The sequence below is a fragment of the Streptomyces sp. NPDC031497 genome, from assembly GCF_055580905.1.
The window spans coordinates 1-56,545 of record NZ_JBVIKO010000034.1 but is presented as its reverse complement, the minus strand read 5'-3'; the positions used below and the strand labels follow the sequence as shown (position 1 = coordinate 56,545).

The 56,545-nt window shown below is 70.9% G+C and carries 54 protein-coding genes (1 of these 54 cut by a window edge); 35 read left to right on the top strand and 19 right to left on the bottom strand.

The genetic code is table 11. From position 1 onward, the window contains the following. From ACZ5K7_RS42770 to ACZ5K7_RS42760, 3 genes are all read left to right on the top strand, one after another. A protein-coding gene (locus ACZ5K7_RS42770) for a TROVE domain-containing protein (RefSeq protein ID WP_468922854.1) crosses the window boundary here: on the top strand, positions 1 to 571 show its 3' portion. The gene continues 1,019 nt to the left of window position 1, outside the view; the window shows 571 of its 1,590 coding nt (coding positions 1,020-1,590); its start codon lies beyond the left edge, outside the window; it ends in the stop codon at positions 569 to 571. 106 nt (positions 572 to 677) lie between these two features. Beyond that, positions 678 to 1,331 (top strand): GntR family transcriptional regulator, encoded by a 654-nt coding sequence (locus ACZ5K7_RS42765; RefSeq protein ID WP_468922851.1) that lies wholly within the window; start codon positions 678 to 680, stop codon positions 1,329 to 1,331. A gap of 22 nt (positions 1,332 to 1,353) precedes the next feature. Then, positions 1,354 to 2,361, top strand: coding sequence for a 1-aminocyclopropane-1-carboxylate deaminase (locus ACZ5K7_RS42760; protein WP_351694822.1), 1,008 nt, complete (start codon positions 1,354 to 1,356; stop codon positions 2,359 to 2,361). 267 nt (positions 2,362 to 2,628) lie between these two features. On the opposite strand, the gene ACZ5K7_RS42755 is transcribed toward ACZ5K7_RS42760, so the two are convergent. Further along, complete coding sequence (locus tag ACZ5K7_RS42755) at positions 2,629 to 4,068, bottom strand: MFS transporter (RefSeq protein WP_468922848.1); 1,440 nt, start codon at positions 4,066 to 4,068, stop codon at positions 2,629 to 2,631. 152 nt (positions 4,069 to 4,220) lie between these two features. On the opposite strand from ACZ5K7_RS42755, the gene ACZ5K7_RS42750 reads away from it, so the two are divergent. Beyond that, entirely contained in the window at positions 4,221 to 4,787 is a 567-nt protein-coding gene (locus ACZ5K7_RS42750; RefSeq protein ID WP_351694818.1) for a TetR/AcrR family transcriptional regulator, read from the top strand. Between the two features lie 48 nt (positions 4,788 to 4,835). Here ACZ5K7_RS42750 and ACZ5K7_RS42745 read toward each other — a convergent pair whose 3' ends face one another. The 7 genes from ACZ5K7_RS42745 to ACZ5K7_RS42715 all read right to left on the bottom strand — a co-directional run bounded on the left by ACZ5K7_RS42745 (position 4,836) and on the right by ACZ5K7_RS42715 (position 12,232). Beyond that, positions 4,836 to 6,029, bottom strand: a complete 1,194-nt coding sequence (locus ACZ5K7_RS42745; protein ID WP_450971774.1) for a TerD family protein — start codon at positions 6,027 to 6,029, stop codon at positions 4,836 to 4,838. A gap of 105 nt (positions 6,030 to 6,134) precedes the next feature. Next, positions 6,135 to 7,124 carry a zinc-dependent alcohol dehydrogenase family protein gene (locus ACZ5K7_RS42740; protein ID WP_351733012.1) on the bottom strand — a complete coding sequence of 330 codons (990 nt, stop codon included), beginning with the start codon at positions 7,122 to 7,124 and terminating at the stop codon, positions 6,135 to 6,137. Continuing rightward, entirely contained in the window at positions 7,121 to 7,966 is an 846-nt protein-coding gene (locus ACZ5K7_RS42735) for a carbohydrate ABC transporter permease (protein ID WP_351694812.1), read from the bottom strand. Before ACZ5K7_RS42735 ends, ACZ5K7_RS42740 begins: the two co-directional genes overlap by 4 nt. Continuing rightward, on the bottom strand, positions 7,963 to 8,898 hold the full coding sequence (locus ACZ5K7_RS42730) for a carbohydrate ABC transporter permease (RefSeq protein ID WP_351694810.1): 936 nt from the start codon (positions 8,896 to 8,898) through the stop codon (positions 7,963 to 7,965). The genes ACZ5K7_RS42735 and ACZ5K7_RS42730 overlap by 4 nt, the downstream gene beginning before the upstream one ends. Further along, complete coding sequence (locus tag ACZ5K7_RS42725; protein WP_468922837.1) at positions 8,895 to 10,262, bottom strand: ABC transporter substrate-binding protein; 1,368 nt, start codon at positions 10,260 to 10,262, stop codon at positions 8,895 to 8,897. The genes ACZ5K7_RS42730 and ACZ5K7_RS42725 overlap by 4 nt, the downstream gene beginning before the upstream one ends. 88 nt (positions 10,263 to 10,350) lie before the next feature. Further along, positions 10,351 to 11,121, bottom strand: a complete 771-nt coding sequence (locus tag ACZ5K7_RS42720) for a DeoR/GlpR family DNA-binding transcription regulator (RefSeq protein ID WP_351694806.1) — start codon at positions 11,119 to 11,121, stop codon at positions 10,351 to 10,353. 301 nt (positions 11,122 to 11,422) lie between these two features. After that, positions 11,423 to 12,232, bottom strand: coding sequence for an NAD-dependent epimerase/dehydratase family protein (locus ACZ5K7_RS42715; RefSeq protein WP_351694804.1), 810 nt, complete (start codon positions 12,230 to 12,232; stop codon positions 11,423 to 11,425). A 224-nt stretch (positions 12,233 to 12,456) separates the two neighbouring features. On the opposite strand from ACZ5K7_RS42715, the gene ACZ5K7_RS42710 reads away from it, so the two are divergent. After that, positions 12,457 to 13,398 (top strand): 5-dehydro-4-deoxyglucarate dehydratase, encoded by a 942-nt coding sequence (locus tag ACZ5K7_RS42710; RefSeq protein WP_351694802.1) that lies wholly within the window; start codon positions 12,457 to 12,459, stop codon positions 13,396 to 13,398. 107 nt (positions 13,399 to 13,505) lie between these two features. After that, on the top strand, positions 13,506 to 14,684 hold the full coding sequence (locus ACZ5K7_RS42705) for a hypothetical protein (RefSeq protein WP_468922832.1): 1,179 nt from the start codon (positions 13,506 to 13,508) through the stop codon (positions 14,682 to 14,684). Here ACZ5K7_RS42705 and ACZ5K7_RS42700 read toward each other — a convergent pair. After that, on the bottom strand, positions 14,627 to 15,856 hold the full coding sequence (locus tag ACZ5K7_RS42700) for an MFS transporter (protein ID WP_468922829.1): 1,230 nt from the start codon (positions 15,854 to 15,856) through the stop codon (positions 14,627 to 14,629). The genes ACZ5K7_RS42705 and ACZ5K7_RS42700 overlap by 58 nt on opposite strands. Before the next feature lie 161 nt (positions 15,857 to 16,017). Between ACZ5K7_RS42700 and ACZ5K7_RS42695 the strand changes: the two genes are divergently transcribed. The 18 genes from ACZ5K7_RS42695 to ACZ5K7_RS42610 all read left to right on the top strand — a co-directional run bounded on the left by ACZ5K7_RS42695 (position 16,018) and on the right by ACZ5K7_RS42610 (position 35,249). After that, positions 16,018 to 16,599 (top strand): TIGR03086 family metal-binding protein, encoded by a 582-nt coding sequence (locus ACZ5K7_RS42695; protein ID WP_468922826.1) that lies wholly within the window; start codon positions 16,018 to 16,020, stop codon positions 16,597 to 16,599. A 74-nt stretch (positions 16,600 to 16,673) separates the two neighbouring features. After that, a complete protein-coding gene (locus ACZ5K7_RS42690; protein ID WP_351694794.1) occupies positions 16,674 to 17,426 on the top strand; it encodes an MBL fold metallo-hydrolase in 753 nt (250 codons plus the stop codon). A gap of 82 nt (positions 17,427 to 17,508) precedes the next feature. Further along, a complete protein-coding gene (locus ACZ5K7_RS42685) occupies positions 17,509 to 18,489 on the top strand; it encodes a threonine ammonia-lyase (RefSeq protein WP_468922823.1) in 981 nt (326 codons plus the stop codon). Between the two features lie 174 nt (positions 18,490 to 18,663). Beyond that, positions 18,664 to 19,320 carry a GntR family transcriptional regulator gene (locus ACZ5K7_RS42680; protein WP_351694790.1) on the top strand — a complete coding sequence of 219 codons (657 nt, stop codon included), beginning with the start codon at positions 18,664 to 18,666 and terminating at the stop codon, positions 19,318 to 19,320. Further along, complete coding sequence (locus ACZ5K7_RS42675; RefSeq protein WP_468922819.1) at positions 19,317 to 20,228, top strand: dihydrodipicolinate synthase family protein; 912 nt, start codon at positions 19,317 to 19,319, stop codon at positions 20,226 to 20,228. Before ACZ5K7_RS42680 ends, ACZ5K7_RS42675 begins: the two co-directional genes overlap by 4 nt. Continuing rightward, positions 20,225 to 21,958, top strand: a complete 1,734-nt coding sequence (araD, locus tag ACZ5K7_RS42670; protein ID WP_351694786.1) for an L-arabinonate dehydratase — start codon at positions 20,225 to 20,227, stop codon at positions 21,956 to 21,958. The genes ACZ5K7_RS42675 and araD overlap by 4 nt, the downstream gene beginning before the upstream one ends. Positions 21,959 to 22,074: 116 nt before the next feature. Further along, complete coding sequence (locus ACZ5K7_RS42665) at positions 22,075 to 23,010, top strand: carbohydrate ABC transporter permease (protein ID WP_468922815.1); 936 nt, start codon at positions 22,075 to 22,077, stop codon at positions 23,008 to 23,010. Beyond that, positions 23,007 to 23,891 (top strand): carbohydrate ABC transporter permease, encoded by an 885-nt coding sequence (locus ACZ5K7_RS42660; protein ID WP_468922812.1) that lies wholly within the window; start codon positions 23,007 to 23,009, stop codon positions 23,889 to 23,891. Before ACZ5K7_RS42665 ends, ACZ5K7_RS42660 begins: the two co-directional genes overlap by 4 nt. A 70-nt stretch (positions 23,892 to 23,961) precedes the next feature. Next, positions 23,962 to 25,110: a Gfo/Idh/MocA family protein gene (locus ACZ5K7_RS42655; RefSeq protein WP_351694780.1), complete on the top strand. Its 1,149-nt coding sequence runs from the start codon at positions 23,962 to 23,964 to the stop codon at positions 25,108 to 25,110. Then, positions 25,107 to 25,946, top strand: a complete 840-nt coding sequence (locus ACZ5K7_RS42650) for a DUF6807 domain-containing protein (protein ID WP_468922808.1) — start codon at positions 25,107 to 25,109, stop codon at positions 25,944 to 25,946. Before ACZ5K7_RS42655 ends, ACZ5K7_RS42650 begins: the two co-directional genes overlap by 4 nt. A 124-nt stretch (positions 25,947 to 26,070) precedes the next feature. After that, entirely contained in the window at positions 26,071 to 27,411 is a 1,341-nt protein-coding gene (locus ACZ5K7_RS42645) for an ABC transporter substrate-binding protein (RefSeq protein ID WP_468922805.1), read from the top strand. 94 nt (positions 27,412 to 27,505) lie between these two features. Beyond that, positions 27,506 to 28,276, top strand: a complete 771-nt coding sequence (locus ACZ5K7_RS42640; RefSeq protein ID WP_468922802.1) for a rhamnogalacturonan acetylesterase — start codon at positions 27,506 to 27,508, stop codon at positions 28,274 to 28,276. A gap of 47 nt (positions 28,277 to 28,323) precedes the next feature. Next, a complete protein-coding gene (locus ACZ5K7_RS42635; protein ID WP_468922799.1) occupies positions 28,324 to 29,607 on the top strand; it encodes a pectate lyase family protein in 1,284 nt (427 codons plus the stop codon). A gap of 127 nt (positions 29,608 to 29,734) precedes the next feature. After that, positions 29,735 to 30,865 carry a pectinesterase family protein gene (locus tag ACZ5K7_RS42630; RefSeq protein ID WP_468922796.1) on the top strand — a complete coding sequence of 377 codons (1,131 nt, stop codon included), beginning with the start codon at positions 29,735 to 29,737 and terminating at the stop codon, positions 30,863 to 30,865. A gap of 4 nt (positions 30,866 to 30,869) precedes the next feature. After that, entirely contained in the window at positions 30,870 to 31,895 is a 1,026-nt protein-coding gene (locus ACZ5K7_RS42625; RefSeq protein ID WP_351695436.1) for a pectinesterase family protein, read from the top strand. A gap of 22 nt (positions 31,896 to 31,917) precedes the next feature. Beyond that, a complete protein-coding gene (locus tag ACZ5K7_RS42620; RefSeq protein WP_468922793.1) occupies positions 31,918 to 33,030 on the top strand; it encodes a right-handed parallel beta-helix repeat-containing protein in 1,113 nt (370 codons plus the stop codon). 118 nt (positions 33,031 to 33,148) lie between these two features. Beyond that, positions 33,149 to 33,946 (top strand): HAD family acid phosphatase, encoded by a 798-nt coding sequence (locus tag ACZ5K7_RS42615; RefSeq protein ID WP_468922790.1) that lies wholly within the window; start codon positions 33,149 to 33,151, stop codon positions 33,944 to 33,946. A gap of 148 nt (positions 33,947 to 34,094) precedes the next feature. Beyond that, on the top strand, positions 34,095 to 35,249 hold the full coding sequence (locus tag ACZ5K7_RS42610; protein WP_468922787.1) for a right-handed parallel beta-helix repeat-containing protein: 1,155 nt from the start codon (positions 34,095 to 34,097) through the stop codon (positions 35,247 to 35,249). A 98-nt stretch (positions 35,250 to 35,347) separates the two neighbouring features. Here ACZ5K7_RS42610 and ACZ5K7_RS42605 read toward each other — a convergent pair whose 3' ends face one another. After that, positions 35,348 to 36,199, bottom strand: a complete 852-nt coding sequence (locus tag ACZ5K7_RS42605) for a hypothetical protein (RefSeq protein WP_468922784.1) — start codon at positions 36,197 to 36,199, stop codon at positions 35,348 to 35,350. After that, a complete protein-coding gene (locus ACZ5K7_RS42600) occupies positions 36,196 to 36,768 on the bottom strand; it encodes a SigE family RNA polymerase sigma factor (RefSeq protein WP_351694760.1) in 573 nt (190 codons plus the stop codon). The genes ACZ5K7_RS42605 and ACZ5K7_RS42600 overlap by 4 nt, the downstream gene beginning before the upstream one ends. 283 nt (positions 36,769 to 37,051) lie before the next feature. Here ACZ5K7_RS42600 and ACZ5K7_RS42595 point away from each other — a divergent pair, with 283 nt between their 5' ends. Then, a complete protein-coding gene (locus ACZ5K7_RS42595; protein ID WP_468922781.1) occupies positions 37,052 to 38,503 on the top strand; it encodes an NCS2 family permease in 1,452 nt (483 codons plus the stop codon). Positions 38,504 to 38,584: 81 nt separating this feature from the next. Here ACZ5K7_RS42595 and ACZ5K7_RS42590 read toward each other — a convergent pair whose 3' ends face one another. From ACZ5K7_RS42590 to ACZ5K7_RS42580, 3 genes are all read right to left on the bottom strand, one after another. Continuing rightward, on the bottom strand, positions 38,585 to 40,042 hold the full coding sequence (locus ACZ5K7_RS42590) for a peptidoglycan D,D-transpeptidase FtsI family protein (protein WP_351694756.1): 1,458 nt from the start codon (positions 40,040 to 40,042) through the stop codon (positions 38,585 to 38,587). Between the two features lie 115 nt (positions 40,043 to 40,157). Then, complete coding sequence (locus ACZ5K7_RS42585) at positions 40,158 to 40,802, bottom strand: hypothetical protein (RefSeq protein WP_468922777.1); 645 nt, start codon at positions 40,800 to 40,802, stop codon at positions 40,158 to 40,160. 148 nt (positions 40,803 to 40,950) lie between these two features. Then, complete coding sequence (locus ACZ5K7_RS42580; protein WP_351694752.1) at positions 40,951 to 41,724, bottom strand: IclR family transcriptional regulator; 774 nt, start codon at positions 41,722 to 41,724, stop codon at positions 40,951 to 40,953. A gap of 145 nt (positions 41,725 to 41,869) precedes the next feature. Between ACZ5K7_RS42580 and ACZ5K7_RS42575 the strand changes: the two genes are divergently transcribed. From ACZ5K7_RS42575 to ACZ5K7_RS42555, 5 genes are all read left to right on the top strand, one after another. After that, entirely contained in the window at positions 41,870 to 43,399 is a 1,530-nt protein-coding gene (locus ACZ5K7_RS42575; RefSeq protein WP_468922774.1) for an aldehyde dehydrogenase (NADP(+)), read from the top strand. A gap of 172 nt (positions 43,400 to 43,571) precedes the next feature. Further along, complete coding sequence (locus tag ACZ5K7_RS42570; protein ID WP_351694748.1) at positions 43,572 to 44,180, top strand: DUF1349 domain-containing protein; 609 nt, start codon at positions 43,572 to 43,574, stop codon at positions 44,178 to 44,180. 48 nt (positions 44,181 to 44,228) lie between these two features. Next, the gene (locus tag ACZ5K7_RS42565) at positions 44,229 to 44,732 is read left to right on the top strand and encodes a GNAT family N-acetyltransferase (protein ID WP_351694746.1); all 504 of its coding nucleotides are present in this window, start codon (positions 44,229 to 44,231) and stop codon (positions 44,730 to 44,732) included. Positions 44,733 to 44,794: 62 nt separating this feature from the next. Further along, a complete protein-coding gene (locus tag ACZ5K7_RS42560) occupies positions 44,795 to 45,511 on the top strand; it encodes a DsbA family oxidoreductase (protein ID WP_351695434.1) in 717 nt (238 codons plus the stop codon). A gap of 97 nt (positions 45,512 to 45,608) precedes the next feature. Then, positions 45,609 to 46,670, top strand: a complete 1,062-nt coding sequence (locus tag ACZ5K7_RS42555; RefSeq protein WP_468922769.1) for an aminotransferase class V-fold PLP-dependent enzyme — start codon at positions 45,609 to 45,611, stop codon at positions 46,668 to 46,670. A gap of 239 nt (positions 46,671 to 46,909) precedes the next feature. Here ACZ5K7_RS42555 and thpD read toward each other — a convergent pair whose 3' ends face one another. From thpD to ACZ5K7_RS42530, 5 genes are all read right to left on the bottom strand, one after another. Continuing rightward, positions 46,910 to 47,797: an ectoine hydroxylase gene (gene thpD / locus ACZ5K7_RS42550; protein WP_351694742.1), complete on the bottom strand. Its 888-nt coding sequence runs from the start codon at positions 47,795 to 47,797 to the stop codon at positions 46,910 to 46,912. Between the two features lie 2 nt (positions 47,798 to 47,799). Continuing rightward, the gene (locus tag ACZ5K7_RS42545) at positions 47,800 to 48,198 is read right to left on the bottom strand and encodes an ectoine synthase (RefSeq protein WP_351496114.1); all 399 of its coding nucleotides are present in this window, start codon (positions 48,196 to 48,198) and stop codon (positions 47,800 to 47,802) included. A 31-nt stretch (positions 48,199 to 48,229) separates the two neighbouring features. Continuing rightward, a complete protein-coding gene (ectB, locus tag ACZ5K7_RS42540) occupies positions 48,230 to 49,501 on the bottom strand; it encodes a diaminobutyrate--2-oxoglutarate transaminase (RefSeq protein WP_468922765.1) in 1,272 nt (423 codons plus the stop codon). Between the two features lie 10 nt (positions 49,502 to 49,511). Further along, the gene (ectA, locus tag ACZ5K7_RS42535; protein WP_351694737.1) at positions 49,512 to 50,027 is read right to left on the bottom strand and encodes a diaminobutyrate acetyltransferase; all 516 of its coding nucleotides are present in this window, start codon (positions 50,025 to 50,027) and stop codon (positions 49,512 to 49,514) included. Between the two features lie 338 nt (positions 50,028 to 50,365). Then, a complete protein-coding gene (locus tag ACZ5K7_RS42530; RefSeq protein ID WP_351695432.1) occupies positions 50,366 to 51,466 on the bottom strand; it encodes a pyridoxal-phosphate-dependent aminotransferase family protein in 1,101 nt (366 codons plus the stop codon). A gap of 227 nt (positions 51,467 to 51,693) precedes the next feature. Here ACZ5K7_RS42530 and ACZ5K7_RS42525 point away from each other — a divergent pair, with 227 nt between their 5' ends. From ACZ5K7_RS42525 to ACZ5K7_RS42505, 5 genes are all read left to right on the top strand, one after another. Next, positions 51,694 to 52,548, top strand: coding sequence for an ABC transporter substrate-binding protein (locus ACZ5K7_RS42525; RefSeq protein ID WP_351694735.1), 855 nt, complete (start codon positions 51,694 to 51,696; stop codon positions 52,546 to 52,548). Beyond that, the gene (locus ACZ5K7_RS42520) at positions 52,545 to 53,378 is read left to right on the top strand and encodes an amino acid ABC transporter permease (protein WP_351694733.1); all 834 of its coding nucleotides are present in this window, start codon (positions 52,545 to 52,547) and stop codon (positions 53,376 to 53,378) included. Before ACZ5K7_RS42525 ends, ACZ5K7_RS42520 begins: the two co-directional genes overlap by 4 nt. Continuing rightward, a complete protein-coding gene (locus ACZ5K7_RS42515) occupies positions 53,375 to 54,148 on the top strand; it encodes an amino acid ABC transporter ATP-binding protein (protein WP_468922760.1) in 774 nt (257 codons plus the stop codon). The genes ACZ5K7_RS42520 and ACZ5K7_RS42515 overlap by 4 nt, the downstream gene beginning before the upstream one ends. A 118-nt stretch (positions 54,149 to 54,266) precedes the next feature. After that, entirely contained in the window at positions 54,267 to 55,358 is a 1,092-nt protein-coding gene (locus ACZ5K7_RS42510; protein ID WP_468922756.1) for an amidohydrolase family protein, read from the top strand. A gap of 142 nt (positions 55,359 to 55,500) precedes the next feature. Next, positions 55,501 to 56,406 carry an SCO1860 family LAETG-anchored protein gene (locus ACZ5K7_RS42505; protein ID WP_468922753.1) on the top strand — a complete coding sequence of 302 codons (906 nt, stop codon included), beginning with the start codon at positions 55,501 to 55,503 and terminating at the stop codon, positions 56,404 to 56,406. Positions 56,407 to 56,545 lie beyond the last annotated feature (139 nt).

Below are 56,545 nucleotides of genomic sequence, written 5' to 3'. Positions count from 1 at the left end.
GTCCTACCCGCTGGAGCGGGCGCTCGGCCACTCGTTGGCCAACGTGCCCGCGCTGCCGGGGCGGACGCTGGTGCTCGTCGACCGTTCGGGTTCGATGTTCTACTCGCGGCTGTCCGAGCGCTCGGAACTCAACCGGGCCGACGCGGCGGCGATCTTCGGTACGGCGCTCGCGCTGCGGGCGGCGGACGCGGACCTCGTCGAGTTCGGTACGACGAGCAAGCGGCTGGGCTTCGAGCAGGGCGAGTCGGTGCTGAAGATCCTCGGCCGCTTCGGCGACCTGGGCGGCACCGACACCACCTCGGCGATCCGCTCGCATTACCGGGGACAGGACCGGGTGCTGATCGTCACCGACGAGCAGTACACCTACCACCGGCACGGCGACCCGACCCAGCAGGTCCCGGCGCACATTCCGGTCTACACCTGGAACCTGGCCGGCTACCGGGCGGGCCACGGCCCGTCCGGGACGGCGGGCCGGCACACCTTCGGCGGCCTGTCGGACGCGGCCTTCCGGATGGTGCCGCTGCTGGAGGCGGCCCGGGACGCCGACTGGCCGTGGGCGGCGGCGGCCTGAGCGCCGCTCCTCGATCGTGACCCGCACCTTCACGGGGGGTGCGGGTCACACCCCTGCCCGCCGCACCCTTGCCCGCACCCGCCTTTGATATCTAACATTTCAGTTCATGGAGAGCCTGCGCCCCCTGCCCCGCACCCTGCTCCGCGACCGCGCCTACGCGGCCATCCGCGATGCCATCGTCGCCGGGGAGATCGAACCCGGTGCGGTGGTGCGGGACGCCGAGTTCGCGGAGCGGCTCGGGCTGTCCCGGGCGCCGGTGCGGGAGGCGTTCGCCCGGCTGGTCGACGAGGGGCTCCTGGAGAGCAAACCGCAGAGCTACACCCGGGTCACCCCGGTCGTGGCCGCCGACGTACGGGACGCGGCGGCCGTGGTCGGCGCCATGCACGAACTGGCCACCCGGGCCGCCGTACCCCGGCTGCGGGACGCCGACCTCGACGTGATGCGCGCGGCCAACGACCGGTTCGCCGCCGCCGTGGGCGCCGGTGACGTGGACGCGGCCCTGCGCGCCGACGACGAGCTGCACGACGTCCTGATCCGGGCGGCCGGCAACCGCGCGGCCGCCGCCACCGTCGCCCGCTACACCCCGCTGATCCGCCGCCTGGAGCGCCGTCGCTTCGGCGAGGGCGGCTCCTGCCGTTCGGCAGGCCTGCACGAACGGCTCATCGAGGCATGCGCGGACGGCGACACGGAGGCGGCTCTCCGGATCACGGCCGCCATCTGGCACACCCTCGCAGACCTGGTCGACGACACCACCGACTGACCGCCCCGCCGGGAGGCACCCCATGTCCCTTTCCTCATACGACCGTTACCCCCTCCTCTTCGGCCCCTCGCCCGTGCATCCGCTGGAGCGGCTCACCGCCCACCTCGGCGGTGCCGCGCTGTGGGCCAAGCGGGAGGACTGCAACTCCGGGATCGCGTACGGCGGGAACAAGACGCGCAAGCTGGAGTACCTGGTGGCGGACGCGCTCGCCAAGGGCTGCGACACGCTCGTCTCCATCGGCGGGGTGCAGTCCAACCACACCCGCCAGGTCGCCGCCGTCGCCGCCCGCGCCGGGCTCAAGTGCGTCCTGGTGCAGGAGAGCTGGGTCGAGTGGCCGGACTCCGTGTACGACAAGGTCGGCAACATCCTGATCAGCAGGCTGGCCGGGGCCGACGTACGTCTCGTCCGGGCCGGGTTCGGGATCGGGTTCAAGGAGAGCTGGGAAGGGGCACTGCGCGAGGTCGAGGAGTCCGGCGGCAGGCCCTACGCCATCCCGGCCGGCGCCTCCGACCATCCGCTCGGCGGGCTCGGCTTCGCCAACTGGGCGTACGAGGTCGCCGAGCAGGAGGAGCAGCTGGGCGTCTTCTTCGACACGGTGATCGTCTGCTCGGTGACCGGGTCGACGCAGGCCGGCATGGTCGCCGGGTTCGCCGCGCTGGAAGAGGCGGGCGGCCGCGAGCGCCGGGTCATCGGCATCGACGCCTCGGCCAAGCCCGCCGAGACCCGTGAACAGGTGGCCCGGATAGCCCGGCGCACCGGCGAACTCATCGGGGTCAAGGGTGAGTTGACCGTGGAGCTGGACGACCGCTACCACGCCGGCATCTACGGCATCCCGGACGACACCACCCTGGAGGCCATGCGCCTCGCCGCCCGCACCGAGGGCATGGTCACCGACCCGGTGTACGAGGGCAAGTCGATGGCCGGGATGGTCGACCTGGTCGAGCGGGGCGAGATCGCCGCCGACGCCACGGTGCTCTACGCCCACCTGGGCGGCCAGCCGGCACTGAACGCGTACAGCGCTTTGTTCTAGACGGTTTGTCGACCGTCCGGCCGGTGCGCGCCGGTTGTCGACTACGGGTGCGTTGTGGCTGGTCGCGCAGTTCCCCGCGGCCCTGACGGGGCGCTGTCGGAATCGGGGCGATATTGATCTGAGCGGGTCCGGCGAAGTCCGCTGCGGCTCGGCAGCGCCCTGCAGGGGCGCGGGGCTGTATCGACATGCGGCTCCGCCGCGCGGGCGCGACCAGCCACGACGGCGCCGCACCCGAGGCGGCATATCGCGGCAGTTCCAGCGGAGCGCTCAGGCTCCCTGCCGCCGCGGACTCGTGATCACGAACGCCGTCACCAGCAGCGCGGCGACCGCGACCAGCGCGCCGATACCGAAGGCACGGGACGCGCCGTGGGTGAGGATCTCGGCCGGAGTGCCGGTCGCGTGCCTGGTCACCGTGCCGTACACGGTGACCAGGACGGCGAGTCCGAGGGTGCCGCCCAGCCACTGCAGCGTCTGCAGCAGGCCGGAGGCGGCGCCGGCCTCCCGGGACTCGATGCGGGCCAGGATGGTCGCGTTGAGCGGCATGAAGCTCAGGCCGATGCCCGCGCCCAGCAACAGCAGCGGGCCGAGCAGCCCGGTGACGTACCCGTCGCCGGGCCGCAGTCGCCACAGCCAGCCGGCGGCGACGACCAGCAGGGTGATGCCGGTGAGCAGCACCGGCTTGGCCCCGGAGCGGGCCAGCAGCCGCGGCACCAGACGCACCGTCGTGAACATCGCCAGGGTCATCGGCAGGAACGCCAACCCGGCGCGCAACGGGCTGTATTCCAGGGCCTGCTGGCAGACGAGGGTGAGGAAGTAGAAGGCGCCGAACATGCCCGCGGGCAGCAGCATGATGGTGAGATAGCCGCCCGCCCGGTCGCGGTCGGCGAACAGCCGCAGCGGCATGACCGGCTGGTCGGCCCGGGACTCGACCAGGGTGAAGCCGAGGAGCAGCGCGACCGCGCAGCCGAAGCCGGACAGTGCCTGGGTGTCGGACCAGCCCGCCTCGGAGACCCGGATGAACGCGTAGACGAGGGAGGTCATCCCGGCCGTCCCGGTCAGCGCGCCCGCCAGGTCGAAGCGGCCCGCGTGGCGCGGGGTCTCGGCGACGAAGCGGGGCAGGGCCAGGAACAGGGCGATGCCGATGGGAACGTTGATGAGCAGGGCCCAGCGCCAGGACGCCCACGAGGTGAGCATGCCGCCCAGGACCAGGCCCACGGAGCTGCCGATGCCGGCCATGGAGGAGTAGATGCTCAGGGCGTGGTTGCGGCGTGGACCCTGGGGGAAGTTGGTGGTGATCAGGGCCAGGGTGCTGGGGGCGACGAGTGCCGCGCCGACGCCCTGCAGCGCGCGTGCCGTGAGCAGCCAGCCGCCCTCCGTGGCGACCCCGCCGAGGAGCGAGGTCAGTGCGAACAGCAGCGCTCCGGCGCCGAGCGTGCGACGGCGGCCGAGGATGTCGCCGACCCGCCCGCCGAGCAGTAACAGGCCGCCGAAGGTGAGGGTGTAGGCGTTGAGCACCCAGGACAGGCCGGTCCGGCTGAACCCCAGGTCCTGCTGGATGTCGGGCAGCGCGACGTTGACGACGGTGGAGTCGACGCCGACCATCAGGTAGGCGGTGACGATGACGAGAAGGGCGGAACCGAGCCTGGCGGGGTGCGGAGGGGCCGATGGGGTGTCGGCCGCGGTGGACGGGCTGGACGGGGCGGACATGAGGTTCTCCCGGTCTGTACGTCCCCGGCGCGGGCATGGTGAAGTACGGGCAGGCCGACTGCCCGTGGAGCACACGGCGATAAGTGGGGACTGTCTCCGTTTGGTGTTCGATAAGATACGGAGAGAGTCCCCGGTTCGCAAGGAGTAACTGGATGACGCAGGTCAGGCCCATGCGTGCGGATGCCCGCCGCAACTACGAGCGACTGCTGAAGGTGGCCGCCGAGGCCTTCGCCGAGCACGGGGAGAACGCGTCGCTGGATGACATCGCCAAGCGGGCGGGCGTCGGCTCCGGCACGCTCTACCGGCACTTCCCGACGCGGCAGGCGCTGCTGGAGGCCGCGTTCGTGGGCCGGCTGGAGGGGCTGGCGGCGTTGGCCGACGAGTTCGCCGCGGAACTGCCGCCGAGCGCGGCGCTGACGGAGTGGCTGAACGAACTGTGCGTCGCCACCATCCAGGTACGCGGCCTGAAGGCGCTGCTGGGCTCGGCGGTCACGGACGGCAGCTCGGCCGCGGTCACCGCTTGCGGCACCACGGTCCGCGGTGCGGCGACCCGGCTGGTGGAGGCGGCGAAGGCGGAGGGCACCCTGCGCCCGGACATCGAGCCGATCGAACTCCTGCGCCTGGCACACGGACTGGCCACGGCATCGGAACTGGCCAACGGGCAGGGCAAGGAGATCCGGCGGTATCTGTCGCTGCTCACGGAGGGGTTGCGGCCGTAGTGCCCACGGCCGCGCGCTCCTCCCCGGATCCGCGTGAGCGAGCCTTCGTCAGAGTGCCTGTGCCCCCGGCTTCACCATGTTCCGTACCGTCCGGGCCTTCACGAACTCGCCCAGTGCGGTCATGTCCCACTCGCCGGAGAACTGGCGGACCAGCTTGGCCATCATCACGCCGGTCTGCGCCTCGGCGCTGGTGAGGTCGAAGCGGACCAGTTCCTCGCCGGTCGCCGCGTCCAGGAGGCGGCAGTAGGCCTTGGCGACCTCCGTGAACTTCTGGCCGGAGAAGGAGTTGACGGTGAAGACCAGACCGGTGACCTCCGGGGGGATCCGGCCGAGGTCGACCACGATCACCTCGTCGTCGCCGCCTCCCTCACCGGTGAGGTTGTCGCCGGAGTGCTTGATCGCGCCGTTGAGGATGGAGAGCTTGCCGAAGTAGCAGCTGTCGACGTGGTCGCGCTGCGGGCCGTAGGCGATGACCGAGGCGTCCAGGTCGATGTCCTTGCCGTGGAACGCCGGCTCCCAGCCCAGGCCCATGTGGACCAGGGAGAGCAGCGGACTGCCGCCCTTGACCAGGGACACGGTCTGGTTCTTCTGGAGGCTGACCCTGCCCTTGTCGAGGTTGATCTTCCCGGCGCCCGGGGCCGGCGCAGCGGGCGGCGCGGCGGGCGCGGGCGGGGCCACGACCGGGGGAGCCGTCGGCTGCGGGGCCGCCGCCTGGGCAGCGGTCGGCTGGGGGGCCGGGGCCGCCGCCGGTTCCTCGACTGTCACGCCGAAGTCGGTGGCGATGCCGGCCAGCCCGTTCGCGTACCCCTGGCCGACCGCGCGGGCCTTCCACGCGCCGTTGCGCAGGTAGATCTCGACGACCACCAGGGCCGTCTCACTGCCCAGCTGCGGCGGCGTGAACGTGCCCAGCACCGAGCCGTCGTCCGCGTTGCGGATCGTCGCCGTCGGCTCGATGCCCTGGAAGGTCTGACCTGCGGCGTCGGGGCTCGCGGTGACGACGATCTTCTCGATGCCCGGGGGTACGGCGGCCGTGTCGACGGTGATCGCGTCCGCGGACGTACCGCCGCCGGAGCGGTACGTCACACCCGGGCCGCTGGGTTGGTTGTAGAAGATGAAGTCGTCGTCGGAGCGCACCTTGCCGTCGCCGGTGAGCAGCAGGCCCGACACGTCGAGCCGCACCGGGGCGGCGACGTCCACCGCCACCCGGGAGACGGGGAGAGGGATGTTCGAGCCAGGGGTCATAGCTGTCATGCCCCGTGAACGAACGACCCCGCTTTACCGTTCCCTTACCGTCGGGCGGCCCTCCCGGAACCCCCCGATCGGCTCAGGGGACCACCGCGATCCGGCTCAGGGGACGACGACGATCTTCCGTCCCACCCCCGCCGCGAACTGCTCCAACGCCTGCGGGTAGCTGTCCAGCGGGAGGCGGTCGCTGATGAAGACCTCCGGGTCCAGGACCCCGTTCGCGAACAGCTCCGCCGCGCGTTCGTAGCTGTGCAGGACGGCCATGGAGCCGGTGATGGTGATCTCCTGGTTGTAGATGCGGTACGGGTCGATCGTCACCCGGGTCGCGTAGTCGGCGACGCCGAACTGGAGGAAGGTGCCGGCCTTCGACACCCGCTCCAGGCCGTCCTGGATCGCCGCCGCGTTGCCGGTCGCGTCGATCACCACGTCCCAGCCCCGCGGCCGGTCCAGTTCGTCGGCGTTCGCGGCGGACCCGGAGACACCGAGCGCGCGGGCGGTCTCCAGCCGGGCCGGGTTCAGGTCGACCACGTCGACGCTCGCCGCGCCGGTCCGCTTGGCGAGTTCCAGCATCATCAGTCCCATGGTCCCGGAGCCGTAGATCAGGACGTGGGCGCCCAGCCGGGACTTGAGGACGTCGTAGCCGCGTACCGCGCAGGACAGCGGCTCGACCAGGGCGGCGTCCTGGGTGCGGACGTGCTCGGGGAGCTTCACGCAGTTGGCGACCGGGGCCACCGCGTACTGTGCGGCCCCGCCCGGCACGGTCACGCCGATCGCGGCCCAGCGTTCGCAGAGGTTGTTGTGGCCGTCCCGGCAGTAACGGCACTCGTGGCAGTACAGGGACGGGTCGACCGCGACCTGGTCGCCGATCGCCACCTCGGTCACCTGGGAGCCGACGCCGACCACCTCGCCGGCGAACTCGTGACCCGGCACGATCGGCAGCTTGGGCGCGAACTCGCCCTGGAGGATGTGCAGATCGGTTCCGCACAGCCCGCAGGCGGCCACTTCCACCACGACCTCACGGGGGCCCGGTGTCGGGTCGGGGACCTCGGTGACGACGGCACGGCCCACGGACTCGATGACGGCGGCCTTCATTTCACGGCTCCCAACGACAGGCCCTGGACCAGCTTGTCCTGGGCGGCGAACCCCGCGGCGAGCACCGGCAGGGAGACGACGAGCGACGCGGCGCACACCTTCGCCAGGAACAGGCCCTGGCTGGTGATGAAACCGGTCAGGAAGACGGGGGCGGTCTCGGCGACCACGCCCGTCAGGACTCGGGCGAAGAGAAGTTCGTTCCAGCTGAAGATGAAGCAGATCAGGGAGGTGGCGGCGATGCCGGGCAGGGCGATCGGGGCGACCACGCGCGCCAGGATCGTCGGGAGGCGGGCGCCGTCGATCTGCGCCGCCTCGATCACCGCGACCGGGACCTCGGCGAGGAAGGACTGCATCATCCACACCGCGATCGGCAGGTTCATGGAGGTGTAGAGGATGACCAGGAACCAGATGTTGTCCAGCATCCCGGTGTTCTTCGCGAACAGGTAGATCGGCAGCAGGCCGGCCACCACCGGCAGCATCTTCGTGGAGAGGAAGAAGAACAGGACGTCCGTCCACTTCTTCACCCGCCGGATCGACAGCGCGTACGCCGCCGGGAAGGCCAGGACGAGGACCAGGAGGGTCGAGACGATCGAGGCGACCGCCGAGTTGACCAGCGCCGGCCAGGGGCTCGCGCCGCCGCCCGACCCGAAGAACTCGCGGTAGCCGTCCAGGGTGAGGGCGGCACCGAAGGAGGGCGGGTTGGTCGCCGCGTCCGCCTCGGAGTGGAAGGACGTCAGCGCCATCCAGGCGATGGGGAAGAAGAAGACGATGCCGACCAGCCAGGCCACCAGCCCGACGCTGCGGCCCCGGTGCTTCCTGACGTGTAGGGCGAGGCTGCTCATGCGCGGGACGCCTCCTCTCGGAACAGGGACGACACCACGCGCAGGGCGAAGGTCGCGATGATGATCGAGCCGATGACGACCAGGACGCCGGCGGCCGAGGCGAGGCCGTTCTCGTGGGCCTGGTAGAAGCTCTGGTACACGGTGTAGGGCAGGTTGGCGGTGCCCAGGCCGCCGGACGTGATCGTGAAGACCGCGTCGAAGTTCTGGACGATGTAGATGCTGCCCAGCAGGGCGCCGAGTTCGAGATAGCGGCGCAGGTGCGGGAGCGTGAGATAGCGGAAGACCTGCCAGTCGCTCGCGCCGTCCACCCGGGCGGCCTCGATCTGCTCGGGGTCACGGCTCTGCAGCCCGGCGAGCAGGATCAGCATCATGAACGGCGTCCACTGCCACACCAGGGCGGCCTCGACCGCCAGCAGCGGGGTGCTGGAGATCCAGTCGGGCTGCGGTCCGCCGACGTAGTGCAACAGGCCGTTGAGCAGGCCGTATTCGGGGTTGTAGAGGACGTGTTTCCAGAGCAGGGCGGCGGCCACCGGGACCACCAGGAACGGGGCGATCAGCAGGGTGCGGACGATGCCCCGGCCGCGGAACCTGTTGTTCAGGAGCAGTGCCAGCGCGAGGCCGAGGACCAGGCTGACCAGCACCACCGTGACCGTGAGGAGCACGGTCGTCCACACCGAGTGGCGCAGGTCGGCGTCGGTCAGGACCTGGCGGTAGTTGTCGACGCCGGCGAAGTGGCGGGCCTTCGGGTAGAGGGCGTTCCAGTCGAAGAAGGAGATGACCACCGTGGCCACGAACGGCAGCTGGGTCACGACGATCATGAAGACCAGGGCGGGCAGGAGAGGGGCCCGGGTGGCCCAGGCGCGCAGGCGGGCGGAGGGCGGCCGCGTGGCGTGTACGGGTGTCGCTGCGTAGGGGGCTGTCGTCGCGGTCATCGTCCCTCGTACTCCTTGGAGATCTTCTCGGCCAGCTGCTGGGACTTCTTCAGGGCCGAGTCGACGGACTGACGTCCGGCGATGGCCGAACTGATCTCCTGGGAGACCTTGGTGCCGAGATCGGTGAACTCGGGGATGTCGACGAACTGGATGCCGGGCGCGGGGCGAGGCTGGACGCCGGGGTCGTTCGGGCGGGCGCTCTCGATGGCCTCCTTGGTCATCTCCTGGAACGCGGCGGCCGACTTGACGTAGTCCGGGTTCGTGTAGGTCGACGCGCGCTTGCCCGCCGGGACGTTGGACCAGCCGCTGGTCTGGCCGACCAGCTCCTCGTACTGCTTGCTGGACGCCCAGGACACGAACTTCCAGGCCTTGTCGGGGTTGCGGGAGGCCTTCTGGATGCCCCAGGCCCAGGTGTAGAGCCAGCCGGCGGACTTGGTCTGCTCGACGGGCGCGGGGGCGTAGCCGAGCTTGCCCTTGACCGGGGAGTCGTCGGCCTCCAGGAGGCCGGCCGCGGAGGTGGCGTCGTACCACATGGCGACCTTGCCCTGGGTCATGTTGTTGAGGCACTCGGCGAAGCCGGACTGCGGGGCGCCGGACTCGCCGTGCTTGCGGACGAGGTCGACATAGAACTTCGTCGCCTTCTCGAAGCCGGACCCGGTCAGCTGGGCCTTCCAGTCCTTGTCGAACCAGGTGCCCCCGTAGGTGTTCACGACCGTGGTCAGCGGTGCCATCAGCTCGCCCCAACCGGGCAGGCCGCGCAGGCAGATGCCGCGCATGCCGGACTGGGCGCCGTCCACCTTGGCGGCGAGGTCGGCGACCTGCTGCCAGGTGGGGTGCGCGGGCATCGTCAGGCCCTTGGCCGTGAAGACGTCCTTGCGGTACATCAGGAAGGACGACTCGCCGTAGAAGGGCTGGCCGTAGAGCTTGCCGTCGTCGGCGGTCAGGGACTCGCGCATCGGCTGGAGGATGTCCTTCTCGTCGAAGCCGGGGTCCTTGGCGACGTAGGAGTCCATCTCGTGCAGCCAGCCGTTGCGGGCGTAGATCGGTATCTCGTAGTTGGACAGGGTGGCCACGTCGTACTGGCCGGCCTGGTTGGCGAAGTCCTGGCTGATCTTGTCGCGGACGTCGTTCTCGGGCAGGACGGTGAAGTTGACCTTGATGCCGGTCTCCTTGGTGAAGCGCGGCGCGAGCTTCTGGAGTTCCGTCATCTGGGGGTTGTTCACCATCAGCACGTTGATCGAATCGCCGCCTGAACCGGACCCGCCCGCACCGACCCAGCAGCCGGAGAGCAGCGGGGCGAGCAGCGTCCCTGCGGCGGCCATGGCGAGTGTGACTCGCGGCCTCCGTCGGCTCGGGGTTCGCATGGATCGCTCCTGGAGGAATCGTGATATATGGGGCACTGCGGGGTGTGGAGGTGCCCTTCGGGAAGGGCGTGGGTGGGGCGTCGGTGTGTCAGACCCGGATGACCTGCGGGCCCAGCAGGGCGTAGCGATGGGCCTCGGCGGCCGGAAGAAGGGTGCTCGTCACGATCGCCTCCAGGGCGCCGACCTCGGCGAAGCGGCAGAAGCTGACGGCTCCGAACTTGGTGTGCACGCCCGCGAAGACCGTCCGGCGGGCGGCGCGCACGGCCTGCGCCTTGACCTCGCTGACGGCGGGGTCGGGAGTGGTGAGGCCGTGCTCCCGCGAGATGCCGTTGGCTCCAATGTAGGCGAGATCGAGAACGAAACCGGCGAGCATCTTCGTCGTCCAGTGGTCGACGGTCGCCAGCGTGCCGGCCCGCACCCGTCCGCCGAGCAGCAGTACCGACATGTTCTCGGCCTCGGCGAGCGCGCCCGCGACCGGCAGCGACGCCGTGACCACGGTCAGCGGCCGGTCCGTCGGAAGTGCCTCGGCGATGAGCTGCGGGGTGAAGCCCTCGTCGACGAAGACGGTCTCGGCGTCGCCCAGCAGCTCGGCTGCGGCCGACGCGATCCGCCGCTTCTCCGGGACATGGCTGGTCGAACGGAAGGCGAGCGTGGTCTCGAAACCGGCGCTCTCGACGGGATACGCGCCCCCGTGGGTACGGCGGACCAGGCCGTGGTCCTCCAGGGCGCGCAGGTCCCGCCGGATGGTTTCCCTGGCCACGCCCAGGGCGGCGGCGAGAGCGGTGACGTCGACCGAGCCGGTAACGCGCGCGGCCCGCACGATCTCGCGCTGGCGTTCTTCCGCCGTCCGCGTGCTCATCTCGTCACCCACTTCCCTGTGGAACTGCCCGTTCGGGCCATGCAGCAAGTTCTACAGCGGGTGTGCGAGGCTGACCAGGTCTGTTGCGGGCCCGATACTGCCCGGGTGTGCCCGTTTGCCGGTCGCGGTGCCCGCCTCGGACCTGCGCGGCTGCCGGGCGGCGCGTGAGAGCGGGCAGCCCGGATGCCCGAACGCGGCGGCGGGCGGGCCCGTTCGGTGCCCGCCCGCCGCCGTGGACGATCGTTTTCCGCCGTGTCGCGCGGTGCCGCGCGCGAGAGGGTCCGCCGTTTCCGCGTGCCGCTCAGTACGGCCAGACGGGTGGGTCGTTGACGAACCGGCCGCCCAGGTGGGTGTGGGCCGGGTTCCGCGGGTCCAGCTCGCCGTGCTCGGCGATCAGCTTCTCCGCGAACTGCTCGGAGTCGTCCTGCGGCTCGTAGCCGAGCGCCCGGGCACTGGTCAGGTCCCACCACAGGCGGGTGTTGGCGGAGGAGCCGTAGACGACGGTGTGGCCGACCTGCTCGGCGGTCAGGGCCGCGTGGAAGAGGCGGGCGCCGTCGGCGGGGCTCATCCACACCGAGAGCATGCGCACGTCGGCCGGCTCGGCGAAGCAGGAGCCGATGCGGACGGAGACGGTCTCCAGGCCGTGCTTGTCCCAGTAGAGCTGGGCGAGGTCCTCGCCGAAGGACTTGGACAGGCCGTAGAAGGTGTCCGGGCGGCGCGGGGTGTCGATCGGGATCAGCGGATCGCCCGCGCGCGGGGCCGGGGTGTAGCCGACGGCGTGGTTGGAGGAGGCGAAGACGATGCGCGGCACGCCGGCCTCGCGGGCGGCCTCGTACAGGTGGTAGGTGCCCTCGATGTTCGAGCGGAGGATCTTGTCGAAGGGCGCCTCCAGGGAGATCCCCGCGAGATGCAGGACCGCGTCCACGCCCCGCACCGCTTCCCGCAGCGCGTCCTGGTCGCCGAGGTCGGCGGTGATCGCGTCCGGCTCGCCGTCGATCGGGCGGACGTCGAAGAGGCGCAGCTCGTAGCCGTACTCCGGCAGCAGGGACCGCATCAGGGTGCCGAGCCCGCCTGCGGCGCCGGTGAGCAGTAGCTTGCGGGGAGTGGGCATCCACGGTCTCCTTCATTCGGCGCCGATCGCGTACATGTACGGCATTCACATTCGTGGACACGCTAGGGAGCTGGGGTGCGCTGAGTCAAGTGTGCCGTGGAGTGCGGTAATCCGCCTTCGTGTTCCCTGTTTCGCGGCTTGACCGGCACCAACGGGGAATCGTAACGTGGTCGCGTTCATGAATATGGACACCGATCAGACACATGCATCAACAGGGAGCGCCCGTGACGCCAGCCCCTCTCGCCGCGCGGCTCCGTGACCCGCGCGGGCCGCTCTTCTTCCCCGTCACGGCCTATGGCCCCGACGGCTCCCTCGACCTCGACGCCTACCGCGAGCATGTGCGCCGGGGCGTCGAGGCCGGTGCCGCGGCCGTGTTCGCCTGCTGCGGCACCGGGGAGTTCCACGCGCTGCTGCCCGAGGAGTTCGAGGCCTGCGTGGGCGCGGCCGTGGCGGCCACCGAGGGCCGGGTACCGGTGATCGCAGGCGCCGGCTACGGCACCGCGCTCGCCGTGCGCTACGCGCGTCTCGCCGCGGCGGCGGGCGCCGACGGCCTGCTCGCCATGCCGCCCTACCTGGTGGTCGCCGGCCAGGAGGGCCTGCTGCGGCACTACCGGGAGGTGGCCTCGGCGACCGATCTCCCGGTGATCGTCTACCAGCGGGACAACGCGGTGTTCACCCCGCCCACGGTCGTCGAACTCGCCCGTACCGAAGGCATCATGGGTTTCAAGGACGGCCTCGGCGACCTGGACCTGATGCAGCGCATCGTCAGCGCCGTCCGCACCGAGGTCCCCGGCGACTTCCTCTACTTCAACGGCCTGCCCACCGCCGAACAGACCCAGCTCGCCTACCAGGCCATCGGCATCACCCTCTACTCCTCGGCCGTCTTCTGCTTCGTCCCCGAGATCGCCCTCGCCTTCCACGCCGCCCTGCGCGAGGGGGACCGGCCGACGGTGGAGCGCCTGCTGGACGGCTTCTACCGCCCGTTCGTCGAACTCCGCGCCCAGGGCCGGGGATACGCCGTCTCCCTGGTCAAGGCGGGCGTACGGCTGCGCGGCCTGGACGTCGGCGAGGTCCGGCCCCCGCTGCACGAGCCGGGCGAGGACCATGTGAAGCAGCTCGCCCAGCTGATCGAGCGCGGATACGCACTGCTGGAGGAGGACGCGTGACGGCGTCGGCGGGGGCCGGGGGAGGACGGTCGGAGGTGCCGGAGGGGGCCGGGGGAGAGCGGCCGGAGGTGCCGGCGGTCTCCGGAGGGAGGCGGCCGAAGGCGTCCGTGAGATCCGCAGGAGGGCGTTCGAAGGCGTCGGCGTTCGTCTACCCCTGGGACGTTAACGGGGATCCCGGGGCCCCGGAGCGGATCGCCGCGCTCGGCGTGGACCAGGTGACCCTCGCCTCCGCCTACCACTCCACCCGCGCGCTGACCCCCCGGCACCCGCGTCACCGCATCGTCACCGCCGAGTACGCGGCCGTCTACTACCCGGCGGGCGACCACTGGGCGGACCGTCGGCTCCGCCCCCACCCGGCCGGTGCCTGGGCCCCCGGCGACGCCTACGGAGAGGCCGCCGAAGCCCTGGCCGGCGCCGGCCTCGACGTCCACACCTGGGTGATCCTCGCCCACAGCTCCCGCCTGGGCGCCGAGCACCCGGACACCTCGGTCGTCAACGCCTACGGCGACCGCTACCCCTGGGCCCCCTGCATCGCCCAGCCCGCCACGCGCGCGTACCTGACCGACCTCGCCGCCGAGGCCGCCGTCCGCCCGGGCGCGGCCGGCACCGAACTGGAGTCCCTCGGCTGGTACGGCCTCCCGCATCTGCACGCCCACGACAAGACCGCGGGTGTCGCCCTCGGAGACGCCGGCCAGTACCTGATGGCGCTGTGCTTCTGCCCGGCCTGCCGGGCCGGGTACGGCGAACAGGGCCTGGACGCCGACGCGTTGGCCACGGCCGTCCGGGAGGCCCTGGAGCCGTTGTGGCGGGGCGCGGCGGACGACGGCGGGTGGCCGACGGTCGAGAAGCTGCTCGGCGAACCGGTGGCGGCGGCCACCCGCGCGTGGCGCGACGGGCGGGCCCGCACGCTCCAGGAGACGGCCGTGGCCGCGGTGCGCGCGGCGGCCCCCGAGGGCTTCCAGGTGCTGCTGCACGCGGACCCGGTGGCCTACCACTGCGGCGCCAACGCGGGCGTGGACCCCGCGCACGTGCTGTCGGTCGCGGACGGTGTCGTGGTCCCCTGCGCGGGCGGTACGGCCCTGCTGGCGCCCTTCGCGGAGCACGCGCGCGAGGACACGGTCCTGGCCGCCAACTTCACGGTGGTCTCCGGGATGGGCGGCAGCCCCGGCACCCTGGCGGCCGACGCGGCCCGCGCGCGTGACCTGGGCGCGACCGAACTGCGGCTGTATCACGCCGGGTTGGCGTCCGACGGCGACCTGGCGGCGGTGCGGGAGGCGCTGCGCTGAGCCAGTGAACCGGCGGTGGCCAGCAGCGCACCGCCGAGGAGCGCCAACAGCACCCGGTGGTCGACGAGTTCGACGAGGGCGGCCCCGACGGCCAGTCCGACCACGTTCGGTGTGAACATCAGCGTGCCGGCGGTCGCGGTGGCCCGCCCCAGCGCCGCGGCCGGGATCTCGCGCTGTACGGCGGTGTAGGCGGCGATCAGCACACAGGGCAGCCCGATCCCGCCCGCCGCACCGCACGCCAGCACCACCGCGTCGTACGGCACCGCCCGCGCGGCCAGCGCGACCCCCGTCAGCGCGATGCCGTACGCGGCGAACCGGCGCTCGCCGAGCCGCCGCAGGGCGGGCCCGGAGACCAGCCCGACCGCGACCGAGCCGGCGCCCTGGACGGCGTACAGCACGCCGGTGTAGGCGGGGGAGTGGCCGAGGGCGTCCACCACCGCGTAGTTCAGGCTGCTGCCGAGCGAGGCGAGACACATCGTGGCGCCACCGGCACGCACCAGCGGCCGCAGGGCCGGGTGCCCCCACAGCAGCCGGACGCCCCCGGCGGTCTCCCGTCGCCGGCTCCCGGTGGCCGGCCGCGGGCGTTCCTCGCGCACCCGGAGCAGCGCGCACACCCCCGCCGCCAGCACGAAGGTGCCGGCGTCCAGCACCGCCACGCTCGGCCCGCCGTACGCCGTGTACAGCGCGGCGCCGGTCAGCGGGGCGACCAGCTTCATGCCCTCGCGGGCGGTCATCCGCAGCCCGTTGAAGTCACCGAGGAGGGCCGGGTCGACGGCGGCCGCGACCAGGGCGGAGCCGGCCGCGTCCTCGACGACGCCCGCCGCGCCGTACAGGACCAGGACAGTGAAGAGGAGCCAGACGGAGCCGGCCGAGCCGACCGTCCAGAGGGGGAGCAGGAGGACGGCGAGGGCGAGGTTCAGGCGGATGAGCAGGGGCTTGCGGCGGACGCGGTCGGCGAGGGTGCCGAGGGCCGGGCCGACGAGGGTGGGGGCCCACAGCGCGGCGGTGCACAGGGCGGCGAGGCCGTCGGATCCGGTGAGGTCCTTGACCCAGACGCCCGACACCAGCCAGAGCGCGGAACTGCCGAAGCCGGACACCACGACACCGGTGAGGCAGAGGGCCGCGTTGCGGTCGCGCAGGAGGCGGGTCACGGTCCAGGAGGAGGTGGTCATGCCTGGTCATCGTGGGCCTAAGGAGGGGGTGTGGGGATCGGGCAGGTGCCTTAGAAGGACGGCGAGTGCGCGCATCGCCCGGGCGTGCCGATGAGTTTCCGGGCGCGGTGCGGTCTACCTCCCGACGGAGATCTCCGGCAACGACTTGGGAGGCGGCGGGAATGACCGGCAGCACCATGATCGACCTCGGCCCGCAGACGCGGATCGTGGCGATGCTCGCGGAACGGGTGACGGACGAGCAGCTCACGGCGGCCACCCCGTGTCCGGACTACGCGGTCCGTCACCTGCTGGGCCATGTGGCGGGGCTGTCCGTGGCCTTCCGGGACGCGGCCCGCAAGAGTCTGGGGACCACGACCGACCACCGTCCCGACGGCACCCTGCCGGAACTCGGCCCGGGATGGCGGCAGGAACTGCCCAAGGCACTCGACGAACTGGCACAGGCCTGGCGGGAGCCCTCGGCGTGGGGCGGGATGACCCGGGCGGGCGGGGTCGACCTGCCGGGGGAGGTGGCCGCGGCGGTCGCCGCCGACGAACTGGTCGTCCACGGCTGGGACCTGGCCCGGGCGACGGGGCAGTCCTATGCCCCGGATCCGGCGGCGCTGGAGGCGGCGTACGGCTTCCTGCGGATGGCGGCGCAGGCCGACCGTGGCCCCTTCGGCCCGGTGGTTCCGGTGCCGGAGAGCGCGCCGCTGCTGGCGCGGGCGGTCGGGCTGAGCGGCCGGGACCCGGGCTGGAAGGCGTGACGGGACCGGGCCCAAAGCCGTAGATCCACTCGAATCGTGAGCGGGCGGGGACCCGGATCCGTACTCTCCTCGCCATGGCACTGAGCCTCACCGTCCTCGGCACGGCCTCTCCGCACCCCCGGCCCGGCCGCCCGTGCTCCGGCTATCTGCTGCGGGGCGGGGGCGCCGAGGTGTGGGTGGACGCGGGCACCGGGACCTTCGCGGAATTGCAGCGGCACACGGATCCGGCGCGGCTCACGGCGATCTGGATCTCGCACCTGCACGCGGACCACAGCGCGGATCTGCTGGCCGCCGCGTATGCCTACGCCTTCGGCGGGATGACGCCGGCCGCGCCGATCCCGGTCTACGCGCCGCAGGCCTGCGCGGGGCGGCTGGCCGGCTTCTTCGGCCGGCCGGACCTGGGCTTCCTGGGTGGGGTGCTCGACTTCCGGCCCCTGTACGACGGCCACATGGTCCGGCACTGGAACCTGCGGCTCGCCGCGCGAGCGGTGGCCCACGACGTCGAGGCCTACGGGCTGCGCGCCGAATGCCAGGGGAGCGTTCTCGCGTACTCCGGGGACAGTGGTCCCTGCGACGCCCTGACCGATCTCGCCGCCCGCGCGGACGTCTTCCTGTGCGAGGCCGACCTCGACGAGCATCGCGATGGCGAACAGGTCCATCTGACGCCGGAGGACGCGGGGCGGATCGCCCGGGCGGCGGGGGCGCGGGAGTTGCTGGTCACGCATGTGGGGCCGACCCTGACGAGGGAGATGGCGGCGGCCCGGGCGGGAGCGGTGTCGGAGCGGCCCACCAGTGTGGCGCGGGAGGGCGAGGCCCGGGGTTTCTGAATCGGGTGACACACCTCCACCGACCCGCACATCCAGGCAGTTGCCCATGGAACCGGCGCCGGTGGCGCTACGCTGCCGAGTCGTGCAGGGAACGCGTCTCGACACGGCTCGGATCCGGGCGGCCCGCCGGGTGATCGACCCGGTCTTTCTCGACACTCCGCTGTACCGCTGCGAGGCACTGGAACCCGGCCTCGGGTGCGCGGTGAGCATCAAGCTCGAAACGGCGAACCCGGTCCGCAGCTTCAAGGCCCGCGGCACCGAGGTGGTCGCGAGCCTGCTGGCCGGCCAGGCCTCGCGAGCCGCGGTGTGCGCGAGCGCGGGCAACCTCGGCCAGGCCCTCGCGTGGTCCGGTCGTGGCCGTGGGCTCGACGTCACCGTCGTGGCCTCCCGCTTCGCGACCCGGGCCAAGCTCGATCGCATCCGCGCGTTGGGTGCCGGACTGGAGCTGGTGGACGGCGACCACGAGACGGCTCGCGAGCGGGCGGCGGCCATCGCCCGGTACGACGGCATCCGGCTGGTCGAGGACAGCCTGGACATCGAGACCTGCGAGGGCGCGGCGACCATCGGCCTGGAACTGGTGGACACCGCGCCGTCGTTCGACACCGTCCTGATCGCTCTCGGCGGCGGGGCGCTGGCCACCGGCGTGGGCCACGTGGTGAAGGCCTTGGCACCCGAAGTCGAGGTGATCTGCGTCCAGCCGCTGGGCGCACCGGCGATGACCCACTCGTGGCACAGGCGGCGTGTCGTCACCACCGACGCGACCGACACCATCGCCGACGGCGTCGCCGGCCGGTGTCCCGTCCCGGCTGTCCTGGACGACCTCCTCCTGGTCGCCGACGACGCCGTCCTGGTCCAGGAGGCGTCGATCATCGCCGGCATGCGGACGCTCCTCGACCACGCCGGCCTCGTCGTCGAGCCTTCGGCCGCGCTCGGCATCGCGGCGGTCCTCGAAGACCGTGACCGCTTCGCCGGCCGGCACGTCGTCACGATCGTGTGCGGCAGCAACGTCGACGTGGACGCCTACCACCGCTGGGTCGGCGCGGCTCCCCTCCACGGGGCCTGACCCCCTGCCTTCCTCCCCGACCCAACCGTCTTTGTCAGAAGCATTGACGAAGCACACCCGTGCTCCTACCTTCATCCGCGTCGTACTTCGTACGTCATATATGAGACGCGATACGCGAGATCAGATACGTCAGACCGGCTCGCCCGAGCCGGTACGTGACCCCGAGAGGCGCGCATGACCTCTGTGCCCATGCCGATTCCGTCCCGGACGCAGTATGTGCTGGACGCGATCAAACACCGCATCCTCACCGGGCAGTTGACGCCCGGTCAGGCCCTGGTGGAGACCGAGCTGGCCGCGCAGTTCGGGGTGTCCAAGACCCCCGTGCGGGAGGCGCTCAAGACACTCGCCGGGACCGGGCTGGTCATGATGAACCAGTACAAGGGCGTCACGGTGCGCATGGTGGACGCCGACATGGCGCGCGAGGTCTACGACGTACGGCTCCTGCTGGAACCCGAGGCGCTCCGGCGGGCCGTCAGGAAGGGTGCCTCCCTGGACGCCGCCCGTGACGCCCTCACCCGGGCCGACGACGCGACCGACACCGCCGAACGCTCCCTCGCCAACCGGGACTTCCACCGCGCCCTCTACCTCCCGTGCGGCAACCCGCTGCTCGGCCGGATGCTCGACGAGGTCCGCGACCAGGCCGCCCTCGTCTCCGCGGTCGCCTGGGCCGCCTCCCCCTCCTGGGAACAGGAGGCCGGTGAGCACCGCGAGATCCTGCGGCTGGCCCTGGCGGGCGACGCCGACGGCGCCGCCGGTGCCCTGCACGCCCACATCGCGTCCTTCGTCGAGCGTGCGTACCCGGAAGCCCAGGCCAAGGAAGGACAGGAATGAGCAGCGTGGCGTTCGAGACCCAACGGGCGGCCCTGGCCGACGTCGTGGCCATCCCGGTGACCCCCTTCACCGCGGACGGCGGCGTCGACCGGACCGCCCACCGGGCCCTGCTGCGCCGCCTCCTCGACGGCGGGATCCGCACCCTCACCCCCAACGGCAACACCGGCGAGTTCTACGCCCTGACCCCCGAGGAGCGGCGGCTCGTCACCGAACTGACCGTCGAGGAGGCCGGGGAGCGGGCCACCGTCCTCGTCGGCGTCGGACACGACGTGCCGACCGCCGTCGCCTCCGCCCGGCACGCCGGGGAGCACGGCGCCCGGATGGTCATGGTCCATCAGCCCGTCCACCCGTACGTCTCGCAGGCCGGCTGGGTCGACTACCACCGCGCCATCGCCGAGTCCGTGCCCGAACTGGGCGTCGTCCCCTACGTCCGCAACGCCCAGCTCCCCGGCGCCCGCCTCGCCGAACTCGCCGACGCCTGCCCCAACGTGATCGGCGTCAAATACGCCGTCCCCGACGCCGCCAAGTTCGCCGCGTTCGCCCGCGACGCCGGTCTCGACCGCTTCGTCTGGGTCGCCGGGCTCGCCGAGCCCTACGCGCCCTCCTACTTCTCGGCCGGCGCCACCGGCTTCACCTCCGGCCTGGTGAACGTCGCCCCGGCCGTTTCGCTGAACATGATCGAAGCGCTTCGATCCGGCGACTACCCGGCCGCCATGAAGGTCTGGGAACAGATCCGCCGCTTCGAGGAACTCCGCGCGGCCAACGGCTCCGCGGACAACGTCACCGTCGTCAAGGAGGCCCTCGCCTCCCTCGGTCTGTGCCGCCGCGACGTCCGCCCGCCCAGCAGGCAGCTGCCCGAGGAAGAGCGCGCCGAGGTCGCCGCCATCGCCTCCGGATGGTCCCTGTGAACGCGCCTCGCAAACAGCCCGAGGAACTCCGCAGCCACCAGTGGTACGGCACCGAGGGCCTGCGCTCCTTCAGCCACCGCGCCCGCACCCGCCAGCTCGGCTACCTCCCCGAGGAGCACCTCGGCAAGCCGGTCATCGCGATCCTCAACACCTGGTCGGACATCAATCCCTGTCATGTGCACCTCCGTGACCGGGCGCAGGCGGTCAAGCGGGGCGTGTGGCAGGCGGGCGGCTTCCCGCTGGAGTTCCCGGTCTCCACCCTCTCGGAGACCTTCCAGAAGCCGACCCCCATGCTCTACCGCAACCTCCTCGCCATGGAGACCGAGGAGCTGCTGCGGTCGTACCCGGTCGACGGCGCGGTGCTGATGGGCGGCTGCGACAAGTCCACCCCGGCCCTCCTCATGGGCGCCGCCTCCGTCGACCTGCCCGCCGTCTTCGTGCCCGCAGGACCCATGCTCCCCGGACACTGGCGGGGCGAGGTCCTCGGCTCCGGCACCGACATGTGGAAGTACTGGGACGACAAGCGGGCCGGTCTGATCGGCGACTGCGAGATGGCGGAGCTGGAGAGCGGCCTGGCCCGTTCCCCCGGGCACTGCATGACCATGGGGACGGCCTCCACCCTCACCGCCGCCGCCGAGGCCCTCGGCGTGACCGTCCCGGGCGCGTCCAGCATCCCGGCCGTCGACTCGGGGCACGACCGGATGGCCGCCAGGGCGGGGATGCGGATCGTCGAACTCGTCCACCGGGACCGGCGGCTCTCCCAGCTCCTCACCCCCGAGGCCTTCGAGGACGCCGTCACCACCGTCCTCGGCCTCGGCGGCTCCACCAACGCCGTCATCCACCTCATCGCCATGGCCGGGCGGGCGGGCGTGCGGCTCACCCTGGACGACTTCGACCGCATCGCCCGCACCGTGCCCGTCCTCGCCAACGTCCGGCCCGGCGGCCGGACGTACCTCATGGAGGACTTCCACTTCGCGGGCGGCCTCCCGGGCTTCCTCTCCCGCATCCCCGACCTGCTCCACCTCGACCGGCCGACGGTCTCCCACGACACCTTCCGCGAGCAGCTCGCCGGCGCCCAGGTGCACGACGACGACGTCATCAGGACCCGCGACAACCCGGTGGCCGCCGAAGGCGGAGTCGCCGTACTGCGCGGCAACCTCTGCCCGGACGGCGCCGTCATCAAGCACATCGCCGCCGAACCGGGGCTCCTGAAGCACACCGGGCCCGCCGTCGTCTTCGACGACTACCGGACCATGCAGCGCACCATCAACGACCCCGGCCTCGGCATCACCGCCGACAGCGTGCTCGTGCTGCGCAACGCCGGGCCAAGAGGCGGCCCCGGCATGCCCGAGTACGGCATGCTGCCCATCCCCGACCACCTGCTCAAGCAGGGCGTGCGGGACATGGTGCGGATCTCCGACGCCCGGATGAGCGGCACGAGTTACGGCACCTGTGTGCTGCACGTGGCGCCCGAGTCGTACGTCGGCGGGCCGCTCGCCCTCGTCCGCACCGGGGACCTCATCGCCCTGGACGTGGCGGCCCGCAGCCTCCGGCTCCACGTGGACGACGAGGAGCTGGCGCGCCGCCGGGCCGAGTGGACGCCGCCGCCCGCCCGCTACGAGCGCGGCTACGGCGCGCTCTACGACCAGCAGATCACCCAGGCCGACACCGGCTGCGACTTCGAGTTCCTGGCCCGGCCGGGCGAGGTCCCGGATCCGTACGCGGGCTGACCGCACCACCCGTTAACCGCCCACAACTGTCCCTGATGATCGTCGAAGCGCTTCAACCGCGCCATGCAGCAAGCGCTTCCTGCACCCGCTGTAACCAAAGCGAACGGAGAACAGTCATGGCCCAAGCCGCAGCCGTGGCGAAACCGCCCGCGCCACCCCGGCGGCGCCGTGCCTCCGCGACGCCGCGCAGGCTGCCGTACCTGCTGATCGCCCCGGCCGCCCTGCTGATGCTGGGCTTCATCGCCTACCCGGTGCTCAGCGTCTTCTACTACAGCCTGCAGAACTACAACCCGACCAAGCCCTGGCGGAACGGCTTCGCGGGCCTCGGCAACTTCACCCAGGCCTTCGCGCACGACCCGCAGTTCTGGTCCACGCTGACCTTCAGCGCCAAGTGGGTCGTGGTGGAAGTCGGGTTGCAGCTGCTGTTCGGTCTGGCGCTGGCGCTCATCGTCAACCAGACGTTCGTCGGGCGGGCGCTGGGCCGGGCGCTGGTCTTCTCGCCCTGGGCCGTCTCCGGCGTGCTGACCTCAGCGATCTGGGTGCTGCTCTACAACTCCCAGACAGGCGTCACCCGTTACCTCGCCGACGCGGGCATCGGGTCGTACGGCGCCAGCTGGCTCTCCGACACCTCGACGGTGTTCCCGGCGGCCGTGGTCGCCGACCTGTGGCGCGGCGTCCCCTTCTTCGCGATCCTCATCCTCGCCGACCTCCAGTCCGTCTCCAGGGACCTGTACGAGGCCGCCGAGGTCGACGGGGCCGGCCGGATCAAGCAGTTCTGGCACATCACCCTGCCGCATCTCAAGGACGCCATCGTCCTTTCCACCCTGCTGCGCGCGGTGTGGGAGTTCAACAACGTCGACCTGCTCTACACCCTGACGGGAGGCGGTCCGGCGGGGGAGACGACGACCCTTCCCCTCTACATCGCCAACACCAGCGTCGACGCCCACAACTTCGGCTACGCCTCCGCGCTGACCACGGTGGCGTTCGTGATCCTGCTCTTCTGCTCGGTGGTCTATCTGCGGCTGAGCAAGTTCGGAGGCGAGACCAAGTGATCACCGAGATCGCCCCCGAGACCCGACCCGTCGTGTCCGTGCCCGCCCGGCCGGGGAAGCGGCGCCGCGCCTGGGACGAGGCCCCCCGCTGGCAGATCTACCTCCCCCTCGGGATCTACCTCCTCTTCACCCTCGTCCCCTTCTACTGGATCCTGCTCTTCGCGCTGCGCCCGTCCGGCTCCACCTCCCTGGTGCCCTGGCCGGTCACCTTCGAGCACTTCCAGAAGGTGTGGACCGAGCGCAGCTTCGCCACCTACTTCACCAACAGCGTGTACGTCGGTGTCGCCACCCTGCTGCTGACCACGGTCGTCGCGCTGGCCGGCGGCTACGCCCTGGCCCGCTTCGACTTCCGGCTCAAGCGCGGCTTCATGCTGGCCCTGCTCTGCTCCCAGTTCGTGCCCGGCGCGCTGCTGCTGGTCCCGCTCTTCCAGATCTTCGCCAAGCTCCAGATGATCAACTCGCTCGGCAGTGTCGTCATCGCCGAGACCGTCTTCCAGCTGCCGCTGTCGATGATCCTGATCAGCGGCTTCATCAGGAACGTGCCGTACTCCCTGGAAGAGGCCGCCTGGGTCGACGGCTGCGACCGGCTCACCGCCTTCCGGATCGTCGTCCTGCCGCTGCTGCGGCCCGGGCTGATCGCGGTCGGCTCCTTCGCCTTCGTGCACGCCTGGAACCACTTCCTGTTCGCCCTGATGTTCCTGTCCGACCAGAGCAAGCAGACCATCCCGGTCGGGCTCAACACCCTGATGAGCGCGGACAGCGTCGACCTGGGCGCGCTGGCCGCGGGCGGGATCATCGCCGCCGTACCGGTGGTGATCGTCTTCGCCTTCATCCAGAAGTGGCTGATCACCGGCTTCGGCGCGGGGGCGGTGAAGGGATGAGACACCTCACGGGCCGACCGGGCCGGACGCTTACCCTGCACGCAAAGATCGACAGCGCAGGGAGCATGCCGTGAACTCTTCGACCATCGACATCGTGCTGGCAGGGGCGCGCGGCCACGGCCGCTGGCACCTGGAGAACATCCGCCGCCTCCAGGACAAGGGGGTCGTCCGGCTCGCCGGCATCTGCGAGCTGACCCCGCTCGGCGCGGACGAGTTGCCGGAGGGCCTCGGCACGCCCGAGCAGTCCGCCGACTTCGGTGCCCTGCTCGACTCGACCGGCGCCCGGATCGCCGTGATCTGCACCCCGATCCCCACCCACACCGACCTTGCCCTGACCGCCGCCGAGCGGGGCGTGCACCTGCTCCTCGAAAAGCCGCCGGCACCGTCGTACGCGGAGTTCCGGCGGATGGCCGACGGGGTCGCCAAGGCGGGCGTGGCCTGCCAGATCGGCTTCCAGTCGCTGGGCTCGGGTGCCGTGCCCGCGATCCGCAAGCTGCTCGCCGAGGGCGCGATCGGTGACGTGGTGGGGGTGGGCGGGGCCGGCGCCTGGGCCCGCGCCGAGTCCTACTACCGGCGGGCGCCCTGGGCCGGCAAGCGGCGCCTCGGTGGCGTGGACGTCGTCGACGGCGTCCTCACCAACCCCTTCGCGCACTCCGTCGCCACCGGCCTCGCCCTGCTCGGCACTCCCCGCGCCGAGGACGTCACCGGCATCGAGACCGAACTGCTGCGCGCCAACGACATCGAGTCGGACGACACCTCCTGCGTCCGTGTCACCACCCCGCGCGGCCCGCTCACCGTCGCCGCCACGCTCTGCGCCGAGGAACCGGGGGACCCGTACGTCCTGGTGCACGGCACCAGCGGCCGGATCACCTTCTGGTACAAGCAGGACCGGGTGCTGGTGCAGCGGGCGGGCCAGGGTCCGCAGGAGACCGAGTACGGCAGCACGGACCTGCTGGAGAACCTCGCCGACCACCTCACCACCGGCGCCGAACTGCTGGTCGAGCCGGACTCGACGGGCGCCTTCATGAAGGTCGTCGAAGCGATTCGACTGGCCGGCGACCCGGCCGCCCTGCCCGCCGACGCCTGGCACTTCCTGCCCGAGGAGGACCGCCGGGTCGTCACCGGCATCGACGCACTGGTCGCGGCCTGCGCCGACACCCTCGCCCTCTACTCCGAGCTGTCCGCCCCCTGGGCCCCACCGAAAGCGGTGAGCACATGACAGACACCCTGGCGTTACGGGTCGCGGGCCGCCCGGTCGCCCGCTATGTCACCCGGCCCGAACTGCCGGCCCGCCTCTCCCCGCGGCCTTACCTGCACCCCGTCACCACCCTGGCCGGCACGGCGGTCACCGAGCTGACCCCGGCCGACCACACCCACCACCTCGGCGTCGGTGTCGCCGTTCCCGACGTCGAGGGGTTCAACTTCTGGGGCGGCCGGACCTTCGTCCGGGACCTGGGTCCGACCGAACGGGACAACCACGGCACCCAGCGCCATCTGGCCTTCCAGCTGCGCGACCCCGACGGGTTCGTGGAAGAGCTGCGCTGGGCCGCCGCCGGCACCGAGCTGCTGCGCGAGCGGCGCACGGTCGCCGCGACCGAACTCACCGACACCGCCTGGGCGCTGGACTTCACCTTCTCCCTCACCAACATCACCGAAGCCCCGCTCTCGATCGGCAGCCCCGCCACCAACGGACGTCCCGGCGCGGCCTACGGCGGCTACTTCTGGCGGGCCCGCAGGGAGGCCGCCGCCCCGGACGTCTTCACTGCGGACCGGGAGGGCGAGCCGGCGGTGCACGGCCGGAGCGCCGACTGGCTGGCGCTGGCCGGCACCGACTGGACCCTCGTCTTCGCCGGCGCCACCGAGGACACCCGACGCGACCCCTGGTTCGTCCGCACCGCCGAGTACCCGGGCGTCGGCTCCTCGCTGGCCCCCGTCGAACGGCTGCCGGTCCCTCCCGGCGGGACCGTCGTACGACGCGTCGTCACCGTCGTCGCCGACGGGCGGCTCGGGCGGGGTGAGGCGGCCGCACTGGTCCGCAAGGCGGTGACCCGGTGACCGCCTTCGGGCAGGAGCGCGTCCCGGTGTTCGCCACCACGCCCCGGCGCCGGCTCGACGCCGAGTAGCCGAACGTCCGCACCACCTCGCATCTCCATGGGATCCAGAAGAAGAGAGCCGACCAATGAAGAGCAGCATCCGCATTCGCAGAAGCAGGCGTGCGGCCGTCGCCGTCGCCCTGGGCTCCGTGCTCGCCCTGACCGCCACCGCCTGCGGCGACGACGGCAGCGGCAGCGCGGGGGACAAGGGAGACGAGGGCTCCGGCAAGGGCACGATCACCTTCTGGGACAACAACGGCGGTGTCCGCACCGACGTCTGGAAGCAGATCATCGCCGACTTCGAGAAGCAGAACCCCGGCATCAAGGTCGACTACGTCGGGGTGCCCGCCGCCAGTGTGCAGTCCAAGTACGACACCTCCATCCAGGGCGGCGGACTCCCCGACGTCGGCGGTGTCGGCACCGCGATGCTGGCGGAGGTCGCCGCGCAGGGTGCCCTTGAGCCGCTGGACAGCCGGCTCGCGAAGAGTTCCCTGAACGGCAAGCTCAACGAGAAGTTCCTGGAGAGCGTGAAAGCCGCCGGCGGTGACGGGAAGACCTATTCCGTGCCGACGTCGGCGAACAACGGCACGCTCTGGTACCGGACCGATCTGTTCGGTGCGGCCAAACTGGACCCGCCTACCACCTGGACGAACTTCTTCGCGGCGGCCGACAAACTCACCGACAAGGGGAACAACAAGTTCGGGTACACCATCCGGGGCGGTGAGGGATCGATAGCCCAGGCGCTGGACGCCATGTACGGGCAGAGCGGGATCACCTCCTTCTGGAACGGCGACAAGACGACGGTGAACGACCCGAAGAACGTCGCCGCTCTGGAGAAGTACGTCGGGCTCTACAAGAAGGACACCCCGTCCGCCGACGTCAACAACGACTTCACCAAGATGGTCGCGCAGTGGGACTCCGGCACGATCGGGATGCTGAGCCACAACCTCGGGTCCTACGCCGACCACGAGAAGGCGCTGAGCGGGAAGTTCAAGGGCATTCCCAATCCCACGCTCGACGACGGGACCCGGGTACAGGTGTCCAACCCGGTCGACGGCCTCGGGCTGTTCAAGTCCAGCAAGAACAAGGCCGCCGCCTGGAAGTTCATCGAGTTCGCGGCCTCCCACGAGGCCAACAGCGAGTGGAACGAGTCGGCGGGGCAGGTGCCGGCGAACAACGAGGCGGCGCAGGACGCGTGGGTGCGGGCGTCGGAGCCGACGAAACTGGCCGCCGAGGCGCTCAACGGGGCGTCCACCAAGGTCGTGCAGCTTCCTTACTATCTGCCGGACTGGAACACCGTTTCCAAGGCCGACAACGAGCCGAACTTCCAGAAGGTGTTGCTGGGGAAGCTGACGGCGAAGGAGTTTCTGGACACGTTGGCCGATCAGCTTGATAAGGCTCAGGCGGACTGGAAGGCCCATCACTAAGAGCTCGGGTGGTTTCGGTTGTGGGGGGCTGCGGGCCCGTAGTGGCTGGTCGCGCAGTTCCCCGCGCCCCTAGGAAGCTGAGAGGTGCACCCTCGTGTCACTCACCCGCAGACAGGTAACCACGGCTGCCCTTGCTGCCGTTCCTCTCGTCGGCCGTTCTCCCGACAGGAAACGCACCCTTTACATCGCCGGTGATTCCACCGCCGCCCAGAAATTCGCCGACGCGGCCCCGGAGACCGGGTGGGGAATGGCTCTCCCCTTCTTCCTGCGGAAGGAAATCGCCGTCTCCAACCAGGCTGTCAACGGCCGTAGTTCCAAGAGCTTCGTCGACGAAGGGCGGCTCGACGCCATCCTCGCCACCATCCGGCCGCATGATCTCCTCCTCGTCCAGTTCGCGCACAACGACGAGAAGAGTGACGATCCCACCCGGTACACCGAGCCCTGGACGACGTTCCAGGAGTATCTGCGGATGTACCTCGACGGGGCCCGCGCCAAGGGGGCCCGGCCGGTCCTCGCCACGCCCGTGGAGCGGCGGAGGTTCGACGCCGGCGGCAACGCCGTGCCGACCCACGGCGACTACCCGGCGGCGATGCGTGCGCTCGCCGCACAGGAACGTGTCCCGTTGCTCGACATCGAGGCGCTGTCGCTCGCGCTGTGGCAGTCGCTCGGGGTCGAGGCGACCAAGACGTACTTCAACTGGACCGACACCGAGCAGGACAACACGCACTTCAATCCGCCGGGGGCCATCGCCGTGGCCCGGCTCGTGGCGCGGGAGTCGCTGCGCACCCGGGTGCTGGCCCGGCACGACGTCATCCGGCTGCACCAGGACATCCCCACGTCCTGGATCACCTGGCCACCCGCATAGCTGAGGAGACCCGCACAGTGCGTACCTATGCATGTCATGGACGCGTCATGGCGATCGTGGGCTGCACGGCCCTCGTGCTCGCCGTGACCGGGACCGCCCAGGCCGCCGCCCCGCACCGGACCGCGCTCGACCGCCAGGTGCCGGCCGCCGACGACGGCTGGGCCGCCGCCACCACCGGTACCACCGGCGGAGCCGCCGCCGACTCCGCGCACGTCTACACCGTCACCACCTGGGACGGGTTCAAGGCCGCCCTGGCCGACGGGGGCAGCGCGCCGAAGATCATCAGAGTCAAGGGGGCCATCGACGCGGACGGGCCGAGCTGCGATTCGTTCGCCGTGCCCGGCTACGACTTCGCCGCCTACCTCGCGAAGTACTCACCGGAGGCCTGGGGGCACGCAACGAACCTGGACGGCGAGCCCGACGACAGCCCCGAGGGGCTGCGCCGCGCCTCCGCCGCCCACCAGGACGCCTACATCAAGGCGAACGTCCCGGCCAACACCACCATCGTCGGTATCGGCAAGGACGCCGGTTTCAAGGGCGCCAGCCTGCAGATCAAGGCCGTCGACAACGTCATCGTCCGCAACCTGAGCTTCGAGAGCCCCCTCGACTGCTTCCCGCAGTGGGACCCGACCGACACCGCCGACGGCAACTGGAACTCCGAGTACGACAGCGCGGTCGTCTACGGGTCGACCCACGTGTGGATGGACCACGACACGTTCACCGACGGCGACCACCCGGACAGCACCCTGCCCTCCTACTTCGGGCGGATCTACGAGCAGCACGACGGCGAGCTGGACATCGTCAAGGGCGCCGACTACGTCACGGCCTCCTGGAACGTCTTCGAGGACCACGACAAGACGATCCTCATCGGCAACAGCGACAGCGCGTCCACGGCCGCCGTCGACCGGGGGCACCTCAAGGTCACCTTCCACCACAACCTGTTCTCCAACCTGGTGGAGCGGGCGCCACGGGTGCGGTTCGGGCAGGTCGACTCCTACGACAACCACTTCGTCGCCGAGGACGGCTACGGCTACAGCTACGGCATCGGCATCGAGTCCCAACTCGTCGCCGAGCACAACGCGTTCACCCTGCCCGACACCGTCAGGGCCGGCTCGATCCTGAAGAAGTGGAACGAGTCGACGCTCACCGCCGACGACAACTACGTCAACGGTGAGCCGACGGACCTGATCGCCGTCCACAACGCGCAGATCCCCGCCGAGACCCTCCAGGCGGGCTCGACCTGGACCCCGACCCTGCGCACGAGGGTCGACCCGGCGTGGGCCGTGCCGCGCATCGTCGACTGCGCGGCCGGGGCCGGCCGACTGCGCTGACCCCGTCGCGTCCCCGGGCCGGGGCGCCCCACCGCTCCGGCCCCCTCCCGCGCCCGAGCCGCACCGCGAACCTCACCCGAGCCGCACCCCGAACCTCACCTGAGCCGCACCGCGAAGGAGCATCCGCATGCCCTCGCACCAACCTCACCCTCCCCTGTCCAGAAGGGGCTTCCTGATCGCGGGCGCCGGGGCGGGCGCCGCGCTCGGCCTCGCCGCGGTCCCCGCGCGCGCCGCCGCCGGCCGCCGCCGTCCGTTCGGGGGGTACGGGTCGCCCGAGCGCCGCCGCACCCCGGAGACCCTGTACGTCGACCCGCACGGCCGCGGCGACTTCACCACCGTGCAGGCCGCCGTCACCGCCGCCACCGGCAGCGGCCGTACCCTCGTCCTCGCCCCGGGCGTCTACCGGGAGACCGTCGCCCTCGACACCACCCGCACCGAGGCCACCTGGATCGGCGCCTCCGAGAACCCGCGTGACGTCGTCATCGTCTACGACAACGCGGCCGGCACCGCCAAGCCCGGCGGTGGGACCTACGGCACCACCGGTTCCGCCACCACCACCGTGCAGGCCGACGGCTTCACCGCCCGCTGGATCACCTTCGCCAACGACTGGCTGCGCGCCGACCACCCGGACATCGGCGGCACCCAGGCCGTCGCCCTCAAGGTGCAGGGCGATCGCAGCGCCTTCCACCACTGCCGGTTCCTCGGGCATCAGGACACCCTGTACGCCGACTCGACGGCCCTCGGTGTCTTCGCCCGCCAGTACTTCGCCCACTGCTATGCCGAGGGTGACGTCGACTTCGTCTTCGGGCGGGCGACCGCGGTGTACGAGGGGTGCCACTTCCGCACCCTGGACCGGACCGACCTGGCGGCCGCCCCGTACGGGTTCGTCTTCGCGCCCTCGACGGCGGTCCTCAACCCGCGCGGCTATCTGGTGACCGGGAGCCGCTTCACCGGCGAAGTCCCGCGCGCCTCCTACAAGCTGGCCCGCCCCTGGGTGCCGAGCTCGGACACCACCGCCCGGCCCTCGCTCGTCGTCCGGGACAGCGGGCTCGGCCCCGGCATCGACGCGGTCGCGCCCTACACCGACATGTCGGACGCCTTCCCCTGGCAGAGCCAGCGCTTCGCCGAGTACCGCAACCTCGGCCCCGGCGCCGAGATCACGGTCGCCGCCAACCGGCCCCAGCTCACCGCCGAACAGGCCGGGTCCGCGACCCGGGAGGCCTATCTCGGCGACTGGACCCCGTGGAAGGAGCGCTGACGTGCTGTCGAGACGCACCCTCCTCGCCACCGCCATTGCCGTCGGATCCTCTTCGGCCTTCGCCCCGGACCACGACCGCCGCGTTCTGCACGTCCACCCCGGGGACTCCGTCCAGGCGGCCGTGGACGCGGTGTCCGGGCCGGGCCGGACGATCGTCGTGCACCCGGGGACGTACCGCGAGGTCGTCAACGTGCCCGCGGACAAGGTGCGGTTGACCCTGCGGGGCGCGAGCCGTGACCCCCGGGCCGCCGTCATCGTCTTCGACAACGCCAACGGGACCCAGAAGCCCGACGGTTCGGGGACCTACGGCACCGCCGGCTCCGCGACCTTCACCTCCGCTGCGGCCGGACTCGTCGTACGCGATCTCACCCTCGCCAACGACTGGCTGCGCGCCGACCACCCGGAGATCACCGGGACCCAGGCCGTCGCCGCGTACCTCACCGGGGACCGTACGCACTTCGAGAACGTGCGGCTCCTCGCCCACCAGGACACCCTGTTCGCCGACACGGCCGAACTCGGCTCCTTCGACCGGCAGTTCTTCCACAACTGCTACGTCGAGGGCGATGTCGACTTCGTCTTCGGACGGGCGGTCGCGGTGTACGAGAGCTGCCACTTCCGCACCCTGCGACGGGACGTGGACTTCACTCCCAAGGGCATGGTGTTCGCCCCCTCGACCGCCCGTGCCGATCCGCACGGGTTCCTCGCCGTCCGCTGCCGGTTCTCCTCCGGCGCGGAGGACGGGGCGTACAAGCTGGCGCGGCCCTGGGTGCCGACGTACGAGACCACCGCCTGGCCCTCGCTGGTCGTGCGGGACAGTCTCATCGGCCCCGGGATCGACCCCGTCGCGCCCTACACGAACATGCGGGACGCCTATCCCTGGCAGTCCATGCGGTTCCACGAGTACCGGAACACCGGGCCGGGCGCGGTGATCACCGTCCCCGACAACCGGCCCCAGCTCAGCGCCGCCGAGGCCGCGTCGCACACCCCCGCCGCCTACCTCGGCGACTGGAAACCCGTCCGCCCGCTCTGATCGACGAAAGGACCCGCACGTCATGCGTCGTATCAGCTCCTTCACCGCGCTCGCTGTGACCACGGCCTCGCTCGGACTCGCCGTGCTCGCCACCCCGGCGCACGCGGCCACCGTCGTGGTCAGCAACTCCACCGACCTGACCAACGCCATCAAGAACGCCACCGCCGGCACGGTCATCCAGGTCCGCGGCGGCACCTACTACCCGACCGCCACCCTCCAGTCCACCGCCAACGGCACCGCGTCGTCGCCGGTCACCCTCACCGCGTACGGCTCGGAGACCGTGAAGATCGACGGGTCCTCGCTGCCCTCCGGCTCCTGGATCCTCAAGCTGACCGCCGACTACTGGAACGTCTCCAACCTCACCTTCCAGAACTCCCCGGACAGCGCGGTCGTCTGCCAGTCCTGCACCGGCACCAACTGGAACAACATCAAGACCATCAACGGCGGCGACTCCGGCTTCACGCTCACCGGGGACGGGACCGTGAACAACACCGTCAAGAACATCGACTCCTACGGCAACTACGACGCCGCCACCCACGGTGAGAACGCCGACGGGATCGCCGTCAAGTTCGGCTCGGGGACCGGGAACCTGATCACCGCGGCGCGGACCTACAACAACTCGGACGACGGGATCGACTTCTGGTCCTTCTCCTCGCCGGTCACCGTCGAGCACACCTGGTCCTTCGGCAACGGCTACAACCGCTGGAGCGACTCCGGGTTCGCCGGTGACGGCAACGGCTACAAGCTGGGCGGCGACGGCGAGGTGGTCGCGCACGTCGTCAACAACTCCGCCGCCTGGGGCAACGCGGGCAACGGGTTCACCGAGAACTCCAACACCGGCGCGATCGTCATCAACCGCACCACCGCCTACGCCAACGGCAACTGGGGCTACTACTTCGCCACCAGCGCAGCCCGGCTCGGCAAGAACCTCGCCGTGAGCAACGGGAGCGGCCTGGTCAGCAAGGGCTCCTCGGTCGTCTCGGCCGGCAACAACTGGGACAGCGGGATCAGCACCCCCGCCTTCCGGTCGACGGACGCGAGCAGTACGTACAACGCCCGCAGCTCCAGCGGCACGCTGCCCGCGACCACCTTCCTGACGACCGGCAGCACCACCATCGGGGCCACCATGGACTGACCGGGACATCCGGAACCAATCCCTCCAGGGCGCTTGACCCGGTTTTTGCCTGTGGATGAGATATCGATCAGGCAACGGGTCTCGCGCCCACCGGGGTGACGCGCGTAGAACTCCTGTCATGCATAAGTCACTTCGTCTCGCGGCGATCGCCGCCGCCTGCGCGCTCGCCGGCGGCGCCCTCTACGGCGCCGGTGCCGCCACGGCCGGCCAGTCGACCGCGAACTCCACCCACGAGCCCTACAACATCGGTCTCCTGGTGAAGGACATCGACTCCTACTACGGCACCGCCGCCGATGCCAACGGCGTGTACCAAGCGTCGCCGACCAGCTCGTACGCCAAGGACCTGGCGCGTCTCGACAAGGACGCCGAGCGGTACATCGACCGGGCCGCGCGCAAGGCCCACCGCAAGGGCGAGAAGCCCGCGGTCGTCTTCGACATCGACGACACGCTGCTGCTCAGCCTCGACTACGAGAAGCGCTACAACTACACGTACAACTCCGCCACCTGGGCGGCCTACGTCAACAAGGCCGACCGTCCGGGCGTCTTCGGCAGCGCCGGGCTGGTGCAGTACGCGAAGCAGAAGGGGGTGGAGGTCTTCTACAACTCCGGTCTCAGCGAGGCGCAGCGCACCGCCGCCGTCGAGAACCTGAAGAAGATCGGCGCCGACGTCAACCTCGACGCCGGGCACATGTTCCTCAAGGACGCGGCCAACCCGCCGTCGTACCTGAGCGGTTGCGCCACCGCGGGCAGCTGGAGCTGCACCACCGTGCAGTACAAGTCCGGCACCCGCAAGCACATCGAGAAGGACCTCGGGTACGACATCATCGCCAACTTCGGCGACCAGTACTCGGACCTGGACGGCGGCCACGCGGACCGCACGTACAAGATTCCGAACCCGACGTACTTCGTGTCGTAGGCCGTAGATCGCAGTCGGCTGACGCGGCAACCCTTTCCGGCCGCGGTGGCGACTGGGAGACAGAAACGGGCCGGGGCGGCCCCTCCGGCCCGTTTCGCTCCCCTCGTCAGCACGTCGTCATCGGCGACGTCAAGGAAAGGAACGGCCAGTGCGCTTCAGCACCGGACGCCACCGCAGGACCCGTACCCTCTCGATCGCCGCGGCGGTGGCCGTCGCGGCGGGCGCGGGCGGCGTCTACCTCGGCCTGTCGAACGGCGGTGCCCAGGCCGCCACCAGCACGGTCACCGTCGCCACCACCGCCCAGCTGGAGTCGGCCGTCGCGAACGCCACCGCCGGCAGCGTCATCCAGGTCCGCGCGGGCACCTACTATCCGACCGCCACCCTCAAGTCGACGGCCGGCGGGACCAGCGCGAACCGCATCACGCTCAAGGCCTACAGCGGCGAGAAGGTGAGGATCGACGGCTCCAAGCTGCCCGCCGGCTCCTGGCTCACCGGGATCTACGGCAGCTACTGGACCGTCCAGGACCTCACCTTCCAGAACTCCCCGGCCCAGGGCTTCGTCGTCACCTCGTCCACGGGCGGCGTCTTCAGGAACCTGGTCACCGCGGACAACGGCGACTCCGGGTTCACCCTGCGCGGCGACAACACCGTGAACAACCTCGTCCAGAACCTGGACAGCTACGGCAACTACGACAAGGCCGGGCACGGCCAGAACGCCGACGGGATCGCCATCAAGTTCGGCTCGGGCACGGGCAACAAGGTGACCGGCGCCCGCCTCTACAACAACTCGGACGACGGGCTGGACCTCTGGCAGTTCTCCTCCCCGGTCACCGTCGAGCACAGCTGGGCCTTCGGCAACGGCAGGAACCGCTGGAACGACTCCGCGTTCGAGGGCAACGGCAACGGGTTCAAGCTGGGCGGCGGGGGCGTCGCCGTCGCGCACGTCGTCAACGACGACGCGGCCTGGGACAACACCCTGAACGGGTTCACCGAGAACTCCAACACCGGCGCGATCGTGCTGAACCGCGACACGGCCTACGCCAACGCCCAGGCCGGGTTCTTCTTCGAGAGCGGCAAGGCCCGGCTGGCGCGGAACCTCGCGGTGGGCAACGGGGGCGGCGCGGACAAGCTGGGGTCCAGGGCCGTGTCCGCCGCGAACAGCTGGGACGGTGGGGTGAGCACGCCCGCGTTCAAGTCGACCGATGCGACGAGCGCGTACGGGGCGCGTGGCTCCGGCGGTTCCCTGCCGGCTACCACGTTCCTGACTACAGGCTCCACCGCCATCGGGGCGACCATGAACTGAGGCCGCGGGTTTCGTTGTGGCTGGTCGCGCCCACGCGGCGGAGCCGCATATCGGTACAGCCCCGCGCCCCTGTGGGGGCGCGGGGAGGCGCTGCTTGCCTATGAGTCGCCGTCGGCTGTCGTGTGGGTGGCGAAGTCGCCCGTCACCGCGTACTGCCTGCCGCCCGCGCTGCCGGTGATCGTGTACCTGTCCTTCTTGGCGTCGCGGCCGCCCTGCTCGTGGTTGTACTGGCCCGCGAACACCCACTCGCCGACGGCGACCTCGCGGTCCGGCTTGAGCGTCCAGGTGTAGACCAGGAAGCCGTCCTGCTCAGTCACCGTCTGCGTGAAGTCGGTCTCCGGCAGCGAGCGCCAGGCTCCGGCCGAGGACACCCCGCCGGTCTGGGCCACCTTCAACCGCACGGTGAGCGCGGTGAGTTGCTCCGAGGTCTTCAGGGTGACGTCGGACTGCGCCCAGAAGTCGTTGCTGTGCGGGTCCACCGAGCCGTCCGACCACAGCGGGCCGTCCTTCTCGCCCCCGGCGACCGGAGTTGCCGGGGTGGCGGAGGCCTTCGCGGTCGCGGAGGGCGTCGGACTCGCCGTAGGGGAGGAGGACTTCGGGGGCGTGCTGGGGGACGGCGGGACCGCCGGGCGGGACGGCGGCCGGGAGGTGGTGTCCGGGGACGCGGAGGGCGTCGGCGACACCGCGACCGTCTTCTCGGTGGGCGTCTCCTTCACGGCCGAGGCGACCGCGTAGCCGCCGACGCCGAGGACCGCGGCGACCGCCGCCGTGGCACTGACCACCCGGACCCAGCCGAACACGGGCGGAAGGGTGGCGCGATGGCCGGGGCGGGCCTGCGCGGCCATGCCCCGCTCCACCCGGGCCACGATGCGGGCGCGGTCGGGTTCGTGCTCCTCGGCCGCCTCGTGCAGCCGGGCGCGCAGCTCGTCGTGCACGTCCTGCTGCCTCATCGGTTCCTTCCTCCGCTCTCACCGGCGCGCGGCGCCATCGCCGCGTGCACCCGCTGCGGCACACCCCGGGAGTCGCCGAGCAGTCTCTGCAGCTCGGCCATGCCCTTCGAGGTCTGGCTCTTAACGGTACCCACCGAGATCCCGAGGGCGAGCGCGGTGTCCTTCTCCGACAGGTCGAACGCGTGCCGGAGCACCACACACGCCCGTTTGCGGAACGGCAGGCGGCGCAGCGCCCCCTGGACGTCGACCACTCCGGCGATGTCCGGGTTCTCGGTCCTCTCCTCGCGGTGCGACCAGAACAGGGCGATACGACGCCGCTCGCGCACGGCGCCGCGGATACGGGTGCGGGCCAGGTTGGCGACGACACCCCGGGCGTAGGCCACCGGGTGGTCGGCCGCGCGCACCCGGTCCCAGCGGTGCCACAGCGCCAGCAGGGCGTCGGCGGCCAGGTCGTCGGCGGCGTCGGCCTCGCCGGTCAACATGTGGGCGAGGCGGGAGAGTTCGGCGTAGTGGCGTTCGAAGAAGGCATGGAACTCCGCGGAGGCGGCGTCGTCGACGACTGTGCCCACGGGTGACCTCTTCTGTCAGGGATTCTGTGTCATGTAGATGACATGCGGTGGCTTGCGAGTATCCGGAGGAACGTTCCGGCGAGATCCGGAGCGTAGCAGTGATCATTTCGTGTGCGTCGTACGGGGGTTCGATGTGCTTCGTGCGAGGGGCCGGACGCGGTGTGGTCCACCGAACCACACCGAGGGCGATTCCGTAACACGGAGAAAACCTGAAACCGGTTCAACGCGGGAACAATCCAGCCAGCATCCGCACACGATCGCTCAGGCAACGAGGAGTACGACCATGTCCGAGTCGCAGAAGGTGGACGAGCGGCAGGGTGCCGCGCCACCTGCCGGGAACACCGTCGACCGGTTCTTCAAGATCTCCGAACGGGGGTCCACCTTCGGCCGGGAGATACGCGGCGGCTTCGCCACGTTCTTCACCATGGCCTACATCCTTGTCCTGAACCCCATCATCCTCGGCAGCGCCAAGGACAAGTTCGGCCACACCCTCGACACCGGTCAACTGGTCACCGCCACCGCGCTGGTGGCCTGCGTGATGACGGTCATCATGGGCGTCGGCGGCAACCTGCCGCTGGCCATCGCGGCCGGTCTCGGGCTCAACGCCGTCGTGGCCTTCCAGTTGGCGCCGCTGATGAGCTGGTCCGACGCGATGGGCCTGGTCGTCCTCGAAGGCATCCTGATCTGCGTGCTGGTGGCGACCGGCCTGCGGGAAGCGATCATGAACGCGATTCCGCAGCCGATGAAGCAGGCGATCGGAGTCGGCATCGGTCTGTTCATCGCCTTCATCGGCTTCGTCGACGCCGGGTTCGTCAGCCGGATCCCGGACGCCGCGAACACCACCGTGCCGGTGCAGCTGGGTGCCGTCGGCCGGCTCACCGGCTGGCCCGTACTGGTCTTCTGTCTTGGCGTGCTCCTGACCATCGCACTGGTCGCGCGCAAGGTGAAGGGCGCGATCCTGATCAGCATCGTCACCATGACCGTCGTGGCGATCGTCATCGACTCGGTCGCCGACATCAAGAGCTGGGGTCTGACCACGCCGAAGGTCCCCGACAAGATCGTCGACGCCCCCGACTTCGGACTCGTCGGCCACTTCAGCCTGTTCGGCGGCTTCGCCGAGGCCGGTGTCCTCACCGCCGTCCTGCTGGTCTTCACGCTGATCCTGTCCGACTTCTTCGACGCCATGGGCACGATCGTGGGCATCAGCGCGGAGGCCGGGCTGCTGGACGAGAAGGGGCAGGTGCCCGGCATCGGACGGGTGCTGTTCATCGACGGCGCGGCGGCGGTGGCCGGCGGCGTGGGCTCGGCCTCCTCCAACACGGCGTACATCGAGTCGGCGGCGGGGGTGGGCGAGGGTGCGCGCACCGGTTTCGCCAACCTGATCACCGGCGGGCTGTTCGGACTCGCGCTCTTCCTGACGCCGCTGCTGACGATCGTGCCGCTCCAGGCGGCGGCGCCGGCGCTGATCGCCGTGGGCTTCCTGATGATGACCCACGTCAAGCACATCGACTGGGACAAGTACGAGATCGCCATCCCGGCGTTCCTGACGATCGCCGCGATGCCGTTCACCTACTCGATCACCGACGGGATCGGGGCGGGGTTCCTGGCGTACGTGGTCATCAAGGCGGTGCTGGGGAAGGCGAAGGAGGTCAGCTGGCTGCTGTGGGTGGTGTCGGCGCTGTTCCTGGTGTACTTCGCGATCGATCCGGTGGAGCAGGTGCTGGGTGTGAAGTAGGGGCGGGGCGCGGAGGGTGCGCTTTCGGCTGCGGGTGGTCCGTGGCTGATCGCGCAGTTCCCCGCGCCCCTGTCGGGGCGCTTATTTGACAGCCGCCTGCATCATCGCCTTGGCCACCGGCGCCGCCAGCCCGTTGCCGCTCACTTCCGAACGGGCCGCGTCCGACTGCTCGACCAGGACCGCCACCGCGACCTCCTTGCCGGTGCTGTCGGACTTGCCGTACGACGTGAACCAGGCGTACGGCGTCTTGGAGTTGTTCTCGCCGTGCTGGGCGGTGCCCGTCTTGCCGCCCACCGTCACCCCGTCGATGAGCGCGTTCGTGCCCGTGCCCTCCTTGACGACCGTCTCCATCGCGGACTGCAGCTGTTCCGCGGTCGAGGAGCTGACGATCTCCTTGCTGCTCGTCTCGTCGTCGTAGTTCTTCAGCACATCGCCACCGCTGTCGGTGATCTGCGAGACCATGTGCGGCGAGACCAGCTTGCCGCCGTTGGCTATGGCAGCCGACACCATGGCCATCTGGAGCGGGGTCGCCGTGACGTCGAACTGGCCGATGCCGGAGAGGCCGGTCTGGGCCTTGTCCATGTCCGACGGGTAGACGCTGGCCCAGGCCCGCACCGGGATGTCCTGCTTGGCGTTGTTGAAGCCGAACTTCTCCGCCATCGCCCGCACCTTGTCCTGGCCGAGGTCGACGGCCATCTTGCCGAAGACGTTGTTGCAGGAGTAGCGCAGCGCCGTGCGGATCGAGGCGTCCTCGCAGGGTGCCGCGCTGCTCTCGTTCTTCAGCGGGGTCGTCGTGCCCGGCAGCGTGTACGGGTTCGGGCTGTCGGTCTTGACGTCGACGTTCGCGTAGAGACCGTCCTCCAGCGCCGCCGCCGCGACCACCAGCTTGAACGTCGAACCCGGCGGCAGCGGCTGGCGCAGCGCCCGGTTGGTGAGCGGCTTGTCCGCGTCGGCGTTCAGCTTCTTCCAGGCCGTACCGGCCGTGTTGGCGTCGGTGAGCGAGGAGGGGTCGTACGACGGGGTGGAGACGACCGCGAGGATCTTGCCGGTCTTCGGGTCGATCGCGACCGCCGCGCCCTTCTTGCCGCCGAGCGCCTGGTACCCCGCCTTCTGGACGGCCGGGTCGATCGTCGTGATCACGTTGCCCGGGTCGGCGCGCTGGTCGGTGACCGTGTCCATGACTGTCTTCAGCCGGCTGTCGGTGCCGTTCAGCAGGTCCTGGTAGATGCCCTCCAGCTGGGTCGGGGCGTAGGCCTGCGAGGCGTAGCCCGTCACGGCCGCGTACAGCCTGCCGTCCGTGTACGTGCGCTTGTACTTGAGATCGCTGCTGCTCAGGGTCCGTGCCGAGCCGGTGATCGAGTCACCGCCCACGATGATGTTCCCGAGCGGCCGCGAGTACGTCTCGATCGCGTTGCGCCGGTTGTCCGTGTCGTCCGCGAGGGTCTGGCCGTCGTAGAACTGCACCCATGTCGCCCTGAGCAGCAGAGCGAGCACGAGCAGCAGCGCGAAGACGGACGCCCGCCTGATCGTCTTGTTCATTCCGCTCAGACAGACGAGCGAAGACGGGTCGCCCGTTCCCGTGCGGGCGGATTTCTCATCGTCCGCTCATGCGGCGCCGCCTCGTCACGTGGGCGGATCCGCGGATCGATCAGGTTCACCGGGCGCCCCGGCGCAGGGCGGCGGCCATCCACTCCCGGACTGCCGCCGCCCGGTCCGGGTCCGGGTCCGGCTCGGGCGTGCCGTTGATCGTCGCCACCAGACCGTGGTACCTGGTCAGCAGCCGCAGGCCCGTCACGTCGGCCGACGACCTCGGTGCCCTGCCGTTGCGGTCGAACTCGACGATGCCGCGCCGGGCCTTGTCGACGTCGTGCTCCCCTGTCATGGCGGCGGCCAACGCGGCCGAGCCGGCGGCCACCCGCTCGGCGATGTCCCGGGCCCGCGGCGAATCCGCGGGGACGCCGGCCTGCTGGAAGGCCTGTGCCTCCAGGAGAAGCCGCCGATGCCTCTCGACGCGGGCCATCATCTCCGGTGAAGCCATCAGCCTGCCCTGCTCGGTGCCGAAGGTGCGGTGGAAGAAGTCCCGCAGCGCCGTGCGGAACTCCCCGTCCTCCACGATCTCGGCGAGTTCGATCCAGGCCTCCAGCTGCTCGGCCGACGGCTCCTCGGGCAGCCGCGGCCGCTTGCCGTGCAGCCGCTCGACATAGCCGGGGTGGACGTCCAGGCCGTCGGTCACGAAGTCCCAGAACCGGTTGACGAGCCGGTCACGGTCGTCGTCGGACATCGACACGAGCTTGTGCATCAGGCTCACCTGCTCTGTCGTGGTCGGCCCGTGCGGCGGGCGGCGTCCCCGATGGAATAGAGCTCGTTCACACCCGGCACTATGAGATCTCGAGCGACCTGAGAGTCAAGGGGGCCGACCGCCCGTCGAACACGACTCGACAGGTGCCCTAGAGCCGTCGCGTCGCCAGTGTCAGGCGGTCCCGGGCGTCGAACAGGGCGTCCTTGATCATCTGTTCGTGGGCGGGGGTGAGCCGGGCCACCGGGACCGAGCAGCTGATCGCGTCGCGAGCCGGGGTGCGGTAGGGGATCGCCACCCCGAAGCAGCGCAGCCCGAGCGTGTTCTCCTCGCGGTCGATCGCGAAGCCCTGCTCGCGGATCTGGTGGAGCTCCTCGATGAGCTTCTCGCGGTCCGTGAGGGTGTGCTCGGTGAGCGCCGGGAGGGTCTCCGGGAGCAGCTTGCGGACCTGCTCGTCGGTGTGGGTGGCGAGCAGCGCCTTGCCGAGGGAGGTCGAGTGCGCGGGGAGCCGGCGGCCGACCCGGGTGAAGGGGCGCAGATAGTGCTGGGACTGGCGGGTGGCCAGGTAGACCACGTTCGTGCCGTCGAGGCGCGCCAGGTGGATGGTCTCCGTGGTGTCGTCGGAGAGCCGGTCCAGGGTCGGGCGGGCCGCCGCGACCACCTCGTCGCCGTCGATGTACGACGTGCCGACCAGCAGCGCCCGCACGCCGATGCCGTACCGGGTGCCGGTCGCGTCCGTCTCCACCCAGCCCAGCTCCACCAGGGTGCGCAGCAGCATGTAGAGGCTGGACTTGGGATATCCGACGGCCTCCTGGACCGCCGCGAGGGAGTGCATACCGGGCCGGCCGGCGAAGTACTCGAGCAACTCCACGGTCCGTACCGCGGACTTGACCTGTGCCCCGCCGCCTGTCTCGCCTGCCGACATCGCCCTTGACCCCTTCGTTGGACGAGAAACCGAGGATATAGTCTCCGACATCGTATTCATCATCAGAGACAGCGTTCAGTATATCGAACATCCCTGGTGAGTGACCCGGCTCTGCGGCAGAACGCACTACATGGAGGGACCCGCGGTGACAGCAGCACCAGTCTGGAGTGTCGACCCGCGCACCGGGAAGCAGCGTGAACAGGTTGCGGTGGAAGCCACAGCCGAGGAGGTGGACGCCACCGTCACCGCGGCGCACGCCGCACGCGGCTCCCTCGCCGACCGCACGGTCCGCGCCGCCTTCCTGCGGTCCGCCGCCGCCGGACTCGACGCGGCCAAGGACCACCTCGTGGAGGCCGCCGACGCCGAGACCGCGCTCGGCCCGGTCCGGCTCACCGGCGAACTCGCCCGCACCACCTACCAGCTGCGGGCCTTCGCCGACATCGTCGACGAGGGCGCCTTCCTCGACGTCATCGTCAACCACCCCGACGCCACCGCCACCCCGCCCGTCCCCGACCTGCGCCGCTACAAGGTCCCGCTGGGTGTCGTCGCCGTCTACTCGGCCTCCAACTTCCCCTTCGCGTTCTCGGTCGCCGGCGGCGACACCGCGAGCGCGCTGGCCGCGGGCAACCCGGTCGTCGTCAAGGCCCACCCCGACCACCCGGGCCTGTCCGAGCTGGTCGCCAAGGTGCTGCGCCGGGCCGCCGCCCAGCACGGCATCCCCGCCGAGGTGGTCGGTCTGGTGCACGGCTTCGAGGCCGGTATCGAGCTGATCAGGCACCCGCTGATCGCCGCGGCCGGCTTCACCGGTTCGGTACGGGGTGGCCGTGCGCTCTTCGACGCCGCCGCCGCCCGGCCGGTCCCGATCCCCTTCCACGGCGAGCTGGGCTCCCTCAACCCCGTCCTGGTCACGGAGGCCGCGGCCGCCGAGCGCGGCGGGGAGATCGGCACCGGGCTCGCCGGGTCGATGACGCTGGGCGTCGGCCAGTTCTGCGTGAAGCCGGGCCTGGTCCTCGTGCCGGCCGACGCCGCCGGTGACGGCCTGGTCAAGTCCCTCACGGACGCGGTCAGCGACACCGACGCGGGCGTGCTGCTCGACCACCGGATGCGGGACAACTTCGTCGCCGGCGTCGCCGAGCGCGCCGGACTCCCCGACGTGGAGAGCCCGGTGACGCCGGGGGCGGGCGGCGAGCACACCGTCAGCGCGGGGTTCCTCACGGTGCCGGCGAGTCGGCTGGGCGAGGAGGGGGCGTACGACCTGCTCCTGGAGGAGTGCTTCGGGCCGGTGACCGTGGTGGTCCGGTACGCGGACCGGGACGAGGCGACGGCGGTGCTGTCGCGGCTGCCGGGGAATCTCACGGCGACGGTGCACGTCTCCGCCGAGGAGGCCGCGGGGGAGGGGCTCGGGGCGGAGATCCTCGCGGAGCTCACGCCGCTGGCCGGCCGGGTGCTGGTCAATGGATGGCCGACGGGGGTCGCCGTGGCCCCGGCCCAGCATCACGGTGGGCCCTACCCCGCTACGACGTCCACGTCTACTTCTGTGGGCGGTACGGCCATCGAGCGGTGGCTGCGGCCGGTGGCGTATCAGGGGGTGCCGGAGGCTTTGCTGCCGGCGGAGTTGCGGGACGACAACCCGCTGGGGCTTCCCCGGCGGTTCAACGGGGTGCTGGAGCGGTAGCGCCGTGGGGGTGCGGGGTGGGTCGCGGGGTGCCGGTTCGATGTGGCTGGTCGCGCAGTTCCCCGCGCCCCTGAGTCGGCTGGGCTTGCCCTGGCTTTCGGGCTCGGCCTCGCGCAGCATCGGGTTGGTTGGCCGTGCGCATGTCGAATGGTTCTGCTGACACAATCTGACCATGGACGTCGAACTTCCCGAACTTCCTTTTCTCCTCCGTACTTACGGGCCCGACGGGCACTGGTTCTACGAGGATGGTGTGCTCACCGGGTGGGCCGGGGCCCGGCAGGATCGGTTCGTGTCGCCCACCGGGGAGGCCCTGGATCCCGCCTCGGACGCGCCCCGGCTGCTCGGGGCGCCCGAGGGGGACTTCCAGCTGATCGCCCGGGTCACCGTCGGCTTCGGTGCCGCCTTCGACGCCGGTGTGCTGTACGTCCACGTCGGCGACCGGGCCTGGGCCAAGCTCTGTCTGGAGAACTCCCCGGACGTCCCCACCGTCTGCACGGTGGTCACCCGGGGCCACTCCGACGACTCCAACGCCTTCACCGTGGAAGGGAGTTCGGTCTGGCTGCGGATCAGCCGGACCGGGCGGGCACTCGCCTTCCACGCCTCCCACGACGGCAAGAGATGGGTCTTCGTGCGGCTGTTCACGCTGGGGGGCGAGAAGGAGACGGAAGACGCGCTGGTCGGCTTCATGACCCAGTCCCCGATAGGGGAGGGGTGCGTGGTGACGTACGACCACATCGAGTTCAGGCCCGACTGGCCGGCCGACCTCCGCGACGGAAGCTGAGCGGCGAGGCCCCGGAACCGAAGCGGGCGTCTCCACGTCCTCCGTTGCATGATCAGTGACCGTCTGAAGGGGCTGCGGGTGATCCGTACGGCCCTGTCCGCCGAGGTGGAGAAGATCGCCGCGCTGCACCGCCGGGCCCGGTCGACGTACTACCCGGACGGTCTCCCGGACGACGGCATGGACTGGACGGCGGCCTGGCGGGAGGCCGTCGAGCGGCCCGCCGGGCAGGTGCTGTGCGTGGTGGAGGCGGGCGTGATCACCGCGGTCGCCTCCTTCCGCACACCGGAGGGCGCGCCCGCGGAAACGGTCAAGCTGTTCCAGTTCCATGTCGACCCCGACCACTGGCGGGCCGGGGTCGGCACCGCCCTGCACACCGCCTGCCTGGAGCAGTGGCGGGCCGACGGCAGGCGGACCGCCGTGCTCGACGTGCACACCGACAACCGGCGGGCCCAGGCCTTCTACGCCCGCCAGGGCTGGGTGCCGGACCCGGAGCAGCCGCCCGCCGACGGTGACCACCACCTGTACCTGCGGTACACGGTGGACGGGGAATGAAGCCTGCTGGTTGAAGGTTCAGGTAGTTGAAGACGTCTGACTACCTGGAGAGAGCCGACAGCATGCGCGTGGAGATCTGGTCCGATATCGCTTGCCCCTGGTGCTATGTCGGAAAGGCGCGTTTCGAAAAGGCGCTCGCCGCCTTCCCGCACCGCGACGAGGTCGAGGTCGTGCACCGCTCCTTCGAGCTGGACCCGGGCCGCGCCAAGGACGACGTCCAGCCGGTGCTGGCGATGCTCACCAAGAAGTACGGCATGAGTGCGGCGCAGGCCCAGGCCGGCGAGGACAACCTGGGTGCCCAGGCCGCCGCCGAGGGTCTCGACTACCAGACCCACGGCCGGGACCACGGCAACACCTTCGACATGCACCGGCTGCTGCACTTCGCCAAGGAGCAGGGCCGGCAGGACGAGCTGATCCAGCTCCTGTACCGGGCGAACTTCGCCGAGGAGCGGTCCCTGTTCACCGAGGGCGTCGAGCGGCTCGTCGAGCTGGCCGTGGCGGCCGGGCTGGACGCGGACGCCGTGCGCGGGGTGCTCGCCGACCCGGCCCGCTACGCCGACGACGTCCGCGCCGACGAGCGCGAGGCCGCCGAGCTCGGCGCCAACGGGGTGCCCTTCTTCGTCCTCGACCGGAAGTACGGGGTCTCCGGGGCCCAGCCCGCCGAGGTCTTCACCCAGGCGCTCGGTCAGGCCTGGGGTGCGCGTTCCCCGCTCCAGCTCATCGACGAGGGTGGCGCCGAGGCCTGCGGGCCGGACGGGTGCGCGGTGCCGCAGCACTGAGAAACCCCAGGTCAGAGCCGTCGTATAAGCAGTGCTTAGCGGTTCTGGGTAAAAATCCGCAATGGACGGGGGGTTCCGTGGGCCGCAAAGTGGAGCCATGGAGACCACGGAGACGTTCGAGAGCCTCGTCCGCGCCGAGTTCGCCCCGAAGAGCACTTACCTGAACACCGCCAGCAACGGCCTGCTGCCGGCCCGTACCGTCGCCGCCCTGCACGAGGCGGCCCTGCTGCGGGCCGAGGGCCGGCCGCTGACCTCGCTGTACGAGGACGTGGAGGCCTGCCGGGCCGCGTACGCCCGGCTGGCCGGCGTCCCCGCGACCCGGGTCGCGGTGGGCGCCTCGGTCGCCGCGCACTCCGGTGTGATCGCCGCCTCGCTGCCCGCCGGCGCCGAAGTCCTCACCGCCGAGGACGACTTCACCTCCGTACTGAACCCGTTCCACGTCCGCGGCGACCTCAAGGTCCGCTCCGTGCCGCTGGAGCGGATCGCCGAGTCGGTCCGCCCCGGCACCGCGCTGGTCGCGGTCAGCGCCGCCCAGTCCGCCGACGGCCGCCTCGCCGACCTGCCCGCCCTGCGGGAGGCCGCCCGGGAACACGGGGCGCGTACCTACGTCGACTTCTCCCAGTCCGCCGGCTGGCTCCCGATGGACGCCGACGGCTACGACTTCTCGGCCGCGGTCTCCTTCAAGTGGCTGCTCGGCCCGCACGGCACGGCCTTCCTCGTGGTCCCCGAGGACTTCGGCGGGCTGACCCCGCTGCTGGCCGGCTGGGTCGCGGGCGAAAAGCCGTGGGACAGCTGCTACGGCCCGGTCGCCGAACTCGCCCACTCCGCCCGCCGGTTCGACCTCACCCACGCCCTGTTCACCTTCGCGGGCCTGCGCCGCTCCCTCGATCTGATCGAGGAACTCGGGGTGGCCGCCGTCCACGCGCACGACGTGGCCCTCGCCGACCGGTTCCGGGCCGGACTCGCCGCCCTCGGCCACGCGCCGCTGCCGGCGCCGGGTTCGGCGATCGTCTCGGTGCCCGGACTCGGCGTCCGGCAGCCGGAACTGAGCCGCGCCGGTATCGAGGTCTCCGACCGGGCGGGCAACCTGCGGGCCGCGTTCCACCTGTACAACACCGCCGCGGACGTGGACCGGCTCCTGGACGTGCTCGGCGGCTGAGGGCACGCGGACACGACCGGGCCGGGACCCCGTCCCACGGGAGGTCCCGGCCCGGCCGGCTCAGGGGGAGATCACCGCACGGGCGTGAAGTCCCGCGCCCCGATGCGGTGTCCGACGGCCGCTGCGCGGCGGGCCGGTCGGTTGGATGACCGTGTTCACCGGACGGGAGTGAAGTCCCGCGCCCCGATGCTGTGTCCGTTGGCCGCTGCGCGGCGGGCCGGTCGGTTGGGTGACCGTGTTCACCGGACGGGTGTGAAGTCCCGCGCCCCGATGAACTCCGGACGTCGTACCGGAGCCGAGAACGGTTCCACCGCCGCGTTCTCCACGCTGTTGAACACGATGAAGACGTTGCTGCGGGGGAACGGCGTGATGTTGTCGCCGGAGCCGTGCATGCAGTTGCAGTCGAACCAGGTCGCCGAACCGGCCCGGCCCGTGAACAGCTTGATGCCGTACTCGCCGGCCATCGCGGTCAGCGCCTCGTCCGAGGGCGTGCCCGCGTCCTGCATCTGCAGCGACTTCTTGTAGTTGTCCTCCGGGGTGGCGCCGGCGCAGCCCAGGAACGTCCGGTGCGAGCCCGGCATGATCATGAGGCCGCCGTTGGTGTCGTGGTTCTCGGTCAGCGCGATCGAGACCGACACGGTCCGCATGTTCGGCAGCCCGTCCTCGGCGTGCCAGGTCTCGAAGTCCGAGTGCCAGTAGAAGCCACTGGCCCCGAACCCGGGCTTGACGTTGATCCGCGACTGGTGGACATAGACGTCCGAGCCGAGGATCTGCCGGGCCCGCCCGACCACCCGCTGGTCGCGCACCAGGTTCGCGAACACCTCGCTGATCCGGTGCACCTCGAAGACCGAGCGGATCTCCTGGGACTTCGGCTCGACGATCGAGCGCTCGTCGGCCCGGATCGCCGGGTCGGCGACCAGCCGCTCCAGTTCCTTCCGGTACACGGCGACCTCGTCGTCCGCGAGGAGCTGGTCGATGGCGAGGAAGCCGTCCCGCTCGAACGCCTCCAGCCCGTCCGTGGCGATCGGCCCGGCCGCACCGGGAGCCGACCAGACGACCGGGTCCTTGCGGGGGACGGAGACCTCGACCGGGCCGCGGCTCGGGTACAGGTCGGTGATCGTGGTCATGGTCAGCCCTCCTCCGTCAGCAGGGGATAGACGCCGTTCTCGTCGTGGTCCTCCCGGCCGGTGACCGGCGGGTTGAACACGCAGATGCAGCGGAAGTCCTCCTTGACGCGCAGCGTGTGCCGCTCGTGCCCGTCGAGGAGGTACATGGTGCCGGGCGTGATCGTGTACGACGTCCCGGTCTCGCGGTCGGTCAGCTCGGCCTCGCCCTCGACGCAGACCACGGCCTCGATGTGGTTGGCGTACCACATCGATGTCTCCGTGCCCGCGTACAGGATCGTCTCGTGCACCGAGAAGCCGACCCGCTCCTTGGCGAGGACGATGCGTTTGCTCTCCCAGGTCCCGGACGCGGCCTTGACATGCCGGTCGGTGCCTTCGATCTCCTTGAACGAACGGACGATCACGGTGGTGTACAGCCTCCTTGCTAGATCCTGGTCAGACGGTCTCCCGGACGGCCCGGGCGAGGATGCTCAGTCCCTCGTCCAGCTCGTCCGGGGTGATGGTCAGGGCGGGCAGCAGCTTGACGACCTCGCTCTCCGGCCCCGACGTCTCGATGAGCAGCCCCAGTTCGAAGGCGCGCCTGGCGACCCGCCCGGCCCGCGCCTTCTCGTGGAACTCCATGCCCCACACCAGGCCCCGGCCCCGGTACTCCCGCACGTCGGCGAGGTTCTCCTCGACGATCGCGATGAGCGCCTGCTCGACCTGCTCGCCCTTGGCCCGGGTCTGCTTCTCCATCGCCGGGCCGTCGGTCCAGTAGGACTCCAGGGTGGCGGTCGCGGTGACGAAGGCGGGGTTGTTGCCGCGGAAGGTGCCGTTGTGCTCGCCCGGCTCCCACACGTCGAGCTCGGGCCGGAACAGGCACAGCGACATGGGCAGTCCGTAGCCGCTGATGGACTTCGACACCGTGACGATGTCGGGGACGATCCCGGACTCCTCGAAGGAGAAGAAGGCGCCGGTCCGTCCGCAGCCCATCTGGATGTCGTCGACGATCAGCAGCATGTCCTGCCGCTCGCACAACTCCTTGAGGGCGCGCAGCCATTCGGGGCGGGCGACGTTGATGCCGCCCTCGCCCTGCACGGTCTCCACGATCACCGCGGCGGGCTTGTTGAGTCCCGACCCCTGGTCCTCGAGCAGCCGCTCGAACCAGAGGAAGTCCGGGACGGTCCCCTCGAAGTAGTTGTCGAAGGGCATCGGCGTCCCGTGCACCAGCGGGATCCCGGCCCCGGCCCGCTTGAACGCGTTGCCGGTGACGGCCAGCGACCCGAGGGACATCCCGTGGAAGGCGTTGGTGAACGACACGATCGCCTCGCGCCCCTTCACCTTGCGCGCCAGCTTAAGCGCGGACTCCACGGCGTTGGTGCCGGTAGGACCGGGGAACATCACCTTGTACGGCAGGTCGCGCGGCCGCAGCACCAGGTCCTGGAAGGTCTGGAGGAACGACCGCTTGGCGGTGGTCGACATGTCGAGGCCGTGGGTGACCCCGTCGCGTTCCAGATAGTCGAGCAACGCCCGTTTCAGCACCGGGTTGTTGTGGCCGTAGTTGAGTGATCCGGCGCCGGCGAAGAAGTCCAGGTACTCGTGGCCGTCCTCGTCGTACATCCGGCTGCCCCGGGCCCGGTCGAACACGGTCGGCCAGGCACGGCAGTAGCTGCGGACCTCGGACTCCAGGGTCTCGAAGACACTCAGGTCGGGCTGGGTGATGGTCACAGGAGGCTCCTCAGTGCGATGTGGGGGTCAAGGGGCCGATGCGGTACAGGACTTCGGGGTCGTGCGGACCGTCGGGGAACTCGCCGGCCTCGAACAGCACGGTGCGCTCGACGGTGGCACCGTGCCGGGCGGCGTACGAGGTGAACAGCCGCTCGGAGGCGGTGTTCCCGGGCGTGATGGTGGTCTCGACGGCGGTGAGCGGCCGTTCGGCGGCCACCCGCGCCGTCAGCCCGTCCAGCAGCTGCGCCGCGACACCCCGGCCGCGCTGCACGGCGTCCACCGCCACCTGCCAGACGAGCAGCGTGTCCGGGCGGTCCGGCCGGGTGTATCCGGTCACGAATCCGACGGGCTCGCCGTCCGCGCCGCGCGCCACCGCCGACGTGCCGGCGAAATCCCGGCACCACAGCAGATAGCTGTACGAGGAGTTCAGATCGAGGCTTCCGGAATCCTTTGCGATACGCCACAGGGCGGCGCCGTCGGTCACCATCGGGCGCTCGACGATCAGGTCTGCTTGTGGAGCGGTCATGCGGACTGAATTTAGCGAGGCAAATGCAAAAATGCACGGCAGGTGCTGTTGCCAGCCCCATCTGCCGTGGCTGTATGTGCCGATATTTCCCACCACAAACCGGGCAAATGACCCGCTTATGTGGAGTGCGTCACAGGGTTGAAACCTGGATGAAATTCCCCCGGTTTAGCTCCGCAAAAAGCGGGCAGAAGATCTCGGGTAAGCCATCGCCCAAAAGGGAATTCGGAATTACTTTGAATTCGGCTGCCGTTAACGCTTTCCATACACCGCCGATGCCGGGGACAAGTCCACCGGCGCGGGCGGCACCGGCCGCGGCGCCTCCCGCCGGTTTCCGGCCGCTACCGCCAGAAGGACTCCACCGCCCGCCGGGCCCCCTCCAGGTCCACCGTCCGGCCCTGCTTCGCCAGCGCCGCGCCGAGCGCCGCCAGGCTCGACCGGACCGCGCCCACCGTCGCGTCCACCCCGTAGTGGTTCACCCGGATCATCTCCGCGGCCAGCGCGCCCCCGCCCGCGGCCAGCGGCAGCGTGCCGTCGCCCGCCAGCGCCTCGGCGACCAGCTCCGAGGCCACCACACCCGAGGGCACCCGCAGCGTCGTGGCGACCGGCGCCGCGTCCGACTCCTCGTACACGTACGGCTCCAGGCCGCCGCCGAGGGCCACCGCCCCGGCCCGGGTGGCCAGCGCCGCCGTACGGTGACGGCGCATCACCGTCTCCAGGCCGTCCGCCTCGATCCGCTCCAGGCACGCCTCCAGCGCGAGCATCTCCAGCTGCGCCGGCGCGTGCAGCAGCACCTTGCGGCCGCCGTCGACCCAGCGCTCCTTCCAGTCCAGCAGCGACAGGTACGACCGGCGCGGGGCCCGCGGGTTGGCCGCCATCCGGGCCCACGCCCGCGCGCTCACCGACACCGCCGAGACGCCGGCCGGACCGCCCATCGCCTTCTGCGCCCCGATCACGCACAGGTCCACGCCCCAGGCGTCCGGCAGCACCGGCTCGGCCCCGACCGAGGCGACCGCGTCCAGATAGAAGAGGGCGCCCTGCTCGCGTACCACCGCGCCGATCTCCGCGACCGGGTTGGTGTTGCCGGTCGCCGCCTCCGCGTGCACCAGGGACACGAAGTCGATCTCAGGGTGCGCGGCGAACGCCTCCCGGATCTGCGCGGCCGTCACCGCCGTGTGGAACGGCACCGTGAGGTCGATCACCGTCGCCCCGCAGTCCCGCAGCCAGTTCCCGAAGGTCTGCCCGTAGGGGCCGGTGATCACGTTCAGCGCGGTCGTCCCCGGCCCGGCCGTCGCCCTGATCGCGCCCTCCAGCGGCAGCAGCGCCTCGCCCTGCATGATCACGACGTCCTGCCGGGTGTCCAGCAACCGGGCCACGCGGTCCTCGATGGCGGCGAAGTGCGCGGCGCTCAGCGGGGGCAGGTCGAGGAAGGGGTGGGTCACGGCGGTGCTCTCTTCGCTCACGGAGGGGCAGATCAGCATGAGCGTAACCGGCACCCGCCGCGGTCCATCGATCGGTGGTGACCAGCGACTTCTTAGGCCGGACGGCCTTATCGCCATCGGATTGGTTTGAGATACCCAAACATCTCCTTATAATCGGAACCCGCACAACCGGAATCCAAAGCTCCCTCACAGCATCGCGGGAGCCCCGCAGACCTACGGGAGGTCTCGTGACCACGCTCCTCGGGCGCCGCCGGGCTCGTGCCCTGGCCGCCGTCACCGCCGCGGCCGGGCTGGCCCTCGTGGCCGGCTGCACGTCGAGCGGCAACGGCTCCAGCGCCTCCAGAACGGCCGCCGGCGGGGTCGAACTCGTCAAGGCCGGCCAGCTCACCACCTGCACCCACCTGCCGTACCCGCCGTTCCAGTCGGAGATCGACGGCAAGGTGCAGGGCTTCGACGTGTCGATGATCGACCTGGTCGCCAAGAACCTCGGCGTGAAGCAGCAGATCCTCGACACGCCGTTCGAGAACTTCAAGACCGGCGCCTTCCTCAACTCCGGCGAGTGCGACCTGGCCGCGGCCGGCATGACCATCACCGCCGAGCGCAAGAAGAACGTCGACTTCTCCGACCCGTACTTCGACGCCACCCAGGCCCTGCTCGTCGACAAGAACAGCGGCATCACCTCGCTCGCCGACGCCAAGGCCAAGAAGGTCCAGCTCGGCGCCCAGGCGCAGACCACCGGCGAGGACTACGTCAGGAAGCAGGGCTTCGACCCGGTCTCCTTCGAGTCCTCCGACGCCGTTCTCAACGGCCTGCGCACCGGCCAGGTCAAGGCCGTCGTCATCGACTACCCGGTGGTCCAGGGCTGGCTGAAGGACAAGGCCAACGCCGCCGCCTTCCAGGTCGCCGGGCAGATCAACACCGGTGAGAAGTACGGCTTCACGGTCAAGAAGGGCAACACCAAGCTGCTCGCCGCCGTCAACAAGGCGATCGCCGACGCGAAGGCCGACGGCACGTACAAGAAGCTGTACGAGAAGTGGATCGGCCCGTACGACGCGTCGGCCGCCTCTCCGGCCGCCTCATGACCACCACGGACACGGAACTCCAGCCTCGCAGGAAGGGCCTGTCCCGGCGGCAGAAGCGCCGGCTGTCGCGCGGTGTGCAGTACGTCGTCTTCGTCGCCGCCGTGGCCGCCTTCGCGGCCGGCGCCGACTGGGGACGGCTGCAGAACCAGTTCGCCCAGTGGGACATCGCCCGGCAGATGTTCCCGGACGTCATCACGCTGGCGCTGAAGAACACCGTGCTGTACACGGTGTCCGGCTTCGTCGTCGGCCTCGCGCTCGGCATGCTGATCGCGCTGATGCGGCTCTCCTCCGTCGGCCCCTACCGCTGGCTGGCCGGCGTCTACATCGAGATCTTCCGCGGCCTGCCCGCCCTGCTGATCTTCATCTTCATCGGGGTCGCGGTCCCGCTCGCCTTCCCCGGCACGGAGATCATCGGCGGCACCTACGGCAAGGTGGCCCTGGCCCTCGGCCTGGTCGCCGCCGCGTACATGGCCGAGACGATCCGCGCGGGCATCCAGGCGGTTCCCAAGGGCCAGCTGGAGGCGGCCCGTTCACTGGGCTTCTCGCCCGCCCGCGCGATGGCCTCGATCGTCGTCCCGCAGGCGTTCCGCATCATCCTCCCGCCCCTGACCAACGAGTTGGTGCTCCTCTTCAAGGACTCCTCCCTGGTCCTGTTCCTCGGCGTCACCCTGGAGGAGCGCGAACTGTCCAAGTACGGCCGCGACCTGGCCAGTACGACCGCCAACTCCACGCCGATCCTCGTCGCCGGCCTGTGCTACCTGCTGGTCACGATCCCGCTCGGCTTCGTGGTGCGCCGCATGGAGGCGAAGGCCCAGGAGGCCGTCCGATGAGCCGACCCGAGATCGAGGTCAAGGACCTGCACAAGTCCTTCGGCGACAACGAGGTGCTGCGCGGCATCGACCTGGAGATCGGCCAGGGCGAGGTCGTGTGCGTCATCGGCCCGTCGGGCTCCGGCAAGTCGACCCTGCTGCGCTGCGTCAACCTCCTCGAAGAGCCCACCAAGGGCCAGGTGTTCGTCGGCGGCACGGAGTTGACGGACCCCGATGTCGACATCGACGCCGTACGGCGCCGTATCGGCATGGTCTTCCAGCAGTTCAACCTCTTCCCGCACCTCACGGTGACCGAGAACCTCACGCTGCCGCAGCGCCGGGTGCTCCGGCGGGACAAGGCGCGGGCCGCGCGGGTGGCCGCCGAGAACCTGGCCCGTGTCGGCCTCTCGGAGAAGGCGGACGCCTACCCCGCCTCCCTCTCCGGCGGCCAGCAGCAGCGCGTGGCGATCGCCCGCTCGCTGTCGATGGGCCCCGAGGTGATGCTCTTCGACGAGCCGACCTCGGCCCTCGACCCGGAGCTGGTCGGGGACGTGCTGGCGGTGATGCGGATGCTGGCCCGGGAGGGCATGACCATGATGGTGGTCACCCACGAGATGACCTTCGCGCGGGAGGTCGCCGACCGGGTCGTCTTCATGGACGGCGGGGTGATCGTGGAGGACGGCGCCCCCGACCGGGTCATCGGCAACCCGCAGCACGAGCGCACTCGCCATTTCCTGTCGCGCCTGCTGGATCCGGCGATGGCGGACGTGGAAGAGGACGGTACGCCGTAGGACGCGCCCGCTGGGACGCGCCCCGAGGGGGCGCGGGGCTGTATCGGATATGCGGCCACCGCCGCGCTGGCGCGACCAGCCACGACGCACCCGCACCCGACGAACTATCGTGCGTCCCATGAGCGATCAAGCGGTGCTGCACGTAAAGGGACGGATCCTTGTCGGCCCCGATGACGTCCGCGACGAACTATGGGTCCTCGGCGGACGCATCTCCTACGACCGCCCCTTCGGCACCCAGGACATCCGGACCGTCGAAGGCTGGGCCCTCCCGGGCTTGGTGGACGCTCACTGTCATGTCGGCCTTGGCCCGCAGGGCCCGGTCGACCCGGCGACAGCCGAGTCGCAGGCCCTCACCGACCGCGAGGCCGGCACGCTGCTGATCCGGGACGCCGGGTCGCCCTCCGACACCCGCTGGGTCGACGACCGCGAGGACCTTCCGAAGATCATCCGGGCCGGCCGGCACATCGCCCGCACCCGCCGCTACATAAGGAACTTCGCCCACGAGATCGAGCCGGACGACCTGGTCGCGTACGTCGCCCAGGAGGCCCGGCGCGGAGACGGCTGGGTCAAGCTGGTCGGCGACTGGATCGACCGCGACCTCGGCGACCTGGCCCCCAGCTGGCCGCGGGACGCGGTGGAGGCGGCGATCACGGAGGCGCACCGGCTCGGCGCCCGGGTCACCGCCCACTGCTTCGCCGAGAACTCGCTCCAGGACCTGGTCGAGGCCGGCATCGACTGCATCGAGCACGCGACGGGCCTGACGGACGAGCTGGTCCCCCTGTTCGCCGCGCGCGGTGTCGCCATCGTCCCGACCCTCGTCAACATCGCCACCTTCCCGCAGCTCGCGGCGGGCGGCGACGCCAGGTTCCCGCGCTGGGCGGACCACATGCGCCGGCTGCACGAGCGCCGCTACGACACCGTCCGCGCCGCCTACGACGCAGGCATCCCGGTGTACGTCGGCACGGACGCCGGCGGCTCCCTCGCCCACGGCCTGGTCGCGGGCGAGGTCGCCGAGCTGGTCACCGCCGGGATCCCGCCCGTCGACGCGCTCGCGGCGACCAGCTGGGCGGCCCGCGCCTGGCTCGGCAGGCCCGGCCTGGAGGAGGGCGCACCGGCGGACCTGGTGGTGTACGGGAGCGACCCGCGCGCGGACGTACGCGTCCTCGCATCCCCCCGCCGGGTGGTGCTGAACGGGCAGGTCGTCGAGTAAAGGAACGCCTGTGCCCGGCGACTCGAATGGATTCACGGAAAGTCCACTAATGAGTGAAGTAACGGAGGATTGCTGCCCGTTCACCCACAGTGCGTAATTCTTGGCGGGTCCCGAGCAAGTTTCCTCTGGGGGTCCCACCACCGTGAACAGCGACACATTCCGCATGCCCGCACGCCGTCTCGCGACCGTCGCGACGGCCACCGCCCTGGTCGCCGGTCCCGCGGCCCTGGCCGGCGCTGGCACCGCACACGCGACCACCGACCAGGGCCGCGCGAGCGCCGTCGTCCTCCGCACCGGCCTGGACGTCTCCCTCCTCGACAAGACCGTGAACGTCCCGCTCGCGGTCTCCCTGAACGAGGTCCGGGCCCCGCGGAGCGCCGACCGCACGGCGCTGACCGCCACGCTCGACGGCGTGGACGGCGGCAAGCCGTTCAGCGTCCTCGGCGCGGACGTCGCCTCGGCGAAGGCGACGGTCTCCGACAGCCTGGCCGAGGGCTCGGTCCACCTCGCCCACGCCCGGCTGCACCTGCCGGGCCTGCCCCTGCTGTCCCTCGTCGAACTCGACACGGTCACCTCCAAGGCCACCTGCGAGACCGGCAGGCAGCCGGTGGCCTCGGCGAACGTGCTCGGCGCCGTCACCGTCCTCGGCAAGCGGGTGACGCTGAGCGCGGGCGGCCCCACCGACGTCAAGGTCCCCGGCGTCGGCGAGGTCCGCCTCGACCTCTCCCAGCGCGAGACGACGTCGAACACGGCGGCGGCCAGCGCCCTGGAACTCAAGATCTCCGTGAACCCGCTGAAGCTGAACGTGGCCGACGTGGAAGGAACGTTGACCCTGGCGAAGGCGACCTGCGAGACACCGCCGGACCCGGCCGACCCGTCGGACCCCGCCGACCCGGTGACCGACGTCAAGCCCCAGGGCGCGCCGGCGAAGGAGACCAAGCTGGCGGAGACGGGCGGGAGTTCGGTGACGCCGTACGCGGTGGGCGGCGCGCTGGCGTTGGTCGCGGCCGGTGGAGGAGCGGTGGCACTCGCCCGACGCCGGCGATAGCGCCCCGTCAGGGGCGCGGGGGGGGGGGGGGGGCCCCCCCCCCCCCCCCCCCACCCCTCCCACCCCCCCCCCCCCCCACCCCCCACACCCCAACCATTCCCCTCTCTCCCCCCCTATCCCCCCCCCCCACCACTCTCCC

Bases quoted from the DNA above. Each gene is read 5' to 3' on its own strand.
- ACZ5K7_RS42765 (WP_468922851.1), top strand. From the start codon at position 678: ATGGAGAGCCTGCGCCCCCTGCCCCGCACCCTGCTCCGCGACCGCGCC.
- ACZ5K7_RS42760 (WP_351694822.1), top strand. From the start codon at position 1,354: ATGTCCCTTTCCTCATACGACCGTTACCCCCTCCTCTTCGGCCCCTCG.
- ACZ5K7_RS42755 (WP_468922848.1), bottom strand. From the start codon at position 4,068: ATGTCCGCCCCGTCCAGCCCGTCCACCGCGGCCGACACCCCATCGGCC.
- ACZ5K7_RS42750 (WP_351694818.1), top strand. From the start codon at position 4,221: ATGACGCAGGTCAGGCCCATGCGTGCGGATGCCCGCCGCAACTACGAG.
- ACZ5K7_RS42745 (WP_450971774.1), bottom strand. From the start codon at position 6,029: ATGACCCCTGGCTCGAACATCCCTCTCCCCGTCTCCCGGGTGGCGGTG.
- ACZ5K7_RS42740 (WP_351733012.1), bottom strand. From the start codon at position 7,124: ATGAAGGCCGCCGTCATCGAGTCCGTGGGCCGTGCCGTCGTCACCGAG.
- ACZ5K7_RS42735 (WP_351694812.1), bottom strand. From the start codon at position 7,966: ATGAGCAGCCTCGCCCTACACGTCAGGAAGCACCGGGGCCGCAGCGTC.
- ACZ5K7_RS42730 (WP_351694810.1), bottom strand. From the start codon at position 8,898: ATGACCGCGACGACAGCCCCCTACGCAGCGACACCCGTACACGCCACG.
- ACZ5K7_RS42725 (WP_468922837.1), bottom strand. From the start codon at position 10,262: ATGCGAACCCCGAGCCGACGGAGGCCGCGAGTCACACTCGCCATGGCC.
- ACZ5K7_RS42720 (WP_351694806.1), bottom strand. From the start codon at position 11,121: ATGAGCACGCGGACGGCGGAAGAACGCCAGCGCGAGATCGTGCGGGCC.
- ACZ5K7_RS42715 (WP_351694804.1), bottom strand. From the start codon at position 12,232: ATGCCCACTCCCCGCAAGCTACTGCTCACCGGCGCCGCAGGCGGGCTC.
- ACZ5K7_RS42700 (WP_468922829.1), bottom strand. From the start codon at position 15,856: ATGACCACCTCCTCCTGGACCGTGACCCGCCTCCTGCGCGACCGCAAC.
- ACZ5K7_RS42695 (WP_468922826.1), top strand. From the start codon at position 16,018: ATGACCGGCAGCACCATGATCGACCTCGGCCCGCAGACGCGGATCGTG.
- ACZ5K7_RS42690 (WP_351694794.1), top strand. From the start codon at position 16,674: ATGGCACTGAGCCTCACCGTCCTCGGCACGGCCTCTCCGCACCCCCGG.
- ACZ5K7_RS42680 (WP_351694790.1), top strand. From the start codon at position 18,664: ATGACCTCTGTGCCCATGCCGATTCCGTCCCGGACGCAGTATGTGCTG.
- ACZ5K7_RS42675 (WP_468922819.1), top strand. From the start codon at position 19,317: ATGAGCAGCGTGGCGTTCGAGACCCAACGGGCGGCCCTGGCCGACGTC.
- ACZ5K7_RS42665 (WP_468922815.1), top strand. From the start codon at position 22,075: ATGGCCCAAGCCGCAGCCGTGGCGAAACCGCCCGCGCCACCCCGGCGG.
- ACZ5K7_RS42650 (WP_468922808.1), top strand. From the start codon at position 25,107: ATGACAGACACCCTGGCGTTACGGGTCGCGGGCCGCCCGGTCGCCCGC.
- ACZ5K7_RS42645 (WP_468922805.1), top strand. From the start codon at position 26,071: ATGAAGAGCAGCATCCGCATTCGCAGAAGCAGGCGTGCGGCCGTCGCC.
- ACZ5K7_RS42635 (WP_468922799.1), top strand. From the start codon at position 28,324: ATGGCGATCGTGGGCTGCACGGCCCTCGTGCTCGCCGTGACCGGGACC.
- ACZ5K7_RS42630 (WP_468922796.1), top strand. From the start codon at position 29,735: ATGCCCTCGCACCAACCTCACCCTCCCCTGTCCAGAAGGGGCTTCCTG.
- ACZ5K7_RS42620 (WP_468922793.1), top strand. From the start codon at position 31,918: ATGCGTCGTATCAGCTCCTTCACCGCGCTCGCTGTGACCACGGCCTCG.
- ACZ5K7_RS42615 (WP_468922790.1), top strand. From the start codon at position 33,149: ATGCATAAGTCACTTCGTCTCGCGGCGATCGCCGCCGCCTGCGCGCTC.
- ACZ5K7_RS42605 (WP_468922784.1), bottom strand. From the start codon at position 36,199: ATGAGGCAGCAGGACGTGCACGACGAGCTGCGCGCCCGGCTGCACGAG.
- ACZ5K7_RS42595 (WP_468922781.1), top strand. From the start codon at position 37,052: ATGTCCGAGTCGCAGAAGGTGGACGAGCGGCAGGGTGCCGCGCCACCT.
- ACZ5K7_RS42590 (WP_351694756.1), bottom strand. From the start codon at position 40,042: ATGAACAAGACGATCAGGCGGGCGTCCGTCTTCGCGCTGCTGCTCGTG.
- ACZ5K7_RS42585 (WP_468922777.1), bottom strand. From the start codon at position 40,802: ATGCACAAGCTCGTGTCGATGTCCGACGACGACCGTGACCGGCTCGTC.
- ACZ5K7_RS42580 (WP_351694752.1), bottom strand. From the start codon at position 41,724: ATGTCGGCAGGCGAGACAGGCGGCGGGGCACAGGTCAAGTCCGCGGTA.
- ACZ5K7_RS42570 (WP_351694748.1), top strand. From the start codon at position 43,572: ATGGACGTCGAACTTCCCGAACTTCCTTTTCTCCTCCGTACTTACGGG.
- ACZ5K7_RS42565 (WP_351694746.1), top strand. From the start codon at position 44,229: ATGATCAGTGACCGTCTGAAGGGGCTGCGGGTGATCCGTACGGCCCTG.
- ACZ5K7_RS42560 (WP_351695434.1), top strand. From the start codon at position 44,795: ATGCGCGTGGAGATCTGGTCCGATATCGCTTGCCCCTGGTGCTATGTC.
- ACZ5K7_RS42555 (WP_468922769.1), top strand. From the start codon at position 45,609: ATGGAGACCACGGAGACGTTCGAGAGCCTCGTCCGCGCCGAGTTCGCC.
- thpD (WP_351694742.1), bottom strand. From the start codon at position 47,797: ATGACCACGATCACCGACCTGTACCCGAGCCGCGGCCCGGTCGAGGTC.
- ectA (WP_351694737.1), bottom strand. From the start codon at position 50,027: ATGACCGCTCCACAAGCAGACCTGATCGTCGAGCGCCCGATGGTGACC.
- ACZ5K7_RS42520 (WP_351694733.1), top strand. From the start codon at position 52,545: ATGACCACCACGGACACGGAACTCCAGCCTCGCAGGAAGGGCCTGTCC.
- ACZ5K7_RS42515 (WP_468922760.1), top strand. From the start codon at position 53,375: ATGAGCCGACCCGAGATCGAGGTCAAGGACCTGCACAAGTCCTTCGGC.
- ACZ5K7_RS42510 (WP_468922756.1), top strand. From the start codon at position 54,267: ATGAGCGATCAAGCGGTGCTGCACGTAAAGGGACGGATCCTTGTCGGC.